This window comes from uncultured Propionibacterium sp., from assembly GCF_963539965.1.
Classification (GTDB): Bacteria; Actinomycetota; Actinomycetes; order Propionibacteriales; family Propionibacteriaceae; genus Propionibacterium.
Genome location: NZ_CAUTOU010000011.1, coordinates 1 through 43625, shown reverse-complemented (window position 1 = coordinate 43625; position 43625 = coordinate 1). Strand labels below are relative to the sequence as shown.

Genomic DNA, 43625 nt, shown 5'->3' with positions numbered 1-43625 from the left:
GCCCGGGGTCGGCGAGGATCTCGCCGTGCTGGATCAGCAGCCCGCCGGCCAGCCGCCGCTGGGCGGCCGCCAGGCCGTGCTCGACGGCCCAGCGCCCGGCCTTGTCCGCCTTGGAACGGCCGCCCGGCCACAGGACGCGGGCCCAGCCGGCGGCCCCGCCCGTGGCGGGTTCCTCCAGGCAGACGGCGACGGATGTCCCCGGCTTGATCCGTATGCGTCCGGCGCGCACGTCACGGCCCGTCAGTTCACTGAGCCGGCCGGCGTCGAGCACGGTCTCCACGACGCCCAGGGTCGACGGGGCCCCCACCGCCATCACCGCCCCTCGATCCTGATCCGGTCGACGTCGCGCCCGCCGGCGGTGACCCAGTCGCGGAAGGCCTGGCTGCCCGCCAGCAGGTCCTGCGGGGCCCCGTCGAGCATGATGCGCCCGTCCTGGATCCAGACGACGCGGGTGGCGCGCAGGGCGACCTCCGCGTCGTGCGTGACGGCCAGGGTGGTGCGGCCGGCCACGAGATGGCCCACCGCGTCCAGGACCAGGCCGGCCGAGGCGGGGTCCAGTCCGGTCGTGGCCTCGTCGAGGACGACCACCGGGGCGTCGCGCAGCAGCGCGCGGGCGATGGCCACGCGCTGGCGCTGGCCCCCCGACAGGGTGCCGCCCCGCTCGCCGACCGGCGTGTCGTAGCCCTCGGGCAGCTCCATGATGAAGTCGTGGGCGCAGGCGGCACGGGCGGCCTCCTCGACCTCCGCGTCGCCGGCCCCCCGGCGGCCCAGCCGGATGTTCTCCCGCACCGTGCCGGTGAACAGCACGGCCTCCTGGTGCAGCAGGGACACGTTCGCGCGCAGCTCGGCCAGGTCGAGGTCCCGCAGCCGGTGGCCGTCCAGGACGATCTCCCCGCCGGTCGGGTCCTGGGCGCGCACCAGCAGGGACACCAGCGTGGACTTGCCGGCGCCCGAGGGGCCGATGAGGGCCACGAGCTCCCCGGGGGCCACCTCCAGGCTCAGCCCGTGCAGCACCTCGGTGCCCTCGTAGCCGGCGCGCACCCGGCTGAAACGCACCATGCCGCGCGCCCGGCCGATCGGAACCGGGGACGGGGGGGTGACGATGTCGGGGGTCACCTCCATGAGGTCGGCCACCCGCTCGCCGGAGGCGGTGGCCTGGGCGATCCGGCCGGTGTACTTCGCCATGTCGCGCAGGGGTTTCATCGTCGTGCGCAGGTAGCTAGTGAAGAGCACGAGGTCGCCCAGGCTCATGGCCCCGGTGAGCGCGCGCAGCCCGCCGCTGACCATGACCACGGCGGTGGCGAGTCCGATGATGACGTCGGTGGTGCGCTCCAGGCGGGCGGACAGGCGCCGCGAGGCCACGCCCGACCGCAGGGAGGTCTGGTTCGCGGTGCCGAAACGGCCCGCGATGTGCTCCTCCAGCCCGTAGGCCTGCACCACCTCGATGGCGGCGAGGGACTCCTGGGCGGTGTTCGCCAGGTGGCCCTCCCCCCTGCGGGTCTTGCGGGCCGCCGCGGCGATCTTCTGCGAGTTGCCCGTCGAGGTGAGGACGAACAGTCCGATCGCCCCGACCACGACCAGGGACAGCAGGGGATCGAGGACGATCATGACCAGGAGCATGACCAGCAGGGTGACGACGTTGACGACGAGGGGCAGGCCCGCGGTGATCACCACGTCCTGCATCCGGGCCACGTCGCTGACGATGCGCTGGACGGTGTCGGCGCTGCGGTTGCGGGAGTGGAACTGCAAGGAGAGCCCCTGCACGTGCCGGAAGATCCGGCCCCGCAGGGAGGTGGCCGCGCGCGAGCCGACCAGGGCGAAGGCGACCGTGGCCAGGTAGTTGGTCAGGGCCCGCAGCGCAGTCAGCGCCACCTGCGCCAGCCCCCACCACAACAGCAGCCCGACGGTGGCCGGGGGGTGGGAGCCGCTGGCGCCCAGCGACGCCGAGACGGAGTCGACGACGTACTTCATCGGCCAGGGCTCGAGCACCCGGAAGACGACCTCGGCCAGCAGGGCGCAGATCCCGCCCGCCAGGAGCCTCCTGTGCGGGCCCACGTCGGGGGCCAGCAGGCGCAGGGTGCGCGCCAGCGCCCGTTTCCTGATCCGCTCGTCAGCCATGGGCCGCCTCCGCCCCGCTCAGCCGCATGATCCGCTCGACGACACCCGTCCAGGAGTGGCGCTCGACGGCCAGGGCGCGTCCGGCCCGGCCGAGCTCGGCCCGCCGCCGGGGGTCAACGGCCAGGGCGTCGAGCGCCCCGGCGAGGGCCGCGGGGTCCGAGGGCGCCACGAGTACGCCCAGCCGGCCGAGGATCCCGGGCAGCTGGCCGACCCCGGAGGCCACGACGGGCAGGCCGGCGGCGAGATACTCGTAGACCTTCAGCGGGGAGAAGTACTGGTCGTTCCCGCTGCCGGTCCTCGGGTAGGGGGCCACCCCGATGGCGGACCCGGCCAGCTGGGCGGGCATGTCCGCCGGGCGGACCGCCCCGCGGAAGTCCACCTCGAGCCCCAGCCGGGCGGCCAGCCGCTCCAGCGCCGCGCGCCGGGGGCCGTCCCCGATGATCCGCAGGCGCCAGGGGGCGCGGGCCAGGGAGGCCGCCCGGAGCAGGTCGTCGACCCCGTGCCAGGGCTTGAGGGTCCCGACGAAGGTCGCCACGGGGATCCCGGGCTCCTCGGGCCGGGGCGTGAAGCGCCGCACGCTGACGCCGTTGGGCACGGTGCTGGACCGCCCGTCCGGGGCCCGAACGGCCACCCAGCGGCGCACCGGCTCGGAGACGCACACCGTCACCGAGGCGGCCGCCGCCTGGGCGCGCAGGGCCCGGAGGGCGCCCGTCTCGTCGACCAGCGTCCGGTGGGTGCGCTGCTCGTCGATCAGCGGGGCGTTGACCTCCAGGACGCCTGGCACCCCGGCGGCGCCGTGCAGCCGGGCGAGCACTGTGGAGAACAGCGAGTAGCGCTCGTAGACCAGGTCGACGCCGCCGGGGGCCGTGCGCAGCCGGCGGACGATCTCGGCCGAGGCCTCCCGCTGGGCGCGTTCGCGCCCAGCGGGGTCGCGCACCGCCACCGGGAACTCCTCCAGAGGCAGGGCGGACAGATCGGCGGGCGCCTCGTCCCCGCGTCGCGCGGTGTAGACGCTCACCTCGTGCCCGCGCAGCCGCAGCTCGCGCACCACCTCCTGGACGTGAACCGAGGCGCCCTTCGTGCCGAACACGGGGACTCCGGGGTCGACGCTGACGTAGGCGATGCGCATCAGCGATCACGTCCCCTCCCGCACCCGGGCGGGACCCGACTCCCAGGCCGACAGGATCGCGGCCTGCCCGCGGCTGTCGAAGTCCCTCTCGACGAGCCTCCGGGCGTTGCGGGCCAGTGCGACCAGGTCGACGCCGCCGGAGGCTATCCGTTTCAGCGCCGCCGCCAGGGCGTCGACGTCCCCGGGCTCGAGCAGGATCCCGGTGCCGCCGTCCCTGACGACCTCGGGCAGGCCCGAGACGGCGGTGGCGATGACGGGGGTGCCGCTGGCCATGGACTCCAGCACCACCGTGGGCAGGCCGTCGATGTTGCCGTCCGGGGCCTGCACGCAGGGCGCCGCGAAGACGTGCGCCCGGCCGAGCAGCCGTCTGACCTCCTCCTGGGTGCACGGCCCCAGCAGCCGTACGCGGCCGGCGAGCCCCCGCCGTCTGATCCGATCGGCCAGTTCCCCGGCCAGCTCGCCGTCGCCCGCGATGGACGCGGTGACGCCGACCCCGGACGCGTCGACCTCGGCGATCGCGTCGATGAGGTCCGCGAAGCCCTTCTTGGGCACCAGGCGCCCCAGGGCGGCCACCCGCAGCGGGGCGGAGACCTCCGGCGGCTCGCGGTAGGGGAAGCGGGCCAGTTCCAGGGCGTTGTACTGCAGGCTGACCCGGGCGCCGGTGCCGGACAGGACCTCCCGCAGGTAGTCCTCGTTGAAGCTGCTGATGGCCACGACGCGGTCGGCCTGGCCGCAGATGCGGCGCAGCCAGGCGAGGTCGACGGACTCGTGGAAGATGTCCTTGGCGTGGGTGGTGATCGTGTAGGGCACGCCGGTCAGGCGCGAGGCCAGCCAGGCCATGCGGCCCGCCAGGGAGGCGAAGTGGGCGTGCAGGTGGGTGATGCCGTCGTCGAGCACGGCCTGCGCGAGCGCCACGCCCTGGGCCACCTCGTCGCCCGGGAGGTCGACGAGATCGGGCAGCAGGCGGACGAGGTTCTCCCGCAGCCGGGGGCTGGTGATGGCCCCGCCCAGCTGCTCCCACATGTCGGCGCCCCTGAGGTGGCGGGGAATCCAGCTCACCCGGGCCCTGACCCTGGCGATCTCCGGGTGGAAGCGCGCGTCCGTCGTCGGGCGCAGCGCGTAGATGCGCAACTCGTCGCCCAGGGCCTCGCGGGCGAGCATCTCCGTGACGATGAAGGTCTCGGAGAAACGGGGGTAGACCTTGAGGACATAGCCGATCCGCGGTTCGGGCGGCACCCGGTCAGCGCCCCGGGCCTCGTTGACGAGCTCGACGGCGTAGCGGGCCGCGACGTCCAGGCCGTCCAGGGCCAGGCCGGAGCGGTCCATGCGGCGGCCGATGGCCCCGGACGCCCAGGCGCCGAGGGCCGCCGGGTCCAGCTGCGAGGCGCGCATGACGTCGAGGGCGCCGGCCCCGGCCAGCGCGCGCGCCCGGATGAGTTGTTCGAGCCTGGGCTCCTCGCGGGGCACGACGAGCGCGGGCGTGCCGGTGGCCAGGATCTCGCAGGCCGTGTTGTAGCCGCCCATGGCGATGACGGCGGCGGCCTCGGCGATCTGGTTGCTCAGTCCCGGCCACGAGCGGCGGACACGGGTGCGGGGGCCGGTGCGGGCCTCGACGGCGGCGAAGTCGGCGTCGCCGAGCTGCGGGCCGGTGACGATGACGTGCTCGTGGCCCGCGGGGACGTCCATCCCGGCGGCGGCCAGCAGCAGGCCCCGGCCGTCGGAGCCGCCCCCGGCCGTGGTGAGCACGAAGGGCCTGCGGACCGGTTCGGCGGCGGGATCGCTGTCCCGGCGCCCGAGGGCCAGGTAGCCGGTGAACCGGACCCTGTCGGCGAGGCCGGCGGGCACCTCGCCGGTGGCGATCGGGTCGTGGACGGCCCGGTCGCCGTAGACCCACACCTCGTCGACCAGGGCGCGCAGTTGCGCCAGGTCGCCGAGTTCGCGCCACTCGGCAGCCGCCGCGACCGGCTCGTCCAGGACCTCGCGCAGGCCGAGCACCACCCGGGTGCCGGGGTTGCGGGCGCGCAGCCGGTGCAACGGGCGGCGCAGTTCCCGCCACACCCCGTAGATGTGGCGGTCGATGATGACCAGATCGGGGGCGTAGGACAGCATGGCCGACTCGATCAGGACCGAGCGCAGGTCGATGAGCCGGTGTGTGGGACCGGCCAGATTGCGGGGCTCGTAGCCGTCGCGGCCCTTCGCCACCCCCGGGATGGTCAGCCAGTCGAAGCCCTCCGGGAGGGGGAAGCCGTCCACCGCCGTCAGGCCCGAGACGAGGAGCCCCGAGACCGGGCACCCGGTCGCCTCCGGGATGGCCTCGGCCAAGCGGTGGGCGAGCACCAGGTTGCGGCGCACATGACCCAGGCCTTGCGAGTCGTGGCTGTACAGGAGTATTCGGACAGTCGTCTCTTCCACGCGGTCTGCTCCGGATTCTCGGGGGCACGGAGGCGGCACGGGCCGGGGCGCCGGGACAGCCCGTATTGATGTCCGCACTCGCGCGGACGGCTGTCTTGTGCTATCTCGGTTTCGCCACCCGCCGGGGCGATACCCGCCCGCGGGTGTTGGGAAATGAGTGTAGCAAAGGGGGATGTCGGATCAAGGGATCCGATCCACGGCGCCCTCGCCAGCGGGCCCGGGCACCACCGGCCGATCGCGCGGGCCGGTACGCGCCCGGGTATGAAAACGCGGGTCACCGGTGCTCGCCCACACCGGTGACCCGCGTTCCCTGGAAGCGAATCGCCAAGGTTAGGCTAACCCATTTCGCCCCGACGTGGAAGGCCCGTGCCGATTTTCCGGAAGCCGCTTCGCGACGAGGCGTTCCGCGCCGGCCCCGGTGACCGTACGGGCGCGTTCACAGATTCATCGCAGAGACGTCCACGAGCACCAGCACCATGCGGCAGTCGGTCTCGGCCCTGAGGGAGTGCAGGACGCCGGGGGCCATGTAGACGGAGTCGCCGGCACGCAGCGGATTGGGGGCGCCGTCGAGGGAGAAGGTCATCTCGCCCTCGAGGAGCTGGACGACCGCGCCCTTGGGGACGGCGTGCTCGCTGAGCATCTGCCCGGCGCCGAAGGTGAACTGGGTGACCTGGAGCAGGTCGTTCTTCACCAGGATGCGCGAGGTGGTGCTCTCGGGGACGACGGGCAGTTCGCCGACCACCCCCGTGTTGACGACATTCTCGGTGTACGCGGTCAGTTCATCCTTCCGGGGGGAGCCCGCCCGGCACCACGCCGGTGGGCGTCCGACGGGGCCGGTGGCACCCGTCATCAAACAACCGGGGCAACCCTAATCGAATGTTCTCCACGGGAGAAGCCCGAACCGATGGCACGGGGCGTCCCGACCCGGCCCACCGGGCCTCGCCCCTCCCCCGCGACCGCCGCAGAGCAGGCCGCGCGAGCAGGCCCGCGTGACAGGCGCGACGAGGCGGCGCGCAGCGCCCGGCCGCGGTGCCCCGCCTTCTGCACCCGGAGCCCCCGACCGGGACGCCGGAGCAGCCGCGGCCCGGCACCGGCGAGCCGAGCGCACGGCGCCCGCCCCGGATCCTCACGACGGCCACGGGCGCCTGATCGAACCGGCAAGGACGAACACCCGGCCGCACGATCCCCCGCTTGAACAAGTGAGTGCTCACTCATAATCTCGGTGCCTGTGAGCAGAGCGGTGCCAATGCCTCCCGAGGAGCGGCGCAGGGCGATCATCGCCGCAGCGCGTCCGCTCCTGGTCGCCAACGGGGGCAGGTTCACGACCCGACAGGTGGCCGAGGCGGCCGGTATCGCCGAGGGCACCATCTTCCGGGTCTTCCCCACCAAACAGGCGCTCTTCGACGCGGTGATCGCCGACGTGCTCGACCCGACCGACACGGTCGAGGCGCTCCGGCGGATGCCCGGGCACCACAGCCTCGAGGAGCGCATCACGGCCATCCTGGCCCTGCTGTACTCCGACATGGACACCATCGAGGAGGTGTTCATGGCCGTCCACGCCATGCCCTCCGACGATCTGACGCCCCGCAAACCCCCGATGAAGAACTACGACGGTCGTCCGACTCGATCCGACGACCTCCGCAAGGCCATGGCCGAGGCCCTCGCCCCCTGGAGGAACGAGCTGTCCGTCCCGCTGCAGCAGGCCGCCGCCTGGCTCCGCTCCGCGGCGATGGCGACCTCGCACCCCTTCCTGAGCCAGGGCGCGGACTTCCCGCCGGAACTCGCCTCTCATCTCCTCACCCACGGACTGAAGAAGGACTCCGCATGCTGATGAAACTCATCGGGCGCTTCGGCGGCCGCTACAGGGGCCAGTTCGCATTCGTCGTGCTGCTGCAGGCGATCGCCTCCGTGGCCCTGCTGATGCTGCCCAATCTGAATGCCCGCATCATCGACACCGGCGTCGCCAACGGCGACACCACCTACGTCTGGCACACCGGGGCCAGGATGCTCGCCGTCGGCGGCACCCAGGCGCTGGCCCAGATCCTGGCGGCCGTCTTCGGCGCCCGTCTGGCCATGGGCATCGGGCGCGATGTCCGCGCCGGCCTGTTCGACACGGTGCTGAACTACTCGAGCCAGGAGGTCAACCACTTCGGCGCCCCCTCGCTCATCACCCGCACGACGAACGACGTGCAGCAGGTCCAGCAGCTCATCCTGCTCACCTGCGTCATGATCCTCGGCGCCCCGATCACCATGATCGGCGCCATCATCATGGCGCTGCGCGAGGACCTCGGGCTGTCCTGGATCGTCGCCGTGGCCGTCGTCGTGCTGGTCGTGCTCGTCGCGCTCATCGTCAGCCGCATGACCCCGGCCTTCAGGAGGAACCAGACGAGCATCGACCGCATCAATCAGGTCGTACGCGAGCAGCTGAGCGGCATCCGCGTCATCCGCGCCTTCGTACGCGAGCGCCGCGAGCGCAAGCGCTTCGACATCGCCAACCAGTCACTGATGCTGCTGGGCTTCCGGATCGGCGCCTTCTTCTCGATGCTGATCCCGGTCGTCATGCTCATCATGAACTCCTCCACCGCGGCCGTGTGGTGGTTCGGCGGCCTGCGCGTCGACGGCGGGCACATCCAGGTCGGTCAGATCACGGCCTTCATGACCTACATGTTCCAGATGCTCATGAGCGTGATGATGGCCGCGATGATGATGATCCAGCTGCCCCGCGCGCAGGTCTGCGCCGGACGCATCATGGAGGTCCTGCGCACCCGCTCGACCGTCACCCCGGCCAGCAGGCCCGTCAGGAAGCTCGCCAGGACCGGCTCGATGGAGATGGTCGACGTCGGGTTCAGCTACCCCGGCGCCGAGGAGCCCGTGCTCCACGACATCAGCATCGCGCTGCGCCCGGGCACCACCACCGCCGTCATCGGCTCGACCGGTTCGGGCAAGACGACGCTGGCGAACCTCGTCCCCCGCCTGTACGACGTGACCAGCGGCTCGATCAAGCTCGACGGCGTCGACATCCGCCGGCTCGACATGGACCTCATGTGGAGCCGCATCGGCCTGGTGCCGCAGAAGCCGTACCTGTTCAGCGGCACGATCGCCTCGAACCTGCGCTACGGCAACCCCGAGGCCACCGAGGACGAGATATGGGCCGCTCTGACCGTCGCGCAGGCGGCCGACTTCGTCGGGCGGATGGACGGCCGGCTGGACGCCCCGGTCGCCCAGGGCGGCACGAACGTCTCCGGCGGCCAGCGCCAGCGCCTGTCGATCGCCCGGGCCCTCATCAAGAAGCCCGAGATCTACGTCTTCGACGACGCCTTCAGCGCCCTCGACGTCGCCACCGACGCCCGCCTGCGTGCCGCCCTGGCCGCCGAGACGCGGGAGGCGGCGGTGCTCATCGTCGCCCAGCGCGTCTCGACGATCCGCGACGCCGACCAGATCATCGTGCTCGACTCCGGACGCATCGTCGGACGCGGCACCCATGAGGAACTGCTTTCCAGCTGCGAGACCTACCAGGAGATCGTGGCCTCGCAGATGAGCGCCGAGGAGGCCACGGCATGACCCAGACAACCACGACCAGGGCCAACGAGCGCCCCGACTACGCCAAGAACGTCCAGTCCGACGGCGGGCCGGGTACCGGCAGGGTGCAGGAGAAGGCCGTCAACTTCGGCCCCTCGCTGCGCCGCCTCATCGGTGAGCTCGCCCCGCACAGGTTCAAGATCGCCGTCGTCATCGCCATGGGCATCGCGGGCGTCGCCTTCAACGTCTACTCCCCCAGACTGCTCGGGCGGGCGACGAACGTGGTCTACGAGGGCTTCATCGGCAAGATGCTGCCGGCCGGGCTGACCAAGGAGCAGGCGGTAGCCGCCCTGGAGGCGGCCGGCCGGTCCGACCAGGCGCGGATGATCGCCGGCCTGAACGTGGTCCCCGGCCAGGGCATCGACTTCACGCGCCTGGGCCGCATCCTGCTGATGTGCATGGCGCTGTACGTGCTGGCCTCGGTACTGCAGTTCCTGCAGGGGTACATCCTCAACCGGGTCGTCCAGCGCTCGGTGTACTCGATGCGCGACCAGGTCAGCGGCAAGCTCGACCGGCTGCCGCTGAGCTACTTCGACTCGCAGCCGCGCGGCGAGCTGCTCAGCCGCATCACCAACGACATCGACAACATCCAGCAGACCCTGCAGCAGACGCTCACGCAGATGCTCAATGCCGTGCTGCAGCTGACCGGCGTCCTCATCATGATGCTGACGGTCAGCCCCCGTCTGGCGATCATCGCCATCTGCGCGATCCCCGTCTCCTTCATCGCCTCGGTGTCGATCGGACGGGCCGCGCAGAAGCGCTTCGTGGGCATGTGGACGGCGACCGGCGTCCTCAACGGCCAGGTCGAGGAGGCTTTCACCGGTCACTCGCTGGTCAAGGTCTTCGGCCGCCGCCGCGAGGTCGAGGCCGAGTTCGCCGTGACGAACGAGAGGCTCTACAGGCAGAGCTTCGGCGCTCAGGCGATCAGCGCCATCCTCATGCCGGTCAACTTCTTCGTCGGGAACCTGACCTACGTGGCGGTTGCCGTCGTCGGCGGCCTGCGCGTGGCCAGCGGCCAGATGCCGCTGGGCGATGTGACCTCGTTCATCCAGTACTCGCGCATGTTCACCCAACCGATCACCCAGGTCGCCTCGATGGCCAATCTGCTGCAGTCGGGCGTGGCCAGCGCCGAGCGCGTCTTCGAGGTCCTCGACGCCGCCGAGCAGGCCCCCGATCGGAACGACTCCCTGGAGCTGCCGGTCAGGGGCCACGTCGAGTTCGATCACGTCAGGTTCTCCTACTCCCCCGACAAGCCGCTCATCGAGGATCTGTCGCTCGACGTGCGACCGGACCAGCAGATCGCCATCGTCGGCCCCACCGGGGCAGGCAAGACGACCATGGTCAACCTGCTGGAGCGCTTCTACGACGTGGACGGCGGTCGCATCCTCATCGACGGCGTCGACATCAACGACGTCCCGCGCGCCCAGCTGCGCGACCAGCTGGGCATGGTCCTCCAGGACACCTGGCTGTTCGGCGGCTCGGTCCGCGACAACATCGCCTACGGCAAACCGGGGGCGACGGACGAGGAGGTGAGGGCCGCCGCCAGACAGGCCTTCGTCGACCGCTTCGTCCAGACCCTGCCGAACGGTTACGACACGGTCATCAACGACGAGGGGACGAACGTCTCGGCCGGTGAGAAGCAGCTGCTGACGATCGCGCGCGCGTTCATCTCCGAGCCCGCGATCCTGATCCTGGACGAGGCGACCAGCTCGGTCGACACCCGGACCGAGGCCCTCATCCAGCGGGCGATGGCACGGCTCCGCGTGGGGCGGACCAGCTTCGTCATCGCGCACCGGCTCTCGACGATCCGCGACGCCGACGTCATCCTCGTGATGGAGCACGGCGACATCGTCGAGCAGGGCAGCCACGACGAACTGATCGCGGCCAGGGGCGCCTACTGGCGTCTCTACCGGGCCCAGTTCGCTGGTGGCCGGGAGATCGTCTAGGCCAGGACGACCTCCGCAACCGCTTGGGGCAGAAGGCGGATCGCAGTAAAGGAGGACCCCGGTACCGAGCACCCTCCGGTACCGGGGTCCTCCCCATGCCCTGCTACCGATTCCTCCCCGCCCGCCACCGCGGGCATCCCCCTCTCCCGGCCCCGCCCCCGCGGAGACCGCGGGTGCATGCGCGGTGCCCGCAGGTCCAGCAAGGACCCCGCCGGGGCCTGCCCCGGGTTGCCCGGGGCCCGGATCAGCGGGCGAGCAGCTGCTCCAACGACAACGGTTCGCGGCCGGTCAGGGCCCGCACGTCATCGGTGACCAGAGCCACCTCGCCGGCGGCGATGGCCGTGTAGGTGCTGACCCAGGCGTCCAGCTGCCAGTCCGGGACGCCGTGTCGGGCCCGGCTGGCGTAGGCCTCCTCGACGGTCTCGTCGCGGTACGTCGTCGGCACGCCGGTCAGCCGGGTGACGGTCTCGGCGACCTGCGCCAGGCCGATCGCCCGCGGGCCGGTGAGGTTGTAGGTGGCACCGGCGTGCCGGGCGGGGCCGGCCAGAACGGCGGCCGCGCTGGCGGCCACGTCGGCCTGGGCGACCGCCCCGACGACGCCGTCGCCGGCCGGGCCCGCGATGACCCCGTCGACGGCCATCTGCGGCAGGAAATCGAGGTAGAAGGAGTCGCGCAGGAGGGTGAAGGCCATGCCGGAGGCGCGAATGGCCTGCTCGGTGGCCCAGTGGGTGCGCGACAGGGTGAACGTGGCATCGGGGCCGGCGCCCAGGAACGAGGTGTAGACCACGTGCGGCACGCCGGCGGCAGCAGCCGAGGCGATGAGCGCCTCGTGCTGGCCGAGGCGGTCTTCGCTCTCGGCGGCCGAGACCATGAGCAGCACGTCGGCTCCGACCAGCGCCTGTTCGTTGGCGGGGTCGGCGTACCCGGAGGTGACGTGCACCTGCCAGGGACCCTCGGGCGCGCGCGACGCGTCGCTGACGATGAGGGCGAGCTCGTCGGGGCCGTCCTCGAGCAGCCGAGCGACCATGCCGCCGATGCGACCGGTCGCTCCCGTGATTGCAATGCGTGCCACAGATGTCCCCCTCGGTGCTGATGGTTCCGATTCGCCTGGTTCCCGAGGATACGGCGTTCAGCGGGTCGGCGCCCGCGGTCGTGTCCAGATCACTGAGGGCACCAGCCGGCTCTCAGCGGTGGAGTGCTCGGTCATGAGATCGTTGGACCCCAAGGGCACCAGCCAGACCCGCTGGGGGCGGGCATGCGCCGGGGGCCCGCCCCCAACACGTTCGCCACCCTTCTTCGCCGACCGCATACCCGCGGCCGGCGACCATCAGCAGAAACCACCACTCGCGCCATCAACCAAACAGGCCCTACCTCGAAGAAGAGAACGAAGAAATCAAGAAATCTCGAATGTCACTCTCCGCCCCGCCGAAGGGAACATGACCTCCAAGATAATGATGCGTCACGACATCAAACCCCAAGCCCCGCAGTTCGAGAACAAGAGAATACGACCAGCGGGCTGGAATCACCCAGTCCCGTAGACCATAACCGATCCAGATGCGAGGCAATTCATGTTCAATGGGGTATCGGCCTCGGCCCATGGCACACCGAGAGAGCAGTGAAATATCAATCACCCTATAAGGTGAATAGAGAAGCGCGGCATGAAACTTATCAGGATGACTCATCAACTCAGCCAGCGCCAAAGCCGCGCCTTGTGAAAAACCGGCGATCACAAGTCTCGGGGTGCTGTCATGGTCAGCAAGTGAATCAACGTACTCATCCACCCTGTTGACGGCTTCCCAGAATTCAGTTCGATTCGACATCTCCAAGTGCGCAAATTCTTGGTCGAACCAGGCGTCGACAATTTCTCCAGTAATCTGGGAAGCGTGCTTCATGGGAGCCTTTAATGCTATGGACTCGACACCGATCTCAGCCAATCCAGAAGCCGCTGCAACATCAAGCATTGTCATTGGCTCTTCACCCATTCCATGGAGCCAGACCACTACTGCCTGAATGTCATTGAAATCTTGTGGTGCAAGCGTAGAGGCAGAAAGCAAGGGATCTCACCAGACAGGACAACACATCTAATGAAAACCATCAGGCGAACTGACGTCTGACAGGCGGTTCAGTAAACAGCATCGAAGCGTACTGTCCACCAAAACCAAACGAATTTTTTAGCACAGTTCGAACAGGAATGTGTGCGGCACTCGTCTGAACAGCCAAATCACATTTAGGATCCGGTTCGAGGCACGTGGGAACAGGGGGCACCACTCCAGCGCAGATGCTCAGGGCCGAAGCGATGCTTTCAACGATCCCTGAAGCCGCAGAGCCATGCCCTGTCATCGATTTAATAGCCGCGATGGGAAGAGATGAGGCACGGTTGCCAAAAATCTTATGAATAGCTCTCGCCTCGGTCAGATCATTCAATTTTGTTGACGTGCCATGTGAATTGATTTCGTCGACGGCATCAGGAGTCACTCCGGCTGACTGGAGAGCATCTGTCATAACGTGTTCAATGCATTCAGCCTCTGGGGCGGTCACATGTTCAGTTCCGATAGAAATCCCCCACCCTGAGACTTGAGCATAGCTTCGTTCTACTCCACGATTACGTGCGTGTTCATCCGATTCAATGATCACAGCAGCAGAAGATTCATTGATGACCATGCCAGAACGTCTCCTGTCGAAAGGCATCGAAGCCTGCTCGACTGGCCCTTTCCATCGCGACAAAGCCATCAACTGGGCATATTGCGAAACAACATACGGGGTGTTCCGCGAAACAGCAGCACAGACAATCGCAACATCGACTTGATCAAGCATGATCATCCTTGCAGCCTCGGCGATAGCACGCAGACCCCCAGCGCACGTCGCCTCGATCCGTTTTGCATTAACTGGCGATGACAGCATACGGGAAACATTGGCCGGGAAGGATGAAAGATCCATGACCTCAGACGGAGGTGTGTCCTGCCTGATGTCATCAATTATGTCGTCGTGATTGTCATGAATCCTGTCAAACCGGCTTGCGAGACGCTGCAAATGACGGGAGTAATCACGCGGATCCGAACCGCTGGGGCCAGGCCACACACGGACCCAGATCATTCCAATACGTGAGTCCGGAGCCGCCTCAATCGCAGCATCATCAAGAGCCTGCTTGACGGAATCATACAGAAGCGTGTCGCTCCACGACCTTCCAACAGATCCAGATCTCTGCAGCACCCTCTCATGATCATCAGATGTCAGCAGCCCAGAGACCCAACCGCACGGGAGATTCTCCACATCCATCCGGTCATCAACTCGGAGTCCCGATCTACCCGACAGACAGGCTCCCCAAAATTCTGTGACAGAAATGCCAATCGGCGTAACCATCCCAGCACCAGTAATCAATACACCACTCACCATTACTCATCTCCATCACGAATAACAACAGCACCGGCCGATGGGCAATCCCATCCATGAGACAAACTCGTAATCAGCGCCGTACCAAGAGGAGCATCAACCCGACGCGGTTCTTCAACAACGACATCAATACCACCGAGATAGGGATCGACCTGTGAGGTCAGCCCGACTGGAGGTATTAAGTTTTCTCCAATGTTCTCAGCGGCAAGAACGACATCCACCAGTGCTGAACATTCGAGCGCATCTCCAATAGTTCCCTTACTAGCCGTTGCCGGCGCTCTCACGACAGCGGAAACGGTCTCCGCCTCAATAGCATCAAGCTGCCGGGTTCCTGCTCCGTTCGCCCACCAGACATCAGTATCATCAACATCATCCTTCAAATCGTGCAAGGCGGCCTTGAGAGATTCCTGAACCGATGGTGCCACAGCTGTTGCGGCATTCACGACCTGAATCGATCTTTTCGCCATCGTATGCCGCCACAAATCCTTACGTTCAACAATAATTGCCACAGCTGCTTCACCAAGAAGAGACCCGCAACGATTCATGTCGGAAGGGCCCCTGCCGTCAACAGCACGTGGGGCAAATGGCTCCACCCGGGAAAAGGCATCGGCCAGAGTCACCGAGGGGAGAATCGAAACGCCAACTACCATCACGCGGTCGAGTTCTCCCGAAATAATTGAATCAAGAGCAAGAGACAGTCCTGCTAACCCGCCGCAGCTGCCCTCCCCATAAGCCGCCACATTAGATCCGCGAAAGTTCGAGGCATCAGAAACAAATTGTCCGATCTGAGAAGGTATGCCCTTGATGTATGAATAGTCTGGAATCTCATCGTAGAGAAATTCTGATAAGGACCTACTGCTCATCCTGCTCTCAGATGCAAGACGAGGCAACAACGCGCCGAGCTCATCATTTGAACTCGTCCCAGAGGTCATGATGATCCCGCTTCGCCGCGGATCGATTCCAGCAGAATCCGGCGCTGCGATCCTTGAATCCTTGATCGCTTCCTGCGCAACCGTCACTGCAAGATGTGATTGCCGGTTGGCATATTTCTCACGGTTCATCCATGCAGGGCCACTGGGCCAGGATATTGTCTCAGGAGCAACACGCGCAGCAGCTTCCTCCCTATCGCTCGTGCCCTGATTCAGATCGAACCCATTCTTCCCTTGTTTCATTGTATTGAGAACTGCTTGCGCTCCTTTCCCCAACGACGTTATCAGTCCGACTCCAGCTATCATGATCGGATAAGTCATCTTCGATTTCATTCTCTTGCGTCAAACACTTCATCAACGACCGCGCGAACGCCTCGGTAACATTCCCCACAGACGATACCCGCCATCCACAGTAATTGTCTGACCAGCGATCCAACTCGCCTCGGGCAGACACAGGATAGCCACGGCATCCGCACTGCTCTCAGCCGTTGTGATTCGGCCATTGAGCCATGGAGTCACGTTTCGTTCGTGGTCGACACCGTATGCGAAATCAGGACGAACCTTCATGACTCCAGTCTGAACCAATCCGGGCCTGACACAATTCGCAACAATTCCATAAGGGGCTAATTCAAACGAAAGATATTTCGTCAGTGCCTCCACTCCCGCCTTTGCCGCCGCAAACAACCCGGCTCTTTCGATGATTCGTGTGGTGGTCGAATTAGTGATAGTGATGAAACGAGCCCCTTCTTGCCCCCTCATGAGGCCCAATGCATGGCTTGAGAGCAACCAAGTCGCCCTCGAATTCGTATCCTGGACAAACTGCCACTGCTCCAGACTGGCGTCCTTGAGTTCCACGAATTTGGTCGCTGCAGCATTGTGGACTAAAATATTGATACGGCCATACAGATCGCCTACCTCTTGAATCAAATTCTTCACATCATCCGGATCAGAAAGATCGGCTTGATGCAGGCTCGATTCAACACCATCCCGTTTCAGATCAGCCAAGATTCCCTTGGCCTCACGCGAGTGATCGACATACCCTATGGCGACAGTAGCCCCCCAGCTGGCAAGTTTCCTTGTAATCGCAGCTCCAATTCCTCTTGATCCGCCTGTAATTAGAGCGACCCGGCCATCAAGTGGCCTCCACGTCTCCATGCGTCATATCCTTCATCTTGAATTCAGTAATTGTTCAGATATTATTTTCTCTGCGTCGGACCAAGGCATTCATGCGCCCGATAGCATAAGTCTGATCATCTTCATCGGTCACTCGGCGCAGACTGGAAATGAGCCCCACCGAACTATTGACAACCGAGGATTCCTCAGTCTCTGTCGTAAAATAGAAAGGGACATCGGGAAGGAGAGGACGAACAAAATCCCAATGCATTGACCGCAGTCCAACGATTGCCGCCGCTGAGCCGTGTTCAACTATCCATCCGGACGTGACTGCATGGATGTAGCCACCAGGTACGATTCTGGATACTGGGATACCGCCGGAAGCCTTCGTTGCACCCGTGTGAATTGGGTGTTTCTCTCCCAGCATGTCCAACAGCTTGTCCAACAGTTCAGTCGTAAAAACAAGCGGACCGTAACGATGCACACGTGAATCGCGCATGTCTTCCCAGTAAGCGATTTCTGTTGACGCATCCCCCATATTATTGAATTTCTCCACACTTGCCTCCTGCGTCATCGATGACAAGCCCGCTCACTGGGAGCGCGGACGCATGACGAGTCGACCGCCATCGACAGTAATGACCTGTCCCTGAACGTAGTCCGCCTCGGGTGATGCGAGAAATGAAACCACAGCAGCAACATCTTCGGGCGTTCCCCATCGAGAATCATCCGTACCCGCGCCAAGCTTGTCCACCAAGTCACGCGTCATATCAGTCATGATTCTGCCTGGTGCCACTGCATTCGCTCTGATCCCTTTTCTCCCGACTTCCATGGCCACAACCCGCGTGAATGCTTCCACTGCACCTTTTGAAGCCGCATAAGCCGCTTGGCCAGGGCCAGGAATTCTAGCTGAATTCGATGAGATATTGATTATCTTTCCGTGGCCCCGATCGAGCATATACGGCAACACAGCACGGGTCATCAAGAAAGTTCCAGTAATATTTACTTCAAGAACTCTCCCCCACCCAGCGAGACTGGTTGCCATGATCAGACGGTCATCGATGATCGCAGCATTATTGACAAGTAGATCAATTTTGCCACTGGTGCCAACGATCTCTTCGACCACCTCATTCACTTCATTTTCATCTGAGACATCAACCTGATACGTTGTTGCTTTCCGCCCTTTTGAAGTCATTTGCTCGGCAACCTGCCGCGCGGCCTTGGCATTACGTTCGTACATGATGTTCACATCCATACCAAGCCCAGACAATCGTTCACTCACAGCCGCCCCGATGCCACGCGAACCGCCTGTAACGATTGCAACACCATCTTTACTACTCTCATGGCCGGCCATCGGCAGCCCTCAATCATTCTGATTCGTCTGAACCAGCAGATCCACCATGGACTGCACTGATCCATGATGCTCGGGCAAACCCCTTGTCCATTCATCCAGGTCAAAAGACTTCCCAAACTTGCGACGAACACGTCGTGACAGTTGAAGCAGATCCAATGAGTCCAAACCCAATCTGTCCGGAATCGAATCAGTCGAATGGATCTCCACCGTACGAAGCGATGGCTTCACCTCTTGAATCAGTTGGACCAAGGTCTCCTCGGTATCAGGCGCTGGCGTCATTCCTTCCCCTTTCTCGTATAGCGCGTTGCGCTCCACCTGTGGCATAACACGATCTAATCGTTGCCTAACCACTGACCGAAAGAATCCCTCGCTTCACCATGTGATGCAATGGGTGGTGTTACTGGCCTTCCGGACAGTTGTGAAAGCTGGCATCAGCTCACTCGGGGCCTGGGGCAGCGGAACTCACGCGTGATCCCCGCGCACGAGGTTGTTTCAAGAGCCTTGGACAAATTGAATCAAAACTGTTCATCCTCCTGCCCCCTGGCAGAGCACCGAGTGATCACGCCCAATCCCCTCAGCAGCAGCATGAATCGTCTCGGTGCGTTCAGGAGTTCCGGTTCTCGGGCCGGGACCGTGCCGGGCAGTACGAACAGGCAGTGGGGATAGGCGGGTTGTCCGGGCCGGATCGAGGGGGCAGGGGAGGCAATCATCGGACCCGTCCGGGCCGCGGGGGAATCGACCGATGGTGGGTGGTAGCCGGTCGGGGCCTCGGCCCCGGAGACGCTGCACCGATGGTTCCAGGGGCGAGGCGGGTCAGGGCCAACGGCCGGACCGATCCAGCGCCGCCGCACCCACTCGTCCTCATCAGTCTCGTCGGCGACGCCGTTCCCGACGAACCGGAGAAGACCCACCGCACGGGCCCCGCCCAAACCCACCACCGAGCCGAACCCACCAACCGCCCTGTCCTCGAGCACGACGGCTCAAGGTCTGAACCTTCGGCGCGCCATGTCAGCCGAACGGGTCAGCGGCGTCTCCGAGACGGTCCGTACTGACCGGTTCCGCCCGGCCCGCGCACCACTCGTCGGATGAGCTCCTCTGGGCACGGGGACCCGCCCTCTGGACAAATAGTAAGTGTTCACGTACTATCATCTCCCGTAAGAAACCCGAAGAGAACCCGACGCCATATTATTGATTCGTTCACCTACTCGTGCGGATGAACTCTCCAAGTCATCACTTGGCCCCGGAGTACCATGATTGAGGACTGAAAATGGGTAGAAAGAAGTCTCCACTAGACCAAAATGCACGTTGCCATGACTTAGCAAGATGGCTCAGACGACAGCGGGAAAAATCAAATCTCACCTACCGCCAGATGGAAATGAAAACCAGAAGTTATTCAGCTGCAACCTATTCTCGCGCTGATTCTGGTCATTACATGCCTTCGTATTCAGTTGTCGCAGCATATGTAGACGCCTGTGGCGCGAACAAGGAACGCGCCAAGCAGCTGTGGCTCGCAGCCTTGACTTCTTCTCCACGGAAAACCGGTCTTCAGATCCCCACCATTGACACTTGCCTCTACACCGGCCAATTGATACAGCTGATGATCAGTTTACGGCTTGCGTCCGGACAGCCTTCACTGCGCAAACTCGAAAGAAATGCCAACGCGGCAGGAAAAGTGCTTCCCAAAAGTACTCTCGCCGACGTCTTAATGGGAAGAAGAGCGCCTTCAAGAAAGATCCTGATAGCCTTCGTCTCGGCATGCGGGATGCCCGAAGAAGAAATAACGCCTTGGGTGGAGGCCCTCAAGCGAACTCAACGGAGCAAGCGGATCCAAGATGAACTGGATCGGAGATGATTTTATGACCAACAGCAGGCGGAGATGATCCCACCACCGTGACGACACAAGTCCTCAGGCCGATCCCAAGCGTGAACCGGGCGAAAACACCGTCCCCGCAATGATCCCAGCAGCGCGCGTGGTGCCTCCTGCTCCCGCTCCAGGATTCAGAGGGAAGTTCCTAGATGATCGACGATCCGAGCAGCGCAATAAAGCGTGTCAAGTTCATGCGTGTCGAGCCCTGCAAGTATGCCGCACAACCACTCATCTCGTAATCGCATGTCAGCCTCGAGTGCTTCGCGTCCGGCGGGAGTGATGTTCAATATGCTTCGCCTGCCATCCTCGGGGTCGCTGGATCGCTTGATGAGTGCGGCACCTTCAAGTTCAGCGAGAGGCCGTGTCAACGACTGCAAGTGCTGCCGCTCTTCAAGAGCGATCCGGGACGGAGTCCCATTCTCTTCACGCGCCAGATTACTCAGTATCGTTATTTTATTGTTGCTCAGCGCCGACAGGCCCCGCTCTACTCGAAGTCGACGCGCAAGACGCAACACCGCTGATCTGAGCAAAGGGGCAACTTCCTCTACCGTCACTCCGTCTGTCACACAAGAAGACTATCACACAACAATCATATTTTCATCCCATTTCAAACAACCTACCGGTTTAGGAAGTCACATGTTGGTAAGGCTGGCAAAGAATATCCTCCGCAGCGGCGTGGAAACGATGACAGTGGTACTGCCGACGTTCTGGTCGATGCTGCAACTGGGGACATGGTGGAGTCCTCCCATCGACTCGATCGTCTTCGCCGTGATGCTGGGGGTCGCCCTGCCCCGTGCTCTGAGGACCGTCGACCGGCCCGAGCTTCTCGCCGCACTCGGGATGTTCACGGCATCCAGCGGTGCAGCGATTGGATGTGGAATGCTGCTGACCCCCGACACGGCCCTGAGGGCGTTGGGCGCCGTCGCCTTCTCGGCAGGCGTCGCCATACTGGTGTGGCAACGTCGCTTCGCCCCGACCCTGCGACGACCCGGAGTGATAGCCTCGACGCCGTTCATCGCCGTACTGGTGTCCCCGAAGAGCATCGACCGTACGTGGGGACTCATGGGATGGATGCTCGTCGCCGCGGGGGTGGCCATGACGTGGGCGTTGGCCACACGAGCGCTCAGGGGTCTTCCACCACCCTCACCGAGCCGGGAATCCTCGCGCCGGCCGAGGAGCGGCCCGAGAACGAGCACGCGGATGGCGATCCAATTGGGCTGTGCGACCGCGGCCTCATTCGCAGCCGCGCAGCTCATGGACCCTGATCACTTGGTGTGGCCGGTTCTCACCGCACTGATCGTCCACAGCGCGAACCAAGGACGTGGCGATGTGCTCTGGAAGGGGACCCAGCGCGTGGTCGGCGCACTCGCCGGAACCGGGATCGCAACCGTCCTGTCCACTTGGTCCAGCACCGGCGAGGCCACCACTCTGGTCGCTCTCTTCGGCATTCTCGCGGTGGCAGCGGCTGCGCGCTCCTGTGGTTACGTCTACTGGGCGGCGGGCATCACCGCTGCGCTCACCTTCCTGTACGGGTACTTCGGTGAATCCGCGACCGACATGCTGGGACACCGTCTCCTCGGCGTCCTGGTCGGAGGAGCGATCGGCATCGCCAGTGCATGGTTCATCCTCCCCGTCCGCACGTTCGACGTGACGCGGCTGCGCATCGGCGCCCTTCTGGTGCTCTGCCGCGATGTCATCACCGCGATCGCCCGAGGCGAGGCGATCGGGAAGTTCGAGCAGTCTCTGACAACAGCCGATCAGCGTCTGAACAGACTTCACGGCACGGTGAGCGCCGCGCGGTGTCTCGGTTCCGGAACTGCTCGGGAACTGCGGGGAGTCATGACCGATGCGCACGCCCTGGCCTCTCGGCTGGTGGAGAAGACCGTCGCCGGCGGGCCGGTGGAGCGGGAGGAGCTGAGCAGGCTGACCCGGGACCTCGCCGTCACGAGTCAGGCGTTCGCGGGCGCGGCGGGGCATCCGTCTCCGAACCATCGAACCGCTGGGCCCGCCCACGGCCAGGAGGATCGGCGAGAACCCTCGCTCCGGTGACACGGCCCCCGGGATCCTCCCGGCGACCGGCCCTCCTGCCCTCCCCGGAGGGCGGAACGGGGAGCCACCGGGCGTGCCCCGGCCCCGCGGCCGACCCCGCGCCTTCAGCCGGCGTCGGCGACGACGATCTCGCTGACCGCCTCGACCAGGTCCTCGGGCAGGGGCGCGGCTCCGCCGTGGACGATCCCGCGCACCCGTGCCTCGCGCAGGGCGACGACCTGGTCGAGCGGCTCGCCCGCGCGGACGAGCCCGTCGATGAAGCTCTTCGCCGTATGCGCGCACTGGGCCGCCAGGAGCAGCTCGTGGACGCGCCCGGCGACGTCGTTGGACCCCGGGTCGGCGACAGGCAGGTGCGCGCTGAGAATCCCGTCGGCCCCGGCCTCGCCGAGCTCGACCCGCGGCCCCTCCTCGAGAAGGCCCCCATCGGGGCCGGAACCGATGAGGCGCACCCTCCAGCGCCGCCCGGCCGGGAGCACCCGCGTCGCGCCGACGGCCGGGTGCACGGTGAGCGTTCGGGCGTCCTGGACCCACTCGATGAGAGTGCGGGCGGTGGCCGGCTGCAGCGCCCCGTCGTCCTCGACGAGTTCGTAGGAGGCGTCCGCGCCGGGCACGACGAGCAGCTCGATCTCGTTCGGGTTCTCGGTGGAGGCGCCGACCGCCATCGGGATGATCGAACCGGCCCGGGCGAGCACCGGGATGGCGTCCAGCCCCCTGCGGAGGGTCAGGAAGCGGTCGCCCCGGTAGACGAGCCCGGTGAACAGGTCCACCCAGCGCCCCGGCGGAAGCCAGACGCGGACCGCGGCGCTCTGGGAGGCCCTCTCGAGGGGCCGGGTGACCGGGGCGACGAGCAGGTGCCGGCCGAGCAGGTACTCGTCCGGCGCCTCGTAGGACTGCGGGCGGTCGCCCCACTCGTGGTAGAGCGGCCGGACGAGCGGCGCCCCGGTGGCCCACTCGGTGTACAGATAGGGCACCAGGGCGTGCCGCAGGCGCAGGAAGCGGGCCATGATGGACCGCGCCGGCGCCCCGTAGTTCCAGGGCTCCTTGCCGGCGAACGGATCGTCGCTCGAGTGCAGCCGGGTGAAGGGGGAGAACACGCCGAACTGCAGCCAGCGGGTGGCCAGCTCGTCGTCGTGGATGCCGAAGACGTGCCCGCCGATGTCGTGGCTCCACATGCCGTAGCCGATGTTGGCGGCCGTGGCGGTGAAGCGCGGCTGGAAGGCGAGTGAGTCCCACGAGGCCACGGCGTCGCCGGAGAAGCCCACCGGGAAGCGGTGCGAACCGGGCCCGGCGTAGCGCGACAGGATGAGCGGACGCCTGCCCCGGGCGGCCATGTCGGCGGTGTGCAGGTGGTTGAGCCGCCACAGCGGGTCCGCGCCGTCGCGCCCGACCGTGCCCTGCTGCCAGTCGATCCACCAGAAGTCGACGCCCATCTCCTCCAGCCGGTGGTGCACCCGCTCGAAGTAGGCCCTCGTGAACGTCGGGTCGGACAGGTCGAACTCCACCGGCAGGCCGGCCGAGGGGTCCCGGCCCATGGCCTCGCACACCGCCGGGTAGCAGTCCTCGTAGGCGCGGATACCATCGGCCGGGTGCACGTTGAGGGTCACCCGCAGGCCCCGCTCGTGCAGCCCGGCCAGGAAGCCGGCCGGGTCGGGGAAGAGCTCGCGGTTCCAGGTGTAGCCCGTCCAGCCGTGCCCGTAGGCGGGGTCGATGTCGGTCAGGTGCCAGTCCATGTCGATGACCGCCACCGAGAAGGGGATGTCCTCGGCCCTGAACCGGTCCATGAGCCGCTCGTACTCGTCCTGCGTGTAGGCGTGGTAACGGCTCCACCAGTTGCCGAGGGCCCAGCGGGGAATGAGCGGCGGGCGCCCGGCGATGCGGTAGAAGTCCTCCACGGCCCCGGCGTGGTCCGACCCGTGGACGAAGACGTAGAGGTCGACGGTGCCGGGGGCCCTGGCGACGAGCCGCTCGCCATCGGTGACGAGGGACGACGAATCGTCGAGCACCGAGATGCCGTTGCGCGTGGCCAGGCCCCCGCCCATGTCGATGGGCCCGTCGGCCCCGTCGAGGGTGCGTGCCGTACCGCCCAGGTTGGAGGCCAGGCCCAGGGCCGGGCCGAACAGGTTCGGCAGCGGCAGCCCGTAGCGCCATACCGACTGGTAGTCGCCCCGGCCCTTGACGCGCAGGGAGCGCGGCGTCGGCGCGGTGCCGTCGTAGTCAAGCTGGAAGGCCGCCGTGATGATCTGCACGGTGCCGGGTTCATCGCGCACCCGGGCGTGCACGGGGGCGAAGGGGCGTCCGATCACGACCTGGGTGGGGCGGTCCTCGAAGACGCCCCGGGGGCTCCACTCGTAGCGCAGCAGGTGCTCGCCCAGGACGCTGATGCGCCAGTGCTCGCCCTGCAGCCGCAGCTGCCCGTACTCGTCCATCGACATGGTGATCCCCTTGTCGCCGCTCTGGTCGTGCCGTGCAACGCCCAGCCTAGCGGCCGACGGGCGGGGGTCTGGGCGCGGATGGCCGATTCGGTGCCGCCCGGCCCGCCGCGCTCACCGATCAGTCCCCGGCCGCCGGCAGGACCGTCATCGCCGGCCCGCCGCGGAGTCTCGACCCGCCGGTGAGACTGCACGCCCGGGCCGGCTCGATCCGCGTCGCGGGCAGGGCCCGGGTGCTCCTCGCCGGCCGACGCGACGGCTTCGTGGACCCCGTCCGGCGCGTGAGCGGCCCGCCTGCGGTACGGCGGACGAGGGCCAACCGGAATCGCTTCGGGTCAGGTCAGAACGGAGCCGACTCGTGTCATGAACTCCTCGAGGAAGCGCTCGGCGTCGACCTCCACGGCGGCCCCGACCGTCTTCACAGGGTTCGCCAACCCTGCGAGATCGCCGATGGTGCGGCCTCTGGTCGGTCCCTCCAGATCGACCCGCATGTTGATGGGGAGCAGGGTGACCAGGCTCGGATCGACGGCCACGGCGACGGCGAGCGGATCGTGCAGAGCGCAGCCGGCGATGTCCACGGCCCTCGTCTCGAAGTCGATGTAGTAGTCGGTCATGTCCGCGTAGAAGCGACCGGCCTCAGTGCCCGAGTCGCGCCACGTCGATGTCCCGGCCTTGGTCAGGAGAGTCTGGTGCGTGACGTCCAGGCCAACCATGATCACCTCGATCCCGGAGCGGAACAACAGGTCCGCGGCCTCGGGATCCTGGCTGATGTTCGCCTCCGTCCACCTGTTCACGTTCCCCTCGACGGTCAGGGCGCCGCCCATCATGACGATCGGCCCCATGACGTCCATGATCGTCGGGTCCTTCTCGAATGCGGCGACGATGTTCGTCGATGCCCCGGTCGGGATGTAGATGAGGTCCTCGCCGTACCGATGCACCGATTCGATGATGAAGTCAACGGCCGACCGCCGCTCGGCGACGCGCCTCGCATCGGGGATCTCGACCTCGCCGATGCCATTCCCGCCGTGAACAAGGGCAGAGATCCTGGCCGGGGTGAAGGAATCGGCGGTCCGCGAGTGACTGACGCCGATGAACACGGGGACGTCCGTGCGCCCCAGGATCTCGAGGACGGCCAACGAGTTGCGCACGGACTGCTCGACGAGGACGTTGCCGTAAGTGGCCGTGATGCCGATGAGGTCGAGTTCCGGGCTGCCGAGGGCGTAAGCGATCGCGAGCGCGTCGTCAATGCCCGTGTCGAGATCGAGAATGATCTTCCTGGTCATGATTCTCTCTTTTCGTCGATTCTTGCGTGCCATCGTATTCCCGCAGGGGATCCGATTCGTGTCATGAATTCGTTGAGACCGGGGGCGACGGCGAGCGGATCATGGAGCCCGCATTCGTCGAAGTCCGGTGACGTGGTCCCGCGGGCCTTGGTGCAGCAGTCGATCACATCGACCAGAGAAGTCCCTGGCTTGTGCGCGTCTCGCACCGCTTCGAGGTGCGCTCATGGCTGAGCAGGATCCGCAGGGCGACGTCGAGACCGGTCATCGTCGCGTCGTCATGCCCGTTCCGATCACCAGACGACGAGGCCGGCCATGCCGGCGGACAGCAGGGAGACGAGGATTCCGGAAAGGAACATGCGGCCGACGTTCTTCGCGATGAGGTCGTTGCGCTCCTTGTCGACGATGCCCTTGAAGGTGCCGATGACCATGCCGAGGGTGCCGAAGTTCGCGAAGGAGGTCAGGAAAACCGTGAGGACCGCTCGGTAATGGGGCGGGAACGCGGTGACGGTGTCCATGACCCGGCCCATGGCGACGAATTCGTTGGTGACGAGCTTCAGGCCCATGATCTGGGACATGTCCCAAGCGCTCGACGGATCGAGTCCGAGCAGGAGCGAGGGAGCGTACATGAAGACGCCGAGGACCGATTCGAGGGACAGAGGCGACCAGATGACGCCGAGAACCTTGTCGATGAGGGCTGCGAGGGCCACGAAGGCGATGACGTTCGCCGTGACGATGAGGACGAGCCTGCCGCCGTTGAGGATCGAGTCACCGAGGAAGGAGAAGAAGGGCTCCTTCCTGGTCCGGTTCTGATCGTGCTTGAAAGTCCTGCCGAGCCAGGCGCCGAGTCCGGGCTTCGCAGCAGCCGCAGCGGCGGGCGCCGTCTCCGCGGTCCGAGCAGTGGCGGACTCCTCGCAGGCAGCGGCGACGGGCACGAGCCGTTCCCCCGCGTTCTCCGCCAGGCCGTCCCCGTAGGTGTGGATGACGTCCTCTTCCGCAGGGACGTCGACGGGGTAGAGCATCGACGTCACGATGAGGGCGTTGAGGCAGTTGAGCGGGACAGCGGTCAGGATGTACTCCGCGGGCATCATCCGGATGTACGAGGCGAGGATCGATGCGGTCACACAGCTCATCGTCATCATCGCGATCACGACGTTACGAGCCTGCGACATCCTCTGGAGCTGGAGCTTGGAGACAACGGGGGCCTCCGTATTACCGAGGAACATCATCTCGATCGAGTAGAACGTCTCGAACTTCGGCTGCCGGGTGACGAGGCTCAGACCGCGACCGACCCACTTGATGACCCATGGCAGGAAACCGATGTACGTGAGGATGTCGAAAATCGGCAGGATCAGGAGGATCGGGAGCAGCGCGGAGGTCACGAAGTTCACCGGCTGGGGATCGACGCCCTCCGCGCCGACCCAGTTGGCAAGTGCGAAGTTGATGCCCCGCCAGGCGACGTCGACGAGCTCGTTGAAGGCTGCAGCGGCCGCCTGGATGGCGGCACGGCCCCAGGGGAAGCCGGTGAGGATCCACGCGAGTGCCAGGTTGAGCGCTGTGAGGATACCGATGGACTTCCAGTCGATCTTCTTGCGGTCATGCGAGAAGAGGAGGCCGATTGCGAGGAATATGACGATTCCCGCGATGTTGAGTGCGAGATACATGAGAGGTCCTCCGAGGGTGGTTGCTGATGGGAGGGGAAGAGGCTCGTCCTGCCGCCTTGATCAGACCTGGGGCAGACGGCGGAGGGCGTCTTCGACGGTGTTCCAGAAGCGGCCGACGTCCAGGCCTGTGCCAATCCTGGTCGTGCACTCCGGGCTCGCTTCGGAGCGCATGTCGGCAACCGTCATGCCATAGGTGATCCGCCCGCGGATCTCGACATCGAGCGCTGCGCGCCTGGTCTCGACGATCGTCGAGTCGATGACGTACGCGACGGCGCACGGATCATGCGCCGGCGGATCGGGGAAGGACTGCTGATCCTGGTAGGCGGCGCGGAAGAAGTCCATGAGTCCCCCGATGGATCCTGCAAGTCTCGGGTTGGCTGCGCAAAGGCGTTCCTGGACCTCGTGGGTGCACAGCGCCCGGTGCGTGACATCCAACCCGATCATTGTCACCGGCCACGATTCGTTGAAGACGATGTGGGCGGCCTCAGGGTCGCACAGGATGTTGAACTCCGCCACGGACGTCGCATTTCCGGGACCGTGCGCACCGCCCATCAGGACGACCTCCTTGACACGGTCGATGACGTGGGGCTCGAGCCTGGCCGCCAGTGCGATGTTCGTCAGCGGTCCCGTGGGCACCAGGACGACCGTTCCGGGCTCTCGCGCCATGATCTGATCGATCATCCAGCCGACCGCATGCCGCTCGGGGAGTTCGCGGGTCGGTTCAGGAAGCTCCACGCCGTCGAGCCCCGTCCCCCATGGATCTCAGCCGCGTCGATCGCCTCGCGGACCAGCGGCCTACGGGCACCGGCGTGCACGGGCACGTCGGGGAAGCCCGCCAACTCGCACACCGCCCGGGCGTTGTACGTGACCTCGTCCAGACCGTGGTTGCCGCCGATGAGGTCCACCTCAGGGCTGCCGAGCGCCACGAGGACCGCGATCGCGTCGTCGTGCCCCGGGTCGCAATCGAGGATGATCGATGCTGCCACAATGAAACTCCTTCGTTCGCGCGGTTCGCCCCCCCCCGCAACGCATCCGCCTTCTTCGGGTCGCGGTTCCGGGGTCTTCGCGCCTTCCTCCTCGTCCCGCTGCCCTCGCAGATCGGTCGATGCCGACTCGATGCGCGACCTTGACGATCCGGTAGGCTCGCATGGACGTTGTAACATGTTTGGAAACGTTTCCACAAGAGGGTGTCATGCACGATCCCGAGAGCACGGCGTCGCCAGGCCCGCCGGACTCCTCACAAGACGTCGAGACGGCTCCCGCGAGCATGAGCCCTCGCCCGACCATCAAGGATGTCGCCGCACTCGCCGGCGTATCGCTCGGAACCGCCTCGCGCGTCCTGACGAACAGCCCGGCGACCTCCCCCGCGGCACGCGAGAAGGTCCGTGCGGCCGCCCTCGCCCTCGGCTACCGGGTCAACCTGCGAGCGCGCTCGCTGCGGACCTCACGGACGAACGCGATCGGTCTGATCGTGCCCGACATCCGCGATCCCTTCTTCGCCGGTCTCGCCCAATCCATCCAGTCGGAGGGGTTGGGCGACGGCATCACGGTCTTCATCGCTTCCTCCCAGGAGGATCCGGGTCAACAGGATCAGCACCTGCGAATCCTCCTGGAGGAGCAGGTCGACGGCTTGATCGTCGTCCCCCTCGGCGGAATGACGCCGATGCTCGAGCGGCTCGAAGAACAACGGATCCCGTTCATCACCGTCGACCGCACCCTCGACGGGCTCAAGGCCCCATCGGTGGACGCCGATCCTCTCCCGGGCGTGTACGCAGCGGTGGAGGCCCTCAGGGATCTCGGTCATCAGCGGATCCTCTATGTCGGTTCCCTACTCGACTCCCCGCCCGGGCGCGAGCGCCTCCTCGCCTTCGACAACGCCAGTGGCGCACTTCTGCCGGACGAGTCGCGCATGGTGATCGCGCCCCCTCTGGATGACGATGGCTGGCTCTCCGACCTCGATTCGTTCCTCGAGGACGGGGCCACCGCAGTCCTCTTCGGGCACCCCCGGCACGCTCTTCGGGCGTTCGGACATCTCCGCGGCACCGGAAGAGCCATCGGCGATCGGGGCGTCTCCCTCGTCTCCTTCGACGATCTCGAAGTCTTCAGCCTCCTCACCCCCGCCATCACCGCCATCACCCGGCATCCGGAGCAGCTCGCCGGTAAGGCGATGGCGATGCTGTCCGCCGTGATCGACGGGGAACGACCGGGCTCGCAGAGGATCGGGGCCTCGCTGATGCCCCGGGGATCCCTTGCCCCTCCAGCCGCCGGATGACCGCATGTCAGGAATGCTCAGTGGCGGAACCGAACCATCGCCCCTGAGGGCAGAGCGCCAAGCCGGACACGCAGTGTCCGGTCGACCACCGAACAGAGGAACCAATCATGGGACGCGTCATCATCATCGGATCCATCAACCAGGACATCACGATCACTGTCGATCGCCTGCCCGAGCCCGGCGAGACCCTGTCGGGCACATCGCTGATCCGCCGACTCGGCGGCAAGGGCGCGAACCAGTCCGCCGCGTCCGCCCATGCCGGCGCGCAGACCCTCTTCATCGGCAGGGTGGGGGCGGACCAGTCCGGGCCGGCCCTCCGCGACGAGCTGTCCTCGCACGGAGTCGACGTGTCGCACCTGCTCGTCGACGGGGACACCACCACGGGCATCGCCATGATCACCGTGAGCGCCTCCGGCGAGAACACGATCGTCCTGAACGCCGGCGCGAACGGGCGGGTGACCGCCGATCAGGCGCGCGAGGCCGTCGAACCGTCCCGTGAGGACGTCGTCGTCCTGCAGGGAGAGATCGACGCAGGGGTCAACGAGCAGGTGATCTCCTGGGCGCACCGGGCCGGCGCCCGTATCGTCTTCAACGTCGCCCCCGCCTACAGGGCCGCCCCGGAAGTCCTCGCCCTGGTCGACTGCGTCGTCGTCAATGAGACCGAGGCCGGGGTCGTCCTCGACCGCCCGGCGCCGAGAGATGCGGACAGCGCCCTCGACGCGGCGACCGCACTCGTGGACCTGGGGCCCCGCCTCGCGCTCGTCACCCTGGGGGAGCACGGTGCGGCATGGTCGGACGGCGACCGGAGCGAGCACGTGCCCGCTCTCGACCTGGGCCCCGTCGTTGATACGACCGGGGCCGGCGATGCCAGTGTGGGCACGCTCGCAGCCGCCCTCGCCACCGGATCGGACTTCCCCGGGGCCGTCGAGGCGGGGATGCGCGCCGGATCGACCGCCGTCCTCGCCGAGGGCGCGGCCGCCTCCTACGCCGGGATCGAGCCCTTTCGGGCCTTCTGAGGGAGTTCGGGACCGGGGCGGGTCGTTCCCGGGGTCGTTCGGCGGTCTCGTCCGGTCTGGCGGGTCGCCGGGGCGCGGGCCGGCCTCGTGGGCTGTGCGGGGTCCGGCTCGGACAGGTGGCCCGGAGGCGTCCCCGGGATGCCCCCGGGCGAGCGGCGACGTCCGCGTCCGCGCGCACCGGCCCGGGAGGTCCGACGCACGCGACGCAGCCCACGAGGCGGCAGTCATCCGTGAGAGGTTGACACCTCCTGGGTGAGAGCGCACATCCGATGCATTGCTCCCCACCGCCCAACCGGGGATGAATACCCCGCCGCCCTGCTCGAGGAGGTCATCGCGTTCCGCGGGCTTCCCACGGCCACTACGACTGGGAGCAGAACCGTCGATGCTCCGCCCAGGCACGGCAGTGGCGACTCGACGGGACGACCGTGGTGCTCCGCGATCTCAAGTACTCTTTCCACCCGACCGCCGAGGGAGTCCCGGCGAAGGATTCATGCGGGCACAAGATCCCCACGGGGCCGGGCCGGGAGAAGGGCATCGATGTCCTGGTCGCCCCGACCTGCCCGCGCCGAGCGCTGCTCCCCGGCGTCGATCCGGTCATCCTCGCCTCCGGGGACACCGACCTCGTACCGACCCTCAACGCCATCGTCGACATGAGACCCGAGAACCCCGCCGTGGCCAGGGTCGAGACCGCGAGCTGGTTCAACAGGAGCGCCCGCAAGGAGGGCAACCCATCCGGCGGGAGCCTGAGACCGGATGGGGGCAGACGCGTCTGGAACACCAATCTCGATCGCGGGTGCTTGGAGGCATCGCCGGACCGGAACGACTACTCCTGAACGACGCGTCGGGGCCGGCCCCGGCGTTCACCAATCACCCCGGCAGAGGACGCACCGGGCCCGCACACACAGGATCGGCGGGCCCGGCGATCTCACACCCCGTAGCGGCGCTTGGCCTTCTCGAGCGCCGACACATAGCCGGAGCGCTCGTACTCGTCGATGGGGGCGTCGGACGGCACGGCGAGCATGCCCCGCGCCCGGGCCAGGCTCAGCCGGTTGCGGCCGAGATAGCGGCGCAGACCGTCGACGAGCTCGGCGGCGTAGCCGGCGCCGTGGCGGATCAGCGCCGAGGTGGTCATCACCACGTCGGCGCCGGCCAGCAGGGCCTTGATCACATCGGCCGAGGTCTCCACGCCGCTCGTGGCGGCCAGCGAGGCCCCGACCCTGCCGTGCAGCACCGCCAGCCAGGTGCGGGGCAGGCGCCCCTCGTCGGGCCTCGACAGCTCGAAGCCCGAGACGACCCCCTTGCGGTGGATGTCGATGTCCGGCTGCAGGAAGCGGTTGAACAGCACCAGCGCATCGGCGCCGGCCTCATCGAGGCCGCCGGCCATCCGGCCGAGATTCGAGAAGTACGGCGAGAGCTTCACCGCGACCGGCACGGACACGACGTCCTTCACCGCCTGCAGGATCTCCAGGTGGCGCTCCTCGACCTCGGCGCCGCTCATCGACAGATCGCCGGGCACGAAGTAGACGTTCAGCTCGATGGCCGCGGCGCCGGCGTCCTGCATCCGGCGGGCCGTGGTCGTCCAGCCGCCGCTCCTGGCCCCGTTGAGGCTGGCGATGAGCGGCACCGACAGCGCGTTCGCACCCCTCTCGAGCAACGACAGATAGTTGCCGGTCTCGCCCAGCTCGTTGCTCGGCGGGGTCGGGAAGAAGCTCAGCGCCTCGGCGAAGCTGTCGGCGTGCTCCTCGGCCGCCTCGACGAGCCTGGCCTCCTCGTGCCGCAGCTGCTCCTCGAACAGCGAGAACATGACGATCGCGCCGACGCCGGACTCCTCCAGCTCCTTCATCTGATCGACCGACTGCGACAGCGGCCCCGCCGAGGCCACCAGGGGCGAGGGCAGGCGCAGGCCCATGTAGTCCGTCGACAGCTCGGTCTCGGCCGGCATGTTGACCTGGACATTCAACTGGTCAGCGGCCATGAGCAGATCGGTGGCGCCGTTGCCCGCCGCCGATTTGGCGGCGGCGGACGCTGCGGCGGCCCTCAGGGCCTCGTCGAACTCCACGGCCATCTCAGGACTCCCTCCGGGCGCCGGAGGCGAACATCTCGGCCGGCCGCGAGGCCATCTCCTCGTAGTCGGCCCAGCGACGGTTCACCTGCTCCTGCGCGATGTCGGTGAGGCGCTTGGCCTCGTCCGGGTCCTTGGTCATGAGCATCTTGAAGCGCAGCTCGTTCTTGCGGTACTCCACCAGCGGGATGCGGGGACGGGCCGAGTCCAGCAGGAACGGGTTGCCGCCGGCGTTGCGGGTCTCGGGGTTGTACCGGAACAGCGGCCAGTGGCCGGAAGCCACCGCCTTGTACTGCTGCTCCAGACCGAGGCGCATGTTGAAACCGTGCGAGATGCAGTGGCTGTAGGCGATGATCAGGCTGGGGCCGTGGTAGGCCTCCGCCTCGCGGAAGGCCTTCAGCGTCTGCTCCGGGTCGGCGCCCAGGGCCACGCGCGCCACGTAGACGTCCCCGTAGGAGACGGCCTGCATGGCCATGTCCTTCTTGTTCGTCACCTTGCCGGCGGTGGCGAACTTCGCCACCTGGCCCATCGGCGTCGACTTGGACGCCTGGCCGCCGGTGTTCGAGTACACCTCGGTGTCCAGCACGAGCACGTTGATGTCCCGCCCCGAGGCGAGCACATGGTCGACGCCGCCCGAACCGATGTCGTAGGCCCAGCCGTCGCCGCCGACGATCCACACCGAGCGGCGCAGCAGATCGTCGGCGACCGAGCGCAGGTCCTCGATGCGGACGCGAGTGGCCTCATCGACCGACGGGTCGGCGGCAATGGCGGTCAGCCGGCCCTTGAGGGCCTCGACGCGCCTGGCCTGGGCGCGCAGCTCGGACTCGAAGGACTGCTCGGCGCCCAGCAGCGTCTCGACAAGATCGTCGTCGCCGATCACCGGACGCAGCTCGGACAGGCGCTGGCGGGCCAGCTCCTGGTGCAGATCGGCCGCCAGGCGCATGCCCAGGCCGAACTCGGCGTTGTCCTCGAACAGCGAGTTGCTCCAGCTCGGGCCGCGTCCCTCGGTGTTCTTCGCCCACGGCGTGGTCGGCAGGTTGCCGCCGTAGATGGACGAGCAGCCGGTGGCGTTGGCCACCTGCGCGCGGTCGCCGAACAGCTGGGTGAGCAGTTTGAGGTACGGCGTCTCGCCGCAGCCGGGGCAGGCGCCGGAGAACTCGAACAGCGGCTCCAGGAACTGGGTGCCGCGCACCGAGCCGAAGTTCACGCGGGTGCGCTGCGGGTTGGGGATCTTCTGGAAGAACTCGACGTTGGCGCGCTCATCGGTCCGGTCGAGAACGGCCTCCAGGTTGATGGCCTTGCGCTGGGGCCGGCCGATCGGATGGACCGGGCAGGCCTCGACGCACAGGCCGCAGCCGGTGCAGTCCTCGGCGAAGACCTGCAGCGTGTAGCGCACGTCGGGCAGGCCGGCGGCGTCCAGCGGCATGGACTGGAAGCTGGCCGGGGCGTCGTCCAGCACGCCCGGCTCGTAGTACTTGGCGCGCAGCACGCCGTGCGGGCAGACGAACGAGCAGTTGCCGCACTGTATGCAGTTCTCCTCGTCCCACACCGCGATGATCTCCGACACGTTGCGCTTCTCGAAGCGGGTGGTGCCCGAGGGGTACGAGCCGTCGGCCGGCACCTTCGAGACCGGCAGGGTCTCGCCGCGCTCGGTCATCATGGCCGCGGTGACGTCCTTGACGAAGTCGGGCGCCGAGTCGGGCACGGGCGGCAGATAACCGGTCGTGCCCGTGACCCGGGCCGGCATCTCGATCCGGTGCAGGTGCTCCAGGGCGGCGTCGACGGCGGCGTGGTTCTTGTTCACGATGTCCATCGACTTCTTGGCATAGGTCTTGGTGATCGAGTCCTTGATGGCCGCGATCGCATGGTCGGCGGGCAGGACGCCCGAGATCGCGAAGTAGCAGGTCTGCAGCACCGTATTGGTGCGATTGCCCAGGCCCACCTGGCGCGCCACGGCTCCGGCGTCGATCGCGTACACCTGCAGATCCAGGTCGATGATCTTGGCCTGCATCGGGGCGGGCAGGCGGTCCCAGACCTCCTCGGCCGGGTACGGCGAGTTGATGAGCACCATCGCGCCCTTGCGGGCGAAGACCAGCACGTCGATGCGCTCCAGATCGGCCCAGTGGTGGACGCCGATGAAACCGGCCTGGGTGACCAGGTAGGGGGCCTTGATCGGGTCGGGCCCGAAGCGCAGGTGGCTGGTGGTGCGCCCACCGGACTTCTTCGAGTCGTAGACGAAGTAGCCCTGGGCGTAGATGCCCGGTTCGTGCCCGAGGATCTTGATGGTGTTCTTGTTGGCGCCGACGGTGCCGTCCGAGCCGATGCCGTAGAAGACGGCGCGCCGGGTGAGCGGGTCCTCCAGGTCGACGCTGTCGTCCCACGGGATCGACAGGTTCGTCACGTCGTCGGTGATGCCGATGGTGAAGCGGCGCCTGGGCCTGTCCTTGGCCAGCTCGTCGAAGACGGCCGCGCACATGCCGGGGGTGAACTCCTTGCTCGACAGGCCGTAACGCCCGCCGATGACGACGGGCAGGTCGGCTCGCTCGCCGGCCGAGTAGGCCTCGGACAGCGTGGTGGCCACGTCCAGGAACAGCGGCTCGCCGTTGGAGCCGGGCTCCTTGGTGCGGTCGAGCACGGCGATGCGCCTCACGGTGGGCGGCAGCGCGGCCAGCAGCTGGGCGGCCGGGAACGGGCGGTACAGGCGCACGACGAGCAGGCCGACCCTGGCGCCCTGCTCGTTGAGCCTGGTGACGGTCTGCTGGACGGTCTCGGCGCCCGAGCCCATGACGACGATGACGCGGTCGGCGTCGGGGGCGCCCAGGTAGTCGACCAGGTGGTACTGGCGGCCGGTCAGCGCCGCGAAGTCGTCCATGGCCTCCTGGACGATGCCCGGGACGGCGTTGTAGTACTTGTTGGCCGCCTCGCGGCCCTGGAAGTAGACATCGGGGTTCTGGGCGGTGCCGCGGATGAACGGGTGCTCGGGGCTCAGGGCGCGCTCGCGGTGCGCGCGGATGAGCGAGTCGGGCACCATCCGGCGCAGCTCGTCGTCGGTGAGCTGGATGCAGGTGTTGAGCTCGTGGCTGGTGCGGAAGCCGTCGAAGAAGTGCATGAAGGGCACGCGCGAGCGCAGCGTGGCGACCTGGGCGATGAGCGCATTGTCGTGGCACTGCTGCACGCCGGTCGAGCACAGCATGGCCCAGCCGGTCTGGCGGCAGGCCATGACGTCGGAGTGGTCGCCGAAGATCGACAGGCCCTGCGTGGCGAGCGAGCGGGCCGCCACGTGCATGACCGTGCTGGTGAGCTCGCCGGCGATCTTGTACATGTTCGGGATCATGAGCAGCAGGCCCTGGGAGGCCGTGAAGGTCGTGGACAGCGCGCCGCCCTGCAGGGCGCCGTGCAGGGCGCCGGCGGCGCCGCCCTCGGACTGCATCTCCATGACGTGCGGCACCTGGCCCCAGATGTTGGGGCGGTCCCCGGCGGCCCACTCGTCGGCGAGCTCGGCCATCGGCGAGCTCGGGGTGATCGGGTAGATCGAGCAGAGCTCGTTGATGCGGAAGGCGACGTCGGAGGCCGCCGTGTTGCCATCGCAGATCAACTGGTTGCGCCGGTCGCGCTCCTCGCGGGTCTCCTGGACGCCCTCGGCGGCGTCGCGGGACCGCTCGGCGGCGTCGACGGGCGAGGGCGTGGCGCTGGCGGCCTCGCCCGTGGGGATCGAGTCGTCGGCGGGCATGCCGCTCGAACCGGGGATCGGGCCGCGGGTCGTGGTTGTCGTGCTCATGGCGATCACTTCTCCGGAATCATTTCGATGGCGTGGGCCGGGCACTGCTCGAAGCAGGTGCCGCAGCCGGTGCACTTCTCGTAGTCGAAGCGGTAGCGGTGGCCCTTGCCGAGTTTGATGATGGCGTCCTCGGGACAGGAGCCGAAGCAGCCGTCGCACTCGAAGCAGTTGCCGCAGCTGAGACAGCGGCGGGCCTCGAAGACGGCCTCGTCCTCGGTCAGGCCCTTGACGACCTCGCCGAAGTCGACGACGCGCTCGCTCGGGTCGAGCTCGGCCTGGACCTCGCGCGGGTGGTCGCCGAAGTACCACAGGTGCAGGTCGTCGAAGTGGACGATCGGGTGCTTGACGCGCGGAGCGGGGTTCTGGCGGTTGAGCCAGGTGTCGATCTGCTTGGCGGCGCGCTTGCCGTGGCCGACGCCGACGGTGACGGTGCGCTCGGAGGGAACGGCGTCGCCGCCGGCGAAGATGCCGGGCACGTCCGTCATGAGCGTGGCGGGGTCGACGCGCACGACGTCGCCGTTGAACCGCATGCCGGGGATCTTCTGCAGGAACCCGGTGTCGGCGACCTGGCCGACGGCCATGATGACGGTGTCGGCCGCGAGCTTCTCGAACCTCCCGGTGCCGTGGGGCCTGCCGGCCCCGTCGAGCTCCATGACCTCGACCTCGATGCCCTCGGCGTCCATCTGGTTGATGGTCCGCAGCCAGTGCACCTGGACGCCCTCGCGTTCGGCCTCGTCGAGTTCCTCCTTGTGGGCAGGCATCTGCGCCTCGGTGCGACGGTAGATGATCACCGCGTCCTCGGCACCCAGGCGGCGGGCCACGCGGGCGGCGTCCATGGCGGTGTTGCCGCCGCCGTAGACGGCGACGCGGCGGCCGATGACGGGCTTGTCGCCGCTGGCGACGTCGCGCAGGAACTCGACGGCGTCGACCATGCGGCCGGCGTCCTGGCTGGGGATCTCCACGCGACGCGACAGGTGGGCGCCGACGGCGACGAAGACGGCGTCGAAGTTGCCGCCGCTCTGCTCGGCCATGAGGTCCTCGACCGGGTGATTGAGGACGATCCTGACGCCCAGCTCCTCGATGCGGGCGATCTCGGCGTCGACGACGTCGCGCGGCAGGCGGTACTCGGGGATGCCGTAGCGCATCATGCCGCCCGCCTTCTCGCCGGCGTCGTGGATCTCGACCTCGTGGCCGAGGCGGGCCAGATGGTAGGCGGCGGACAGCCCGGCCGGTCCGGCACCGATGACGAGGACGCGGCAGCCGGTGTTGTTGCGGGGGCGGTTGAACCTCCAGCCGCGCGCGATGGCCATGTCGCCCAGGTAGCGCTCGACGGAGTGGATGGAGACGGCCTGGTCGAGCTCGGCGCGGTTGCAGGCGGTCTCGCACGGGTGGTAGCAGACGCGGCCGTGGATGGCCGGGAACGGGTTGTCGCGCACGAGCTGACGCCAGGCGTTCTCGGGACTGGTCTCCTTGACCAGGCGCAGCCACTCCTGGCAGTTCTCCCCGGCAGGGCAGGCGTTGTTGCACGGCGGCAGCAGATCCACGTAGATCGGCATGCGCGTGCGGATCGGCCCGACGCGGCCGGAGCTGGTCGCAAGATCGGGCAGCATTGTGATGTCGCGACGTTCGGTGGTCATGGCGAACCTTATTCCTCTACCTCGGCTGAGCGGGACTCCACGGTGAGCGGGGCCTCGGCGAACCCGCGCCAAGAACCCACGAGCAGACGCAGGGCCCCGGCCACTGACTCTCCGGCGAGCCTGTGCCGGGACGGACCGAACCCTGACACAGGCAACGGACCGGTCTGGTCCCAAACTACATCAGAACGCGCGGGATGTAACCCCTGACGGGGGATTCGAAGCATTCTCTCCAGCCCGCTGGGGGCCGTCCCCGGCCCGATCAGCGCACCTCTGAACCATCCCTCCCGAACCATGGCCTCCTCGCCGGTCCTCCAGCGGCACCGAGGCGCTGTCCTGGTGAGACCCGGTTCCGGTGAGGCTCGCCTCAATTCTCTCAGTGCCGCTCGCCCGCGGCACCGGCAGCGGACCGGCAGCGAGAGGGGATAACCCATGGCTAGGCCCTCGCGGACGCACCGCGATGAAGGTGAGGCTCGCCTCATAGCAATTCAAGAATTGCCCGTCCCTGGAAACATCCGCGGATGAACCGCTGAGAGTTCCGGCGGTCGCAGCGCCCCCTGTTCTCGCCTGCCCGGCCGGCACATCGAAACGGCATGAGTCAGGAAGCGGGGACCGGAGGACAAGACGTCCTGCCGGGCCCCTCTATGTCTCTATGTCGAAGGATCGGTGAGGACCCCGCGCCTGCGACCGACGTGGTTCGGGATCATGTCAGTGAGGCTGCGAGCATCCCGAGTGTCACCGCCACCAGTCCGGCGACGGGCGGAAGATATTTCCGGGGGTGGCGGAGCACTTCTCTCTCGGACTTCCACGAGGTGACGGGCAGGAGTCTCTCCAGCATCCACGCGACGAGTGCAGCCGCCGCGGCGCAGACGGCGGATTCCGCGCAGACGACGAACGCCCTCGTTCCTGCACGGATCAGCATGATGCCGGCCGGGGCCTCGCTCAATGCGTAAAAGACGCAGACACCCAGATAGTACCGCGCGAAGACCATGTCCGACCTGGGGGCAGCGACGATCACCGAATAGGTGCCGGGGTTCCGTGAGAAGTACGAGTTGAGAGGGGTGTTTGCGGTGACGACGGCCATCCCCAGAGGAGAAGGGACCCCTTGGTCGATCATCGTGGCGGTGAAGACGGCGCTCATGACAACGAGGCCGATGGTGTTCGCGAGCGCCATCGTACTGGATCGCAATTCTCCGAGCAGAATGCTGGAGCCTGCGGCCACGTGTCTTGCGGCTTTGAGCGGGATGCCGAGGTCGCGAACCACGACAAGGCCCGCGGTCGCCGAGACCACGATGAGTACCGCGCCGATACCGGCATGCCTGGTTCCGAGAGCGGCAGAGGCGAGCAAGACCACCAGCAGGGTCGCTCCCGTGCGTCTTGTCGTGGCGGACAGGGCGAGAACGGACATCATCGCTGATCCGACTCCGAACAGGGCCGCGCAGCAGATCTCCCCGGCGTCGGGGCAGTCCGTTGACAATGCCGCGAACAGCGTGATCGGACACGCCACGTCGAGCGCCAGAACTCCCGCGGCGATGAGCGCGGTCTGACGGATGAGGATGGTCTCCCTGATCGGGAATGCTCGCAGGACCGCCCATTTCTGTGTGCTGATCCAAGTCCTGTTGATCGTTGACGCCGCCCCCAACGAGGCCACGCACAGCGATGCAATGACGACCCCCATTCCCACGTGGATCCTGATGTTCAGGGCGAGAAACGCTGAAGCTGCACTCAACGAGGCCCCCGCAGCAGGGAGCGAACGGTGATGAACTGCCCGCTGAGCGCGATGAGGGCGCTCTTCCTATCCGATGAGCGATGCCACGTCATGGGGATCCCCTGGTGTCGGGAACGGGCCGTTGAGGACGCCGTTCTTCAGCACATGGATACGACTGCTGCATCTGGTGAAGGACTCGGCGATGTGGGAACTGAGAAGGATGGACTGCCCCTCGGCCCGAGCGGCCACGATGGAGTCGTAAAGGAATTCAGTTGCCATGAAGTCCAAGAAGTCAACCGGCTCATCGAGCAGCAGCAGGGGCACAGGGACGTAGAATGCGGTTATCAGGTTGGCCTTCTTCCGCGACCCGCTCGACAGCTCAGAGAACGCGGTTGCCCGGTAACCCTCGAAGTGGAATCCCCGTATCAGGGAGTCAAGCCTGGTCGCGTCATGCGGTATTCTGTACACTCGTTCGATGAACCGGATGAAATTGGACAGGTTCCACGTCGGGAAGGATGTGTCCTCAGTCAGACTCAGATACCGTTGGCGTTTGAACGTCTCGCTCCGGGGGCTGGACGGTTTCCCGTTGAGGAGGAACCTCTGGCAATCCATCATCCTGTGTACGGAGCAGATCGACTGCAGGAGAGTGGTTTTCCCAGCGCCATTGGCTCCGAGCAGTCCGACCACTTCCCCGGAGTGAATCTCGAGGCAGATGTCCTTGAGCACTGGGTGATCCCGCTCGTACCACGCCGCAAGGCCTTCGATCGTCAGCAGAGGGGAAACTGGTTCCATGGACATAATCTTCCGACGGTCACAGGGATTCAGATGATGAACCGTTTTCACGTCGAGTCCTGAAGTGATCCCGCGCAAGGTTGCAGCCCAGGGAAACGCCGCCCAGGACGAAGATCATCCCGACAATCAAATCTTGCGAACAGATGCTCTTCACCGCAGCAGCGATGAACACCATGACGAAGAATACCTTCAAATAAGAGCGACTGCTGTTGGACATCGAGATCATGCCCCTTTCCCAAGACGAATGAGCTGTTCTGAGGCCGGGGCCCCGTAACCTCCCATGATCGATCGAAGGTGCGGCGGATTCGCAAGCCGGAGAGCAGCCTCCGCAGAACCCGGGGGCTCGACAGGCGGGAACCCGCCGCGCCGGGCCGACCGTCAGCCCAGCCTGCCGAGGGCCTCGTCCAAGCGGTCGAGCTTGCCGGTCATCTCGCCGGTGAAGCCGGTGTGGATGTCGGCCTTGAGCACGAGCGAGACGCGCGGGCTCACGGCGGCCACCGCCTCGCAGGCGTCGTGGACGACCCGCATGCACTCGTCCCAGTCGCCCTCGATGTTCGTGAACATGGCGTTGGTCTCGTTGGGCAGACCCGACTCGCGGACCACCCTGACCGCGGCGGCCACCGCATCGTGCACATAGCCGTGGGCGTCATCGCCGTTGGAGGGGCTTATCGAGAAGGCAACGAGCATGCCCCCGAGTCTATTGCGCCGCGGCCGGGAGGCCACGGCACCGGGGGATCGTCCGTCCTGGACGGACGGGACCGCCGCATGACACAGTGGCGGTACAGCGAAGAGGCTCCACCCCCGCTCCCGCAGCGCCCCTCCGCCGGCCCCGCACCGGTTCCCAAGGAGGCATTCATGACCGAGTCGCCCAGGCATCTGCCCGGCAGGACCGATCCGGCGCGCCGCCGCGTCGGGACGGCAGCCCTCGTCGGCGTCGTCGCCGGCCTCTTCTCCGCCATCGTCAAGTTCGGCTGGGAGGTGCCCTTCCCGCCGCGCACCCCCGAGCGCAACGCCACCAATCCCCCGCAGACCATGCTCGAGCACTGGTTCGGCATGAGCGCGGAGCAGGCCCACACGACCGTGTCCTTCAACCTCAACGAGCTGCCGATCTACTCCTTCATCGTCCACTTCGCCTTCGCGATCGCCCTCGCGCTCTTCTACTGCATCGCCGCCGAGTACTTCCCCAGGGTCAAGCTGTGGCAGGGCGCCGCCTTCGGACTGCTCGTCTGGGTCGGCGCGCACCTGGTCCTCATGCCCCTCGCCGGCCTCGTCCCCTCGCCCTTCCCGTGGGTCGCCGGCGGCCAGAGCTGGTCGGAGCACTTCTCCGAGGCGCTCGGCCACGTCGTGTGGATGTGGTCGATCGAGATCGTGCGCCGCGACCTGCGCAACCGCATCACCCACGAGCCCGACGCCGAGTTCCCGATCAGGGCGGCGCGCTGAGCCACGCCCCCGGGCCGCTCAGACCCGCACCGCCGAACGCAGCCGCACCCGCCGATCGCAGGCCTCCACCAGGCCCGGGTCATGGGTGATGACCAGCGCCCCGGCCCCCGCCACGCCGGCCCAGGCGTCGCGCATGAGCGCCTCGGCCGTGTCGTGGTCGAGGTGCTCGGTGGGCTCGTCCAGGATGACCAGATGGTTGCGCCCGCGACTGACGAGCAGGCGGGCCATGGCCACCCGGCGGGCCTCGCCGCCCGAAAGGGTGGCGCCGGCCTCCCCCACCTCGCGGTCGGGGCTCATCGCGGCCAGGCCGGAGGCGTCGAGGGCGGCGCGCACCCGCTCGTCGGTGGCGTTCCTGTCACCGATGCGCACGTTCTCGGCGATGGAGGTGGCGAAGATGTGGGCGTCCTGGGCCAGGTAGCCGATGCCCGAGGGCGCGCTCAGGCGGCCCCCGCGCGGGGGGATGAGGCCCATGATCGTGGCGGCCAGGGTCGTCTTGCCGACGCCCGAGGGCCCGGTGACGGCCACCCGCTCGCCGGGGCCGACGCGCAGCCCGATGCCGGTCGCGACGAGGGGGCCGCCGGGCCAGCCGATCGACAGACCGTCGAGCACGAGTTCGCGCACGCCGTTGTCGGCGCCGGTCTCCCGGTCGCCGCGGCCGACGGGAGGCTCGGTCATGAGCGCCAGCACGCGTCCGAGGGCCGAGTGGGCGCGGGTGAGACTCTGGGCGGCCTTGATGAGATCGGCGAAGCCCTCGTTGAGCGCCAGGGGCGTCAGGACGAGGACGGCCAGCTCGCGGCCGAGCAGCGAGCCGTCCGCCACCGCGTGGGCGCCGATGAGCAGGCCGCCGACGATGGCGATGCCGCACATGAGCATCTGCCCGGCGGCGGCCAGGCCGCGCGTCCAGGCTGCGCGGCCCTCGGCGGCGGCCAGTCGGCCGTCGAGCTCCCGCAACCGGGTCAGGGCGGTCCCGGCGTCGCCGTAGGCCACCAGTTCGGGCGCGCAGCGAGCCATCCGGCGCACCTCGTCGCCGAGCCGGCCGCGCAGCGGGACGGCGGCGCGGTCGGCCTGCTCCGACAGCCTCTGACCGAGCCGGGGCAGGGCGAGGCCGGCCAGGACACTCGTCACGAACAGCAGCACGGCGGCGGCCGGCGAGAGGAGCCACAGGGCGGCGCTCGCGGCGAGGACGACCAGACCGGAGCTGACGAAGGGCACGAGCACGCGCACGACGACGTCCAGAACGCCCTCGACATCGGCCGTGACGCGCACGAGCAGATCACCGCGCCGGCGCCCCAGCAGAGTGGTACGGGCGAGCCTGGCGAAGACGGTCTCGCGCAGGGCGCTCTCCATGCGCAGGGCCAGGTCGTGGCCGACGAGGCGCTCGGCGTAGCGGAAGGCGCCCCGTCCGATGCCGAAGAAGCGCACCAGCACGGATGCCGCGAGCAGGTGCAGCACGGGCGGGTACTCGGCGGCGCGGCTGAGCAGCCAGCCGGCCACGCCCATCAGGCCGACGGAGGAGCCGCTCGCGCACACGGCCAGCAGGACCGCGGCGGCGAGCCTGCTGCGGCCGGCCGGCACCGCCTGGAGCAGGCGGCGCACGAGCCGGCCGGGCGTAGCGATGCGCCGTTCGCCCGCGTCGAGGTCGAGCAGCTCGTCCTTCCCGGAGGGCC

General features: G+C 67.0%; 34 protein-coding genes and 1 pseudogene. 9 read left to right on the top strand and 26 right to left on the bottom strand.

All coding sequences use genetic code 11. From position 1 onward, the window contains the following. The 5 genes from R2N01_RS03870 to R2N01_RS03850 form a co-directional block, all read right to left on the bottom strand. A partial coding sequence (locus R2N01_RS03870) for a hypothetical protein (RefSeq protein ID WP_316668643.1) occupies positions 1-313 on the bottom strand: 313 nt, incomplete at its 3' end. Then, the gene (locus tag R2N01_RS03865) at positions 313-2118 is read right to left on the bottom strand and encodes an ABC transporter ATP-binding protein (RefSeq protein ID WP_316668641.1); all 1806 of its coding nucleotides are present in this window, start codon (positions 2116-2118) and stop codon (positions 313-315) included. The genes R2N01_RS03870 and R2N01_RS03865, both read right to left, overlap by 1 nt. After that, positions 2111-3247, bottom strand: coding sequence for a glycosyltransferase family 4 protein (locus tag R2N01_RS03860; protein WP_316668639.1), 1137 nt, complete (start codon positions 3245-3247; stop codon positions 2111-2113). The genes R2N01_RS03865 and R2N01_RS03860 overlap by 8 nt, the downstream gene beginning before the upstream one ends. 6 nt (positions 3248-3253) lie before the next feature. Next, the gene (locus tag R2N01_RS03855; RefSeq protein WP_316668637.1) at positions 3254-5659 is read right to left on the bottom strand and encodes a glycosyltransferase; all 2406 of its coding nucleotides are present in this window, start codon (positions 5657-5659) and stop codon (positions 3254-3256) included. A gap of 436 nt (positions 5660-6095) precedes the next feature. Then, positions 6096-6509 carry a cupin domain-containing protein gene (locus R2N01_RS03850; protein WP_316668636.1) on the bottom strand — a complete coding sequence of 138 codons (414 nt, stop codon included), beginning with the start codon at positions 6507-6509 and terminating at the stop codon, positions 6096-6098. 396 nt (positions 6510-6905) lie between these two features. Between R2N01_RS03850 and R2N01_RS03845 the strand changes: the two genes are divergently transcribed. The 3 genes from R2N01_RS03845 to R2N01_RS03835 are packed head-to-tail and all read left to right on the top strand — an operon-like array spanning position 6906 to position 11184. After that, positions 6906-7490: a helix-turn-helix domain-containing protein gene (locus R2N01_RS03845; protein ID WP_316668649.1), complete on the top strand. Its 585-nt coding sequence runs from the start codon at positions 6906-6908 to the stop codon at positions 7488-7490. Beyond that, positions 7484-9220 (top strand): ABC transporter ATP-binding protein, encoded by a 1737-nt coding sequence (locus R2N01_RS03840; protein WP_316668635.1) that lies wholly within the window; start codon positions 7484-7486, stop codon positions 9218-9220. The genes R2N01_RS03845 and R2N01_RS03840 overlap by 7 nt, the downstream gene beginning before the upstream one ends. Next, positions 9217-11184, top strand: coding sequence for an ABC transporter ATP-binding protein (locus tag R2N01_RS03835; protein ID WP_316668633.1), 1968 nt, complete (start codon positions 9217-9219; stop codon positions 11182-11184). Before R2N01_RS03840 ends, R2N01_RS03835 begins: the two co-directional genes overlap by 4 nt. Positions 11185-11428: 244 nt before the next feature. Here R2N01_RS03835 and R2N01_RS03830 read toward each other — a convergent pair whose 3' ends face one another. From R2N01_RS03830 to R2N01_RS03795, 8 genes are all read right to left on the bottom strand, one after another. Beyond that, complete coding sequence (locus R2N01_RS03830; protein WP_316668631.1) at positions 11429-12256, bottom strand: NAD(P)H-binding protein; 828 nt, start codon at positions 12254-12256, stop codon at positions 11429-11431. 295 nt (positions 12257-12551) lie between these two features. Continuing rightward, entirely contained in the window at positions 12552-13238 is a 687-nt protein-coding gene (locus R2N01_RS03825; RefSeq protein ID WP_316668629.1) for an alpha/beta hydrolase-fold protein, read from the bottom strand. 40 nt (positions 13239-13278) lie between these two features. Continuing rightward, a complete protein-coding gene (locus R2N01_RS03820) occupies positions 13279-14577 on the bottom strand; it encodes a beta-ketoacyl-[acyl-carrier-protein] synthase family protein (RefSeq protein WP_316668627.1) in 1299 nt (432 codons plus the stop codon). After that, positions 14577-15824: a beta-ketoacyl synthase N-terminal-like domain-containing protein gene (locus R2N01_RS03815; RefSeq protein ID WP_316668625.1), complete on the bottom strand. Its 1248-nt coding sequence runs from the start codon at positions 15822-15824 to the stop codon at positions 14577-14579. Before R2N01_RS03815 ends, R2N01_RS03820 begins: the two co-directional genes overlap by 1 nt. Before the next feature lie 33 nt (positions 15825-15857). Next, the gene (locus R2N01_RS03810) at positions 15858-16658 is read right to left on the bottom strand and encodes an SDR family oxidoreductase (protein ID WP_316668623.1); all 801 of its coding nucleotides are present in this window, start codon (positions 16656-16658) and stop codon (positions 15858-15860) included. A gap of 34 nt (positions 16659-16692) precedes the next feature. Then, positions 16693-17172 (bottom strand): MaoC family dehydratase, encoded by a 480-nt coding sequence (locus R2N01_RS03805; RefSeq protein ID WP_316668622.1) that lies wholly within the window; start codon positions 17170-17172, stop codon positions 16693-16695. Between the two features lie 33 nt (positions 17173-17205). Then, positions 17206-17967 carry a 3-oxoacyl-ACP reductase family protein gene (locus R2N01_RS03800; protein WP_316668621.1) on the bottom strand — a complete coding sequence of 254 codons (762 nt, stop codon included), beginning with the start codon at positions 17965-17967 and terminating at the stop codon, positions 17206-17208. Positions 17968-17976: 9 nt separating this feature from the next. Beyond that, on the bottom strand, positions 17977-18282 hold the full coding sequence (locus tag R2N01_RS03795) for a phosphopantetheine-binding protein (protein ID WP_316668618.1): 306 nt from the start codon (positions 18280-18282) through the stop codon (positions 17977-17979). Between the two features lie 952 nt (positions 18283-19234). On the opposite strand from R2N01_RS03795, the gene R2N01_RS03790 reads away from it, so the two are divergent. Beyond that, entirely contained in the window at positions 19235-19819 is a 585-nt protein-coding gene (locus R2N01_RS03790) for a helix-turn-helix transcriptional regulator (protein WP_316668616.1), read from the top strand. 146 nt (positions 19820-19965) lie between these two features. On the opposite strand, the gene R2N01_RS03785 is transcribed toward R2N01_RS03790, so the two are convergent. Beyond that, positions 19966-20400: a MarR family transcriptional regulator gene (locus tag R2N01_RS03785; RefSeq protein WP_316668614.1), complete on the bottom strand. Its 435-nt coding sequence runs from the start codon at positions 20398-20400 to the stop codon at positions 19966-19968. A gap of 118 nt (positions 20401-20518) precedes the next feature. Here R2N01_RS03785 and R2N01_RS03780 point away from each other — a divergent pair, with 118 nt between their 5' ends. Continuing rightward, a complete protein-coding gene (locus tag R2N01_RS03780; protein ID WP_316668648.1) occupies positions 20519-21883 on the top strand; it encodes an FUSC family protein in 1365 nt (454 codons plus the stop codon). Between the two features lie 104 nt (positions 21884-21987). Here the strand turns inward: R2N01_RS03780 and R2N01_RS03775 are convergent, their stop codons facing one another. The 4 genes and pseudogenes from R2N01_RS03775 to R2N01_RS03760 all read right to left on the bottom strand — a co-directional run bounded on the left by R2N01_RS03775 (position 21988) and on the right by R2N01_RS03760 (position 28419). Next, the gene (locus R2N01_RS03775; RefSeq protein WP_316668611.1) at positions 21988-24315 is read right to left on the bottom strand and encodes a TIM-barrel domain-containing protein; all 2328 of its coding nucleotides are present in this window, start codon (positions 24313-24315) and stop codon (positions 21988-21990) included. A gap of 332 nt (positions 24316-24647) precedes the next feature. After that, entirely contained in the window at positions 24648-25595 is a 948-nt protein-coding gene (locus R2N01_RS03770; protein WP_316668608.1) for a nucleoside hydrolase, read from the bottom strand. A 290-nt stretch (positions 25596-25885) separates the two neighbouring features. Beyond that, a complete protein-coding gene (locus R2N01_RS03765) occupies positions 25886-27256 on the bottom strand; it encodes a nucleoside transporter C-terminal domain-containing protein (protein WP_316668605.1) in 1371 nt (456 codons plus the stop codon). 60 nt (positions 27257-27316) lie between these two features. After that, a pseudogene (locus R2N01_RS03760) lies at positions 27317-28419 on the bottom strand (nucleoside hydrolase). Positions 28420-28523: 104 nt separating this feature from the next. Here R2N01_RS03760 and R2N01_RS03755 point away from each other — a divergent pair. From R2N01_RS03755 to R2N01_RS03745, 3 genes are all read left to right on the top strand, one after another. Next, a complete protein-coding gene (locus R2N01_RS03755; RefSeq protein ID WP_316668603.1) occupies positions 28524-29528 on the top strand; it encodes a LacI family DNA-binding transcriptional regulator in 1005 nt (334 codons plus the stop codon). A gap of 107 nt (positions 29529-29635) precedes the next feature. After that, positions 29636-30544 (top strand): ribokinase, encoded by a 909-nt coding sequence (locus R2N01_RS03750; protein WP_316668601.1) that lies wholly within the window; start codon positions 29636-29638, stop codon positions 30542-30544. A 425-nt stretch (positions 30545-30969) separates the two neighbouring features. Further along, on the top strand, positions 30970-31377 hold the full coding sequence (locus R2N01_RS03745; RefSeq protein ID WP_316668599.1) for a hypothetical protein: 408 nt from the start codon (positions 30970-30972) through the stop codon (positions 31375-31377). Positions 31378-31469: 92 nt separating this feature from the next. On the opposite strand, the gene R2N01_RS03740 is transcribed toward R2N01_RS03745, so the two are convergent. The 7 genes from R2N01_RS03740 to R2N01_RS03710 all read right to left on the bottom strand — a co-directional run bounded on the left by R2N01_RS03740 (position 31470) and on the right by R2N01_RS03710 (position 41205). Next, a complete protein-coding gene (locus R2N01_RS03740; protein ID WP_316668647.1) occupies positions 31470-32486 on the bottom strand; it encodes a dihydroorotate dehydrogenase-like protein in 1017 nt (338 codons plus the stop codon). Positions 32487-32610: 124 nt separating this feature from the next. After that, complete coding sequence (nifJ, locus tag R2N01_RS03735) at positions 32611-36384, bottom strand: pyruvate:ferredoxin (flavodoxin) oxidoreductase (RefSeq protein WP_316668598.1); 3774 nt, start codon at positions 36382-36384, stop codon at positions 32611-32613. Between the two features lie 5 nt (positions 36385-36389). Continuing rightward, positions 36390-38021: an NAD(P)-binding protein gene (locus R2N01_RS03730; protein ID WP_316668596.1), complete on the bottom strand. Its 1632-nt coding sequence runs from the start codon at positions 38019-38021 to the stop codon at positions 36390-36392. Positions 38022-38721: 700 nt separating this feature from the next. Then, positions 38722-39696, bottom strand: a complete 975-nt coding sequence (locus R2N01_RS03725) for a hypothetical protein (RefSeq protein ID WP_316668594.1) — start codon at positions 39694-39696, stop codon at positions 38722-38724. 117 nt (positions 39697-39813) lie between these two features. Further along, complete coding sequence (locus tag R2N01_RS03720; protein WP_316668593.1) at positions 39814-40518, bottom strand: ATP-binding cassette domain-containing protein; 705 nt, start codon at positions 40516-40518, stop codon at positions 39814-39816. Between the two features lie 19 nt (positions 40519-40537). Next, positions 40538-40744 (bottom strand): hypothetical protein, encoded by a 207-nt coding sequence (locus R2N01_RS03715; RefSeq protein ID WP_316668592.1) that lies wholly within the window; start codon positions 40742-40744, stop codon positions 40538-40540. A 152-nt stretch (positions 40745-40896) separates the two neighbouring features. Next, positions 40897-41205 (bottom strand): thiamine-binding protein, encoded by a 309-nt coding sequence (locus R2N01_RS03710; protein ID WP_316668591.1) that lies wholly within the window; start codon positions 41203-41205, stop codon positions 40897-40899. 168 nt (positions 41206-41373) lie between these two features. On the opposite strand from R2N01_RS03710, the gene R2N01_RS03705 reads away from it, so the two are divergent. Further along, entirely contained in the window at positions 41374-41958 is a 585-nt protein-coding gene (locus R2N01_RS03705) for a DUF1440 domain-containing protein (protein ID WP_316668589.1), read from the top strand. A gap of 18 nt (positions 41959-41976) precedes the next feature. Here the strand turns inward: R2N01_RS03705 and cydC are convergent, their stop codons facing one another. Further along, positions 41977-43575, bottom strand: coding sequence for a thiol reductant ABC exporter subunit CydC (gene cydC / locus R2N01_RS03700; protein WP_316668645.1), 1599 nt, complete (start codon positions 43573-43575; stop codon positions 41977-41979). Positions 43576-43625 lie beyond the last annotated feature (50 nt).

Coding starts and splice junctions, on each gene's coding strand:
- R2N01_RS03865 (WP_316668641.1), bottom strand. CDS start 2,118: ATGGCTGACGAGCGGATCAGGAAACGGGCGCTGGCGCGCACCCTGCGC.
- R2N01_RS03860 (WP_316668639.1), bottom strand. CDS start 3,247: ATGCGCATCGCCTACGTCAGCGTCGACCCCGGAGTCCCCGTGTTCGGC.
- R2N01_RS03850 (WP_316668636.1), bottom strand. CDS start 6,509: ATGACGGGTGCCACCGGCCCCGTCGGACGCCCACCGGCGTGGTGCCGG.
- R2N01_RS03845 (WP_316668649.1), top strand. CDS start 6,906: ATGCCTCCCGAGGAGCGGCGCAGGGCGATCATCGCCGCAGCGCGTCCG.
- R2N01_RS03840 (WP_316668635.1), top strand. CDS start 7,484: ATGCTGATGAAACTCATCGGGCGCTTCGGCGGCCGCTACAGGGGCCAG.
- R2N01_RS03835 (WP_316668633.1), top strand. CDS start 9,217: ATGACCCAGACAACCACGACCAGGGCCAACGAGCGCCCCGACTACGCC.
- R2N01_RS03820 (WP_316668627.1), bottom strand. CDS start 14,577: ATGGTGAGTGGTGTATTGATTACTGGTGCTGGGATGGTTACGCCGATT.
- R2N01_RS03815 (WP_316668625.1), bottom strand. CDS start 15,824: ATGACTTATCCGATCATGATAGCTGGAGTCGGACTGATAACGTCGTTG.
- R2N01_RS03810 (WP_316668623.1), bottom strand. CDS start 16,658: ATGGAGACGTGGAGGCCACTTGATGGCCGGGTCGCTCTAATTACAGGC.
- R2N01_RS03800 (WP_316668621.1), bottom strand. CDS start 17,967: ATGGCCGGCCATGAGAGTAGTAAAGATGGTGTTGCAATCGTTACAGGC.
- R2N01_RS03790 (WP_316668616.1), top strand. CDS start 19,235: ATGGGTAGAAAGAAGTCTCCACTAGACCAAAATGCACGTTGCCATGAC.
- R2N01_RS03780 (WP_316668648.1), top strand. CDS start 20,519: ATGACAGTGGTACTGCCGACGTTCTGGTCGATGCTGCAACTGGGGACA.
- R2N01_RS03775 (WP_316668611.1), bottom strand. CDS start 24,315: ATGTCGATGGACGAGTACGGGCAGCTGCGGCTGCAGGGCGAGCACTGG.
- R2N01_RS03770 (WP_316668608.1), bottom strand. CDS start 25,595: ATGACCAGGAAGATCATTCTCGATCTCGACACGGGCATTGACGACGCG.
- R2N01_RS03765 (WP_316668605.1), bottom strand. CDS start 27,256: ATGTATCTCGCACTCAACATCGCGGGAATCGTCATATTCCTCGCAATC.
- R2N01_RS03755 (WP_316668603.1), top strand. CDS start 28,524: ATGAGCCCTCGCCCGACCATCAAGGATGTCGCCGCACTCGCCGGCGTA.
- R2N01_RS03750 (WP_316668601.1), top strand. CDS start 29,636: ATGGGACGCGTCATCATCATCGGATCCATCAACCAGGACATCACGATC.
- R2N01_RS03740 (WP_316668647.1), bottom strand. CDS start 32,486: ATGCCGGCCGAGACCGAGCTGTCGACGGACTACATGGGCCTGCGCCTG.
- nifJ (WP_316668598.1), bottom strand. CDS start 36,384: ATGAGCACGACAACCACGACCCGCGGCCCGATCCCCGGTTCGAGCGGC.
- R2N01_RS03730 (WP_316668596.1), bottom strand. CDS start 38,021: ATGACCACCGAACGTCGCGACATCACAATGCTGCCCGATCTTGCGACC.
- R2N01_RS03725 (WP_316668594.1), bottom strand. CDS start 39,696: ATGGGGGTCGTCATTGCATCGCTGTGCGTGGCCTCGTTGGGGGCGGCG.
- R2N01_RS03720 (WP_316668593.1), bottom strand. CDS start 40,518: ATGGAACCAGTTTCCCCTCTGCTGACGATCGAAGGCCTTGCGGCGTGG.
- R2N01_RS03715 (WP_316668592.1), bottom strand. CDS start 40,744: ATGATCTCGATGTCCAACAGCAGTCGCTCTTATTTGAAGGTATTCTTC.
- R2N01_RS03710 (WP_316668591.1), bottom strand. CDS start 41,205: ATGCTCGTTGCCTTCTCGATAAGCCCCTCCAACGGCGATGACGCCCAC.
- R2N01_RS03705 (WP_316668589.1), top strand. CDS start 41,374: ATGACCGAGTCGCCCAGGCATCTGCCCGGCAGGACCGATCCGGCGCGC.